Below are 57,671 nucleotides of genomic sequence, written 5' to 3'. Positions count from 1 at the left end.
TTTTTATGGCCATCTTTGAACATTATACGGGGTATTTAAACTATTGGTATGTGGATTTTTTCCCTAAAGAGAGCGATTTTTATGAGACATTATATCGTTCACACTTACCAATGTTGGGGCAACTTGTCCCGATGGACAGTTTTACCGGACAAGTCTCAGCATGGTTGATTCCTTGGGTGAGTCAAGTCTATTTAGCGTTAGCGGCCTTTAATCTTTCGGCGCGATCATCTGAGCATATGCGGGCAACGCTGGTGAAAAAACTGGCTCTGTTTTTGAGCATTATTTTTGTGTTGTACATTGAAGGTTTTATTATTGCGCCTAACTTTGGTGAGGCAATTTCATTTTATCCGGTCATGCTATGGATGACGTTACTGGCTTTTTTCTCTATTGTTTACGCCTTTTTTGGTATTCGCGGCATGTTGGTGTTGACCGTATTGAGTACCATCGTCAGTCAGTTGGGTGTGACATCATTACTAGAGCATGCTGAACTATGGATGCAAACCCATGTTCATCCCGGTTATGAGTTGGATGCGCGGTTAGATCTGTTTATGGCCAGTGGGTGTTTTGGTTTCCTCTACGGGTGGGTGTGGCATCATTACGCTGAAAAACGTGATGCGCTGAATAAACTGGTATTGGGTATTGCGCTGGTGGCTTTATCGCTTTATTTCTTGAATGGTCAAGCCGCGACGATTGATTTGCATGATGTCTATGCCGAAGAGCATGCCTTAGCAGAAGATACCATTGGTCGTCTCGGGATTTGGGGCACGGAATTTTTAGTGATAGGTTTAATTTTAACACTGCATCAAGCGGGAATTCGCTTAAGCTGGAGACCACTCAATTGGATTGGCATGTACTCATTAACCGTGTTTATCTTCCATAAGTCGATTTTTATCTTCTTATGGGGTCCGTTGCTTACTTGGGCTTCAGCGAAGATGGGAACGACTTTACCCAATAATTTCTTGCTGATCTTTACTCTATGTTCATTATCGGTTGGCATCATTTATCTGTTCAAGCGTTCGGGCATTATTTGCCATCTGATGGGCGATCATCAAGATCAGATGTGGAAAGACGTTTACCGTAAGAAGAGGTTATCGGATGCTTAATCCAACGATGATTCTCGCTTACCAAGCTATCATCGTGCTCACGCTGACCCTATGGGTCGGCGTTGTGCGTTGTGATGAGTTTAGCCTTGGGGCCAGTTTTGGTATTGATAGCCCTGCGGTGAGTTCCTCAACCAAATGGGAGTGGTCACCGAGCATTGCTTACGAAAAAGAGACGGAGTTTGGACTGTTTTTTGCTCAGGGAGGTGAAGCGGGGCTGGCTTTACCTATGCCTTATTGGGACAAGGCTTATTTTACCGTTGGCCCAGTCTTATTGAGCGAAGAGCAAGGCTCATCACGAATCGGTTCAAGTTTGCGTATCGGGTATTTATTTACTGAATCACTGTCGGCCTCATTAGCATGGCAGAAAGATTGGTCAAATGCTGTCGGATCACAGTGGTTGATTGATGGCTCCTATCGACTTAATGATGAGTGGAGTATCAATGGCTGGTCTCGCTATGCAGACAAACATAATCAAGCGTTACGTCATGTCTCTGGGACTTGGCGTGATGTCGGCATCAGTGTTGAATGGGAAACGCCGCTTTTATCCGATTGGGTGAGCTCGGTGGAGGTTGGCGTTAATCATCAAGTCGATAGGAATTTCACCGAGCCAGTGCTGACTTGGAGTGTACGTTATCTGTTTTGGTAATCATCCTTTACCACGATTCATCCCGCATACTTTGTCATTGAGGTCAATCGGTGTTAATGCACTTGCTTATGGGTTTGGATTCAGACAAAACCATACATTTCATGACTGAATGATTTTGATGTTTATCCTTATAATAAATATTGTTAATCACTAATAGGATCGCTGTTTACTATGTCGAAAACATTGGCACTTTCTCCGATTATGGGCTTGATGGCTTGCCTTGGGCTTCACTCCCCTCACGTGTTAGCGGAGCCCGTCGCTTGGGATCAAGCGGGGCAGGTTTGGCAAACACAGCAATCTGCACATTTTGTGGTCCATTTTCGTAGTGAACTCGCCAGTAGTGCAGCACGTGCATTAGATATTGCTGAGCAGGTTCATCAAGAGCTCGCGTCTCAGTTTGCACAAATGCCCAGCGAGAAAACGCATCTCACCGTAGTCGATGATTATGATTACTCTAACGGATGGGCTACGCCACTGCCTTACGCACAGATACGTCTGATCATCAATCCACCTAGCGATGTGAATGGCTTAGAAGGTAATGATGAGTGGCTGCATTTACTGATCCGTCATGAATATACTCATATTATCCATATGGAAATGAATGATGGTGCTGTTACCATTGGACGAGGCATTGTCGGCCGTCATCCTCTTTTATTCCCACATGCTTTTACCCCCTCGATGCTATTGGAAGGTTTGGCTGTCTATATGGAAAGCCAAAACGATCATGGTGTGGGTCGATTACACAACAGTCACTTTGCAATGCAGATGCGTATGGAAGTGGCGAGTGGTGAGTTAGCCGATATTGAACAAGTGGTGGTGGCGAATAAGCGTTTGCCCTTTGGCAGTAACTATTTGTATGGTGCTTATTTTGTTCAGTATCTAGCCAAAACCTATGGTGAAGAGTCTGTTCAGGCCTTTTTAACCGATTACAGTGGCTATTTGGTTCCGGGACTTTTCTTAAATCTCAGTGCTAGACACATTTTTGGGAAAGACTTTTTCGCGCTTTGGGAAGAGTTTCGTGCCGATTTGAACACGCAGTTTGCCGATCAACTGACTTCGAATGAGGCGTTTACTTACCATGAGTTCGATGCTCAGCCATTTGAGTATTTGTTAGCCCATGACAATGACACATTACTCGCTTGGCGTCGAAATGGCGACGATCGTGCGAATCTTGCTCAATGGGATGCTAAGCATGGTCAATGGCAAAGTCTGGTCAGTACCAAAAGCTTAACCAGTATCGACTCGCATCCGACGCAAGGGCTAGTGGTTTCTCAGATCAATTCGTATGTTGATGGGCGTGTTTTTAATGATCTGTATCGTTATGTTGATGGTCAGTGGCAGCGTTTAACTGAGCAGCAACGCTTTGTGCAAGCACGCTGGAGTAACGATGGGCAAAGCATTTTTGCGGTCCGTCATCAGCAAGGTCTGGCTGAGTTATGGCAAATCGAATTAAACGGCAAGCAAACTCAGTTGTGGCAGGGTGAAGCCAATTGGGTATTAGGCGATATGGCCGTGTCACCAAACGGTGATATTTATGCCACAGTGAAAGCGCCTTTTCAGTCGTGGAATATTATGCGTTTTGATCAGCCAACGCAAAGCTGGATGGCGGTCACTGAAACCGCCGCTACTGAACATCAATTGAGCTTTACTGCGCAAGGCGATTTACTGTTCAGCGCCGATTATACTGGGCGTTATCAGATTTATCGTCTTGATTTGCAAACCAATATCGTTGAACAATTAACCGCAGAATTCGGCGGTGCATTTTCACCGCAATCGGGGCCTGAAGGGATTGTTTATCAAGCGTATGAGCATGATGGTTACCATCTGCGTCGTGTAGAGAATCCGCAAGGACTTGCCGATATACCGCTATCGACGCTACCGGTGGCCAACACCGTGAATGCGGCTCCGATAGCCACGATTACTGCTACAGAGAAAAGTCAGCCAACAGGATACTCGCCATTATCGACGTTAGCGCCACGTTATTGGGTGCCGGTATGGCAGTCTGATGATAATCAATCGTTATTTGGTGTTGCTACTAGTGGCTCCGATGTATTGGGTCGCCACCAATATGAGATCATGGCGGCATGGGACAGTAAAAATGCGTTTGCTGCTTATCAACTTGGCTATCAATACGATAACCGCTGGCAAGCGACATTAAGTCGTGAACATGAGTTTAAATTTAACGCATTAACGGGTAAAGACGATCGGATTGTTCGTCAGGATGATTTCACACTGCAGCGTAACCATTTATGGCATGCGTTTGATGACCACTTAAACGTTGGCGTCGGAACGTATTGGCAGAAAGAAGCGCTGGTTAAATCTCCTCAAGGTTCTCACTATGCGGACGCGAGTAATGAATGGCTGGCCGGTGGTGCGATTCAATGGGATAATCGTGAAGACTTGTTGAATATCCCCGGTTACGCTTGGGGACATTACGCTGACTTAGTGTGGGAAACCAATATTGACGGTGACTACTCAGGACAGAAGTGGCAAGCACAGTGGCAGGCGAACTGGGATTTACCCGGACGTTTACGCTTAACAACGCATTTGGCCGCCGGTTATGCCGATGCTCAAGCTAAACCTTTTGAACTTGGTGGTTATACGGGTGACGAAGCACAACTTTATGGCCGAAATGAACTTAAACTACGCGGTTATGGTTCTGCGGCGCAAGTGGGCCAGCAATATGCCACACAAAGTATTGAGCTAAGCCGTTTGCTATATCGCGCTGAGCGAAACTGGGGCTTATGGCCGATTGGTTTAGGTGACATTTCTGCGACCGCATTTGTTGATTCTGGTTCCAGTTGGAATTCTCAGCAAAGCTACAGTGCATTAACGGGCATCGGTGCTGAGTTACAAATCGATGCGATCGTTTTGTATGGTAATGCGTTACCGATTCATATTGGATATGCTCATGGCTTAGACAGTAAGCTAGGCAAAGATGAAGTGTACATTAAGCTCGCGGCTGAGTTTTAAACGCGCACCACTATTATTATCGGTTGTAAAAAGGGCAGAATGATTTCTGCCCTTTTTTATTGCTGAATCGATCGATAATCCCTCGATTTACGTATCAAAATAAAATTTAATCATCGGTTACTTTTTATGTCCATACGCTCTCTTTATTGGTTTACCAATGACTTACGGATTTCAGATAACCCATTATTGGCTCAAGCCGCGCAAAATAGTCACCAGTTGACTTGCTGTTATCTGATCCCTTCGTTAACGCCTTTAGATCAACGTTTTCAAGTTGTGGCCAGTAATGGCTTGGCCAAGCAGCGGTTTTTACTAGAGAGCTTGGCGGATTTGGATGCAAAATTGCAAACGCTCGGTCAATCATTACAGATAGCCACCGGAGAGGCGGTATCGCAGCTTTGCCAGTTTATTGAACTGACCGAAGCCAATCATTTGTATGTGTCTGAATCTGTCGACTTTGCCATTCATCAAACGTTACGTGAAGTACGCTTACGCTACCCACAATTAACGGTGGTCTCTCTTAATACTCATCGTTTATTTGAGCAAGCCGAATTACCGTTTTCGTTAGCGGCGTTACCTGACTCTTTTTCTGTTTTTCGTAAACAGGTCGAATCACTCGACGGTCGATATTCATCGCAATCAGCGCGGTGGAATAGCGATATCACGGCTTTGCCACCCAGTGTTCTTCCATCGTCGAGCTCTTGGTTATCGACCGCCATCAGATCCATCAATCTTGAGTTGCGGTCTTCGCCGCTGTGGAGAGGCGGTGAAAGTGCTGCCTTAGAGCATCTTGAAGATTATTTTTCTAGCGATGCGCCATTGATTTATAAACAAACGCGTAATGCGTTAGATGAATGGGAGTCTTCGACGAAGTTTTCGTCTTGGCTTGCCAATGGTTGTCTCTCGATTGGCCGTTTATTAGCAAGGCTTAACGATTATGAAACGCAACGAGGAGCGAATGAGTCGACATACTGGATTTATTTTGAATTGTTGTGGCGAGAATATTTTCAATGGTACGCCCTTAAATATGGGGCGCAATTATTTCAATTCTCAGGTATCAAAGGTCAAGTGCCGTTGACCAGCTACTATCCGCAACGGATGCGCAGTTGGATCAATGGTACAACCCCTTATCCGATTGTGAATGCGGCAATGAAGCAATTAAAAGCCACAGGATACCTGTCTAATCGAAGTCGTCAGCTTGTTGCCAGTTGTTTGGTGCATGAGCTAAGCATCGATTGGCGCTATGGCGCGCAGTATTTTCAATCACAATTAATCGATTATGATGTCGCCAGTAATTGGGGTAATTGGCAATATTTAGCGGGAGTTGGCGCGGACCCGCGCGGTCATCGCCGCTTTTGGCTAAGCAGACTGCGTTATACGATCCTGAGTTGAGTTTTATTCGTCATTGGCAGGGGGAAGCGGATCAGCACAGCATTGATGTTGTTGATATGGTTGATTGGCCTGTCTCTCCAGCGCAATAAGCGTACGATTATTGTTCAAGCGTGGCGCCATTCACTTTTTGTCATCATTCTCATCGATTCGACACACCTTTTGGCTCGGTTATCATGAATAAGTTTGATATACATCAAACTTATTTGTGTTTTTATACCGAGTCGATCGCTATTAACCCTAATTGGCAATGGCAAAACACAATAAAAATAGCAACGAGTAAACCAAATTGGAGTGGGACTCGTAATTAACAAGTAAGTTAATAATCGTTGTGTCATTGCCTAGCGGTTTTTTAGATTGAGGAATACGTGATGTTAGATACCCTCATGTTGTCGCGGATACAGTTTGCGGCCAATATTAGTTTTCATATTTTATTTCCGACCATCACCATTGCGTTAGCGTGGATCATGGTGTTTTTCAAGTGGCGTTTTGTTCGTACTCAAGCCCAATTATGGCTTGATTTGTACTATTTTTGGGTCAAGGTATTTGCGCTTACCTTCGCTCTTGGGGTTGTTTCTGGTATTACCATGAGTTTCCAATTTGGCACCAACTGGCCGGGTTTTATGGAAAAAGTCGGTAATGTTGCTGGACCATTACTCGGTTATGAAGTGATGACCGCTTTCTTTATGGAAGCGACCTTCCTTGGTGTGATGTTGTTTGGACGGGGTCGTGTTCCTGAATGGGTACACACCTTAGCCACCGTACTGGTTGCGATTGGTACCTCACTCTCTGCCTTCTGGATTTTAGTCCTTAATAGTTGGATGCATACGCCAACGGGTTATGAACTGATTGACGGCATAGTACATGTGACCAGTTGGAAAGAAGTGATTTTTAATCCTTCTATGCCTTATCGTCTCGCCCACATGCTGCTTGCTTCGTTACTCACAGCCAGTTTTGTTATTGCTGGGATCTCGGCTTATCAGTACCTGCGTAATTCACAACTTAACGCCGCCAAAGTGGGCATGAAAGTAGCGATTATTCTTGCCGCTGTTGGTATTCCGGTGCAGATTTTGGTCGGTGATTTACACGGTTTAAATACGCTTGAACATCAGCCTGCGAAAATCGCTGCGATGGAAGGGGTGTGGGAAACTGAACAAGGTGCGCCATTACTGCTTTTTGCTTGGCCCGATGAAACCACGCGCAGTAATCATTTTGAAGTCGGGATCCCTAAATTAGCGAGCTTCATTTTAACCCATGACTTAAATGGTGAAATTCAGGGCTTAAATGAGTTTGCGCCAGATCATCCTCCGGTCAAGCCTTTATTCTTTGGTTTTCGGATCATGGTGGGTGTCGGGATGTTGATGCTATTGGTGAGTTGGTACGGTGCTTGGCGATTGCTACGCCAACAATCACTACCGAAACCTTACTTATACACTTTAGTGGCGATGACGTTTTCAGGATGGGTAGCAACCTTAGCGGGTTGGTATGTGACAGAAATTGGTCGTCAGCCTTGGTTAGTTCAAGGGGTATTACGAACCTCAGATGCGGTAACGACGGTGGCGAGTAGCTCTGTAGCCACGTCATTAGTGATGTACTTAATTGTTTATGCGGTCTTGCTAGTGGCTTATATCCATACCCTGTTTTATTTAGCCAGACAGTTTTCATCACCGACTGAAACCGCAACCACTAATGAGCAAAAGGTATAAGCATGATCACACATCTACCTGAAATTTATCTATTACTGCTGGGCTTTAGTGTCTTCATGTATGCTGTGCTTGATGGCTATGATTTAGGCGTTGGTATTTTGTTACCGCGTAATAATGAGCAGCAACGCGATCGAATGATCGCTTCGATTGGCCCTTTTTGGGACGCTAATGAAACGTGGCTAGTATTAGGTATTGGTATCTTATTAATCGCGTTTCCTGCCGCTCATAGCTATATCCTTACCGAACTCTATATGCCTGTCGCCATTATGCTGATCGCCTTGATTATGCGAGGTGTGGCGTTCGATTTTCGCGCCAAAGCGAAAGCCGATCATAAAGATCATTGGGATTTGTGCTTTAAAACGGGTTCACTGCTCGCGGCACTGACTCAAGGCTACATGATTGGTCGCTATGTGATGAGTTTTGAAGAGTCGACTCAAGCGTACGCCTTTGCACTGCTCAGCGCGTTGTGTGTCACTGCGGCTTACGTGTACATTGGTGGCGCTTGGCTAGTCTTAAAAACAGAGGGTGAGTTACAAAAGCGCGCGGCATATTGGTCTCGCCGAGCTGGCTGGTTAGCGGCATTAGGTATTTTAGCGGTCAGTGTGGTTAATCCACTGTTTAATCCGATGGTGGCTGAGCGTTGGTTCAGTTTTCCTGAGATGTTACTGTTGGCTCCGGTGCCATTGGTAGTGCTAGCAACCATTTTTATGGTTGATCGTTATTTAAGACGGGTGCCGGTAGAGAATGATATGGGCGTCCAATGGCCATTCTTTGGGGTAATGTTGATTTTTGCTCTAAGTTTCCTCGGCTTAGCTTACAGCTTCTTTCCTGATGTTGTACCCGGGGTGATGACAGCGCAAGAATCAGCCGCTTCTACTGCTAGCTTGTTAGTGGTCGGGATTGGGGTAGTGATTGTTATGCCAATGATCTTGCTTTATACCTTTGTTGTCTATCGGATTTTTAAAGGTAAGGCGACAGACTTAAGCTACAAGTAATCGCATGTAGTGGTATTGGAAAAATAATGGCCTCGAAAGAGGCCGTTATTTTATGGTATTTACATAACCTTGCAGGCAAAGCCTTTCAGATAAAAACCTTCTGGGTATGCGGTATCAACGGGATGATCCGCCGCTTGTTCGAAGCGTTCGATAAACTTCACATCGCGACCGGCATCCAGTGCTGCGTCGGCAATGATTTTTTGAAACAGGACTTGATCCATCAAACCCGAGCACGAATAGGTGAGTAGGGTGCCACCAGGTTTTAAAATTTGCATCGCTAACATGTTAATGTCTTTATAGCCACGACAAGCGCCGTTCAACTGAGCTTTAGACTCGGCAAACTTAGGTGGGTCCATAATCACTACGTCGAATTGCGTGCCTTGCTCTCGGTACTCGCGCAGCAGTTTGAACACATCCGCATTGAGAAACACCGCGCGTTTTTTGCTGATATCAAATTCATTGAGCTCGGCATTCATTTTCGCATTATCGAGTGCTGGCTGTGACACATCGGCATTAATTACCCGCTTAGCGCCACCTTTTAACGCGTATAACCCAAAGCCACCGGTGTAAGAGAAGCAGTTGAGTACTTCTTTATCTTTAACGTATTTCATCGATTGCTGACGGCTATCGCGTTGATCAAGATAAAAGCCAGTTTTATGGCCACCAACTATATCAACACGGATTTTAATGCCATTTTCTTCAATCACCACCACCTCTGGTGGAACTTCTCCGTGCAATACACCAACGCGCTCTTCTAAGCCTTCTTTCTTACGCACTGCAACGTCTGAACGCTCATAAATATGACAATCGGCAAAACAGTGTTTAAGTGCGGCGATCAAGTGCGGTTTTTGGTATTCAGCACCGGCACTGAGTAGCTGACAGACTAAATAGTTATCATATTTATCAATCGTTATACCGGGCAAGCCATCCGATTCCGCAGCAATCAGGCGATATCCAGTGACGCCGTCACGCTCAATCAATTCGTCGCGCAGTTTTTGAGCTTGCTGAATACGTTTTATAAAAAAATCATTATCAATGCTTTCATTGGTAAAGCTCCATACACGAGCACGAATTTGAGAGTGGGGAGAGTAAGCCGCTTTCGCTAACCATTGTCCATCATGCGTGTAAATATCGACCGTTTCACCGAGTTGTGGATCGCCTTCAACTTTGCTGATGCCACGAGAAAAAACCCAAGGATGTTTACGACGTAAAGATTTATCACGACCTTTGACCAGATAGATTGCAGGAGTCATTGCGCTACTCAAAAAGATTAATAAAAATGGGCAGGCATTGTCGTGCAACTTGGGGTGAAAAGCAAATCAGAGTATCCCTTTGCTTTATCAACGCTACGGCATTAACTACGCTCATCCTCAGTACTCATATCGCTATATTGATCTTCATGAGATAACGATTCTTCATTTCCCGCTATAGCGTTACCAAATGCTTATCTACCTACAACGGCAAGTCGCTGAGAGATATACTCTACTGGAGATGACTTTGACGTGGAGGAAAGTATGAATAACGTAATAAGCGATAAGTTTATCGTGTCGGGAAGAGTACAAGGGGTTGGCTTTCGTTACCATACCGCCTTGCAGGCATCGAAGCTTAGTGTGCTCGGTTATGCGAAAAACCTTCCTAGTGGTGAGGTTGAGGTGCTGGCGGTTGGTCAATCAGAACACGTTGAGCAGCTCTTTATATGGCTACAACAAGGGCCGAAAACGGCACGAGTGGAACAAGTGATGCGCAGTCAAGTCACTATCGATTTAGTACCATCGGATTTCCAAATTTTATAGCGAGTTCAAAGAGGGCTGATTCACTGTCAGCCCTCGGCTGTTTAGTCGGGCTTATAAGCACTTCGCGGGTTTGGGTAAGCCTGCGAGCTTTGTTGCTTGTTTAGCGGGACCTTTAGGAAACAGCTTAAACAGGTATTTACTATTGCCTTTTTCCGGCCCGTGGGCTTTTTCCATTGCCTTGACTAGCATGCGAATAGCGGGAGAGGTTTGGTATTCTTCATAAAATTGACGAACAAAATGGATCACTTCTAAGTGCGCATCACTCAACAGGATCCCCTCTTCATTAGCTAGAATCTCTATCATTCCTTCTTCCCAAAGGGTGTGATCAAGTAAATACCCTTGTGCATCGGTTGCAATGCTTTTACCGTTATAGTCGAACATCAGTTTCTCGCCCCAATTGAAAAGTGCGCATAGGGTAATGGAGGCTTGGTTTTTGCTCAAGAGAAAACAAAGGCCCGAAAGCAAGCTTTCGGGCCTTTGGGTAATGTTATTTCAGTTGTGTTGCGATTAGTCGCGCATGATGCCAAGAATCGTCAACAAGCTGATGAATAGGTTGTAGATTGAAACGTAAAGGCTGACGGTCGCAGAGATGTAGTTAGTCTCACCACCACGAACAATTTGCTGAGTTGTTAACAAGATAACACCGGTTGAAAACAACACGAACATTCCGCTCATTGCTAGGTGCAGCATTGGCATTTGTAGGAAAATATTTGCCACAATACCGATAAGCAGCACAACGAAGCCAGCCATCAGTACGCCACCAAGGAAAGAGAGGTCACGCTTAGTCGTTAACGCGTACGCTGATGCACCCATAAAGGCTAAGGCCGTACCACCTAAAGCGGTGAGGATAACATCGCCCATGCCTGCACCGATGTACATATTGAGGATTGGACCAATCGTATAACCTAAGAAGCCAGTAAATAAGAACGTAAACACTAGGCCAAGGCTGTTGTTACGGTTTTTCTCAGTTAAAAATAACAGACCATAAAAACCGACCAGCATAAGAATTAAGCCAGGGCGTGGTAGGTTCATTGCCATTGAAACGCCAGCGACAACCGCTGACCATAATAAGGTCATTGAGAGTAGCGCATAGGTGTTTCTTAGCACTTTGTTGGTTTGTAGAGCACTGTCATAAGACGAGGTGCGTGAATACATTGGACTGTTCATACTCTTCCTCATAGAAGGTGTAGTTAACTATGTAGACAGTAATGGGGTGAAAAGTTCACTATTTCAATCCCATATCTGTATTTTTGTTTACGAGAATAATAATCAAAAAGCGCGAATTAAGTGTGAACAAGTTGTAACATGATATTACTTGCGTTCGCTATTCATACTAGAACGTGACGATCGCGCTTGTGAATAGGTAACGCTTATTCTACGTTAAAATAGACGTAGTAATAAGAAACTTTTAGCGTATTGGTGGTGCGTACATAATTCCTCCGGCGTTCCAAAGGGCATTCAGTCCACGTGGAATGGCTAGAGGAGAGTCTTCGCCGACATTACGTTGAAAGCTTTCATTATAGTTGCCTACTTGTTTGATGATTTGATAAGCCCAATCGTTATTAATGCCCAGAGGACGTCCAATTTCTCCTTCAATACCAAGGAGTCGTCTTATTTCAGGGTTGGTTGATTTGCGCTTTTGGTCGACGTTGGCTGAGGTAATGCCGAGTTCTTCGGCGTTAATCATCGCGGCGAGCGTCCAGCGAGTGATATTTAACCAGCGATCATCGCCTTCGCGAATCACGGGGCCAAGCGGCTCTTTGGAAATGATTTCTGGCAGAATAATGGCTGAGTCTGGTTTCGCTAAGTTCAGTCGCAAGGCATACAGCCCAGATTGATCCCCGGTGATGGCAATGCAACGTCCTGCATTGAAGGCGCGAGCAATTTGTATTGCAGTATCAAACACAACGGGTTGGTAACTCATGCCGTGATGACGAAAATAATCATCCAAATTCAATTTGGTGGTGGTTTCTGATTGGACGCAAATAGGGCGATTATTAAGCTGGCTCACTTGGGTTATGGCGGATTTTTTAGTAACCATAAATCCTTGCCCATCATAAAAATTAACGCCAACAAAGTTGAGCCCCATTGTAGTATCTCGCTCGAATGTCCACGTGGTATTGCGAGAAAGCACATCGACTTGTCCAGATTGTAGGGCTCTAAAGCGTTCGCGAGCGGTTAACGGCACGTACTCTACTTTATTCTTATCTCCTAATACTGCGGCGGCGAGGGCGCGACAGTAGTCCACATCCAAACCTTGCCATTGACCTTTGGCATCGGCATCAGAAAAACCCGCTAAACCAGTGCTGATACCACAGGTTATCTTTCCTTGGGTTAACACGCGGTCTAAGGTTGTTGGCGATGCAAAAGCGAGATGAGTGGTTAACGATAATGAAACCGCGCAAACAAGAGTAGCCAATCGATTCGCCATGGGAATATCCTTCTTTGAGCAGAAGCGCTCGGTCAATTTGTCAGTTATTATAAGCGTAGATAAGATAAGTCACTTCTACCAAGTCAAATTAATGTTAGATTGCTTCAACAACCTATCTACTGTTAGTGTTGATTTTTTGTTAGCATGAATCGATTGAATTAAAAGGTAAAAGACTAACATGCGCTATTTTCCAGTATTTCTTGATTTGTCCAATAAAGCCGTTTTAGTGGTGGGTGGTGGCGAGGTAGCGTGTCGAAAAATTGAGGCGCTGATGCGTGCTGGTGCCCATATTACGGTAGTGTCCCCCCATATTACCCCTCAATTGCAGGCGTGGGTTGAGCAAGACCGCTGCCAATGGATTCAAAATTTCTATTCCTCAAAATTTATTAGCGCCGATTATGTGCAAGTTTGGGCGACCACAGATAATCCCGATCTGAATCATCAAGTGTTTCGTGATGCCAAGTCAGTCGGAGTCTTGGTTAATGTGGTCGATGATCAGCCTTATTGCGATTTTATTACTCCGTCGATGATTGAACGCGGCCGAATTCAATTGGCGATCTCTAGTGGTGGAGCTTCCCCAGTCTTGATCCGCAATATTCGTGAAACCCTCGAAAGTGTTTTACCGCAAAACCTCGCGTTATTGGCTGATTTTGGAGCTTCGAAACGTAATTCGATTAAAGATCATCTCACGACCGTCGATCAACGCCGTAAGTTTTGGGAACTATTTTTTGCGCAAACTGCGGTTAAAAATGCCACTAGCCGTGAAGCATTAGAAAAGCAGTATTGTGCGGCACTAGAGCAGCCGATGGATGAGCGAGGAGAAGTAACGTGGATTGAGTGTGGTAGGGATGTTGAGCTGCTTTCACTAAAAGCGTTACGTTATATGCAACAAGCGGAGTTGGTGTTGTTTTGTGACTCTTGTGACCATGAGTTTGTTAACTTGTGTCGTCGTGATGCTGAGCGCGAACCGTTTAGTCATCCTGGTCAATTAAGCGAACGTTTAGCCAGTGCAAAACAGGCTCAGCAGCGTGTAGTGATATTAATCCCTTCGGCACGTCAAGAATATGTGCTTTTGCAAGGGCAAGAGAAAGTGCTTAAACAAGGTAGCGAAGGGTAGTGTTCCCTTGATACCTAAAACACCACTCTAGTTTGAGAGTATAAACCCCCCCCGAATCATTTAATAAGGGGGGTTTTTAAATGGTGTTTCTTAACGTAAAGCAAACTGCTCAATCGCAACAGCAACACCGTCTTGATCATTGCTCAAGGTAATATGGTCAGCGATGCGTTTGGTCTCTTCCATGGCATTGTCCATCGCAATACCGAGTCCTGCATATTGCAACATATGGTGATCGTTTTCAGCATCCCCCATGCACATCACTTCAGAGGCCTGAATGCCTAAGTGTTCAGCAATCGCTTGTACGCCAATGCCTTTATTGCTTTTAGGATTAAGGAATTCAACAAAAAATGCCGCACTTTGTACAATCGTGAAATCTCGATAGAACTCAGCCGGAATTTTCGCGATGGTTGCGGTTAACACTGCTGGCTCTGCGACAATCATTGCTTTGATGATCGGATGATCATCTTCCAACTGGTCAAAGTCCATCTCAGTGATGGAAATTCCATTTATAGTCGCTTCGACTTCAGTATATTGGCTGACTTTAGGGGTGATCAAACCATGAATTTGACTAAATGCATGGGTATTAACGCCCAGCTCTTTGGCTAATTGTGCTACCCGTTTAGCCGAGCGACCATCAATAATTTGTTGATAGATAACTTCCCCCGTACCAACGTTTTGCACCATCGAACCGTTGTAGTGCAATACATAGTCTTGATCTGAGGTGAGGTGTAAAAGTTCGAGTTTATCTTGCATCCCCGCGAGTGGACGACCAGAAGCAAGCACGACTTTAATTCCTTGCTCGCGAGCTTTGGCTATCGCTTGTTGAGTGCGTAGAGAAATCTGCTTTTGGCTATTGAGTAAGGTGCCATCCATATCGAGCGCGATCAATTTATACATGTGTTACCTAAAATGACTAAAAAGAGAGTTACCGCTGGATTTATCGTTTTTAGCCCATTTGCCGTGGTGCAACGGATAAATCGCTTGGCTTGAAAGTATGACAAGATACGTGTTTTTTATGAAAATCTAAAGTCAGTTTATAAAAAGCGTGGGATTGAGGTAGATGAATCAACCTCGTCAATAACGCTAACGGTTCAAGTAAGAAGGGAGCGGAGCCCTTAACGAGAAATTATTGATGATCGGCGGGTTTAAATTGACCTCAAGTTGAGCATCTATTAAGGTCTGCGGCCTAACGTTTTATCAGCGCAAATATAGGCCAATGACTTTGTACAAAGTGAATGAAATATTTGAAACCATCCAAGGGGAAGGCGTCTTCACTGGTGTCCCAGCGGTATTCGTACGTCTTCAACAATGTCCGGTTGGTTGTGCTTGGTGTGATACTAAGCAAACTTGGGATGCTGAGCCACAAGATCAGCGTAGCTTCGAGCAAATTATTGTCAAACAAGGCGATAGTCCAACATGGTGTCAAGGCTCTGCGGAGCAGATCGTCGCTCAGTATCAGCAGCAAGGCTACACCGCCAAACATATTGTGATCACGGGTGGCGAGCCTTGTCTTTATGATCTTGTCCCTTTGACGGAAGCGTTTGAAGCGATTGGCTGTCAATGTCAAATTGAAACCAGTGGTACGTTTGAGATTAAAGCCAGTGCGAAGACTTGGGTGACCGTGTCACCGAAAATCGCGATGAAAGGTAAGTTACCGATTGTGCCGTCAGCACTACAACGGGCCAATGAAATCAAGCATCCAGTGGGTACAGAAAAAGACATCGCACAGTTAGAGGCCTTATTAGCACAAGTAGCGATAAGCCCTGATACCATTATTGCTTTGCAGCCGATCAGTCAAAAACCACGGGCAACCCAGTTATGTATAGAGACTTGTATTACCCGTAACTGGCGTTTATCGATTCAAACCCATAAATACTTAAATATTGCTTAAAGGAATCCAACATGAATAAAGCGGTCGTGGTATTCAGTGGTGGGCAAGATTCAACTACCTGTTTAGTGCAAGCCTTGCAAGAGTTTGATGAAGTTCATGCGATTACGTTTGATTATGGGCAGCGACATAAACTTGAAATTGAAGTTGCTCAGCAATTAGCACTCAAATTAGGTGTCAAAGCACACAAAGTGATGGATGTCAGCTTGCTTAATGAATTGGCGATCAGCTCACTGACTCGTGATGATATTCCGGTCTCTCATGAATTGCAGGCAAACGGTTTACCGAATTCCTTTGTCCCGGGACGAAATATTTTGTTTCTGACTTTAGCGGGTATTTACGCTTACCAAATTGGTGCTGATACGATCATTACTGGGGTGTGTGAGACCGATTTTTCAGGGTATCCGGATTGTCGAAATGATTTTGTCAAAGCGATGAACCACGCTTTGGTGCAAGGTATGGATCGCCAATTAACCATTCGTACTCCGTTAATGTGGTTGAATAAAGCAGAAACATGGGCGTTAGCGGATCAGTATCAAGCTTTGGATTTAGTGCGTAACGAAACGCTGACCTGTTACAACGGCATGATTGGGGATGGCTGTGGGACTTGTCCGGCTTGTGAGCTTCGTAAAGCCGGTTTGAATCAATATTTACAGCACCCTCAATCGGTTAGCCAATTTTTGTTCAGTAAGCACACCATCGATAAAGGGTGATCAAGATAGTGTTTTAAGCGTAAAAGAGCGTAAATACTGTGTATAATGACAGTGTTTACGCTTGACAAGCCTAGAGGCTGAGCTATGCTGGTTATATAACCAGTGGTAAGGAGGTCTCTATGTTGTGGGAAACATTAGAACGCGTTAACCGCCTACGCCAACAGGCGATATCAAACCCTGAGTTCATTCAATCAGCCAAAGAGCACGAGCAAACGTTAAAACACGTTGAGCAAGAGTTCGAACCTAAACGGCGTCGAAAAGCCAGAGCCAACAAAGTCAAAGCGCTGGCGGATATTTATCAACAAACCGAATTTAGTCATAACCCTTCCGGTGTACAACACTAACCATTTATTCCACTCAGCCAGTTAGGGCTGGGTGGTTTACTGACTCTTTATTGATCATGCTACCTTTTTGTCGCCTAACGGCTTAGTTCCTAACGGCTTAGTTACAGAGAGGCTTTAACAAAATAGGGATTGGTCTGTTTGTTTTCAGAGCCGAATTCTGAACGCACTATGCGGTTCCATAATACCGAGTTAAATTGTCCTTTGGGGATCGATGGATAGAGCGTTTCCAGCTCTTCTTGCGCAAACCGCATAAACTGCTTTTTTTGTTGCTGATTGTATTTGCTCAATACCATGTTGTATTGCTTAATCCATTCGGCTTTAAACGCACGTAAAGCTGGCTCAGCCTGTTCAAGAGGTAAACGAGACAGATAAATTCGCTTATAAGTCACCTTTCGGTCGATCATGGTGAGCATTGTCGTTTGGATGTATTTGCCGTGATGGGTGATAGAAATATCCTCGGTAGAGAATGGGGTTAAGCACCAACCACGAGGCAAAAAATTAGCTTGATGATACTGTTGGTTACGTAGCGTTAGCGCTTGGTGTAAAACAATATCGGAGGTTCCACGAAAGGTCGATTGCCATTGACCTATACGAACTTGTATTGAGCCTGGTAGGCGAAACACATTCATAAATTTATCGGCGTTCATAGACATATCATACAACTGCTTTACTTAAGGTGATCTATCCTGCTAATGGGGCTTAGAGCTGAACGGTGAGTCATCATGACAGCCGCGCATCATACCGTAGTCATGGATGAGATAGCGAGTATTTTATCATTAATGAGAGGGATCCTCGTAGGCATGAGATACGAAGGGATTTTTTATCATTACTTGAGAGAGGTGCGATATACCGCTTCGTTCTGTTTACGAAGCGGTATAGGATTAGCAAACGGGTTCGAGCGGTGTTTGGTGCTCAATATCACGCAGGTGTTCACCCACTTGCTGCATTTTATACATTTGCGCGTAACGTCCTTTTTGAGCCAGTAATTCTTGATGTGAGCCTTGTTCGACCAATTCACCATGATGCAAAACAACAATTTTATCGGCTTCCATAATGGTTGATAGGCGGTGGGCAATCACCACTAAGGTCATATCATGGCGTAACGCATGGAAGCTACGCTGTATTAATGCTTCTGTGCCTGAATCGATATTGGCTGTCGCTTCATCTAAGATCAGTATTTTAGGTTTAGCGACTAAGACACGAGCCATCGCGAGCAGTTGTTTTTGTCCGGCGGAGAGATTGGTTTGACCTTGCCCTAATTGAGTGTCTAATTGCTCGGGATAGTGCTGAATCTGTTCAGCCAGTCCGACTTGATGTAACGCTCGCCAAATTGACTCATCACTGATTTTGCGTCCAAGAGCAATGTTATCACGCACTGATGACGGTAGAACATGTGGGTCTTGTTGCACCATGGCAATGTCTTTTCTTAATACGGTTTTATCGAGATCATGAATCGCTCTGCCATCAATCAATAATGTCTCTTGTTCCACCGGATAAAAGCCCATCAATAACGAAGCGATGGTACTTTTACCACTACCGGTATGGCCAACTAAAGCCACAAAGTGCTGATGAGGAATAGTCAAATTAATCTGCTTGAGTACGGTTTGTGTTCCGTCATAGCTGAATGAGAGATTATTTAAACAGATGGCACCACTGGCCAGTGGTCGAGTATCTTCACCATAGGTTTGTTGTGGCGCATCGATCATCTCAAAAATTCGTTCACTGGCAACTAAGGCTTGCTGTAATAGAGCCAGTTGTTGAGTCATTTCTATTAGCGGCTCGGTAATTCGTCCGAGATAGCTAATAAACGCGTAAAGCACGCCAACACCGATTAACTCAGTGCCACTAAAACCAAAAATAGCCACTAAGGTTAATAACGCAATGCCAGCCAATAGATCCATTAATGGACGAAGCAGAATACCATTTAAGGTGATCACTTTTTTACCGGCATTGAAATGTTCGGCGGTCAGTTGTTTGAATTGTTGGTTAAAACGTTGTTCTTGGCGCATTAACTGAATCACACTCATGCCTTGAATCGATTCACTCATGTTGCCATTGATGTCAGTAAGTAAATCACGCATTACTCGATAAGCTGAAGTGCTGAGTTTTTGGAAAAGTAACATGAACCCTATAACCACGGGTAAAAGAACCAGCACGACCAGCGTGAGTTGCCAGCTAAGTAGCCACATTACGACCAGCATGACGGAGATCATCACGATATTTCTAACCACCGAAGCGATCAGTAATTCATAAAACTGTTGCAGCGATTCAGTATCGTTGGTTAACCGTGAGACCAACTTACCGGTTGGCGTGTAATCGAAGGCTGACAGCGGCTGTCGAAGGACACGATTAAAAGCCTGTTTACGAATGGTTTTGATCACCCCTGTGGCGACAATATTAAATTGAATACTTTGCAGATATTGAAACAGCGCTGAGCACAGGGTAAGACCAAGATAACCCGCTGCTAATAGAGTTAACGCTTGCTGCGAATAATCCCCTTTAGCAATGTGTTCATCGATAAAGTGTTGGATAAGCCAAGGCCCCCCTGCATTCGCTACGGCAGCGATAAACAGAAACAACAGGCCAATCATCATCGGCTTGGGTTGTGATAGAGGGTAGGTAAACAGGCGTTTTATGGTTTGCTTTCTCATGTTTATTCTCCCTCAATCGCTTGAGCCAGTTGTTGATATTGGTACATCTCGGCATACCAAGCGTGATTGGTCAGCAAGCGTTGATGTCGACCGCGTTCGGCGATTCTCCCGTGATTAAGGACAATGATTTCATCGGCTTTCTCTAAAGCGGTTAAGCGATGAGCAATGATAATCAAAGATTGCTGCTGGTTACTCGTTGCAAGGTTACGCAAGATGGTATGTTCAGTGCGTCCATCCACCGCTGATAACGCATCGTCGAGAATCAATATTTCGGCATTCAATAACATCGCACGCGCGATCGCTATGCGCTGTTTTTGTCCACCGGATAACGTGATGCCTTTTTCTCCGACCTCGGTATCGTAACCTGCTGGAAATTTCAAAATATCGTCATGAATACAAGCCAGTTTCGCTGCTTGGTAAACCTCTTCTTGAGTGGCGGTAGGGCAACCTAGGGCAATATTGTCAAATATCGAACGTGAGAAAAGAAAAGGCGATTGGCTCACCACCGCAAATTTACTGCGCCATTGATCCAATTTGGCCTCTTTTATCAACACATCACCATAACGAATCTCTCCATGTTGTAACTCTTGTTGCCGCAGTAGTAAGGCGACTAAGGTCGATTTACCACTACCCACGGGGCCAGCAATACCCAACATCGCACCGGGTTTAAGATGAATATGGCACTGTTCCAAAGCCGCGGGAAGTTGTGCATCCCAGTGAAATTGTTCGATATGGATTGTTAGTGGCTGAGCTTCGTTTGGTAATGCATGATCACCACTGATGATGCTCGGCGCAAGGTCGAGTACCTCTTGCAAGCGATCCCAAGCGGCAGAGCCGCGTTCTAAAATGTTAAATAAAAACGCAAATGCTAACATCGGCCAGATCATCAGGCCGAGATACATAGTGAACGCGGTGAGATCACCTAGACTAATTTCTTGTTGATCAACCAGATAGGCACCGACGCTGATACTGATAAAAAATGATAAACCAATCGCCAACTGGATCGCGGGATCAAAACGGGCATCGACACGAGCGACGGCAATATTTTTATCGCCAGTTTCGTTAACCATTCTTTCAAAGCGCTGTTGTTCTTGGCTTTCTAGGCCAAATGCTCGCAACATACGCACGCCATTTAATGACTCTTGAGTCATGTCAGACATATCAGAGAAAGCTTCTTGAGCGACTTTAAAGCGCTGATGGAGAATGCGAACAATGAAAAAAATCGCTAATCCAAGAAAGGGCATAGGCAATAGTGCCATTAGGGTTAGTTTCCAACTGATTTGAGTACTCATAATGATCAGTACAGCAATACCGGTGATCAGTGAGTCCGTTGCGGTAAGCACACCTTCGCCTGCCGTCATAACAATATTTTTCACATCATTGGTGCCACGCGCCATGAGATCGCCGGTTTTATAGCGTTCAAAAAAACGTGGCGGCTGGTGTGATAGGTGTTGATAAAGACGGTTACGCAGAATACTGCCCAGTTCAAAACTGGCACCAAATAACCAAATACGCCAGAGAATTCGACAACCATAGATGATAAGAATAACCACCAAGAGTCCACCCAGCCATTGCAATACTTCATTACGCGTCATAGTGTTGTCGACGACACCATCCACAATATGGCCAACGGCTTTGGGGGTAATAAGTTGCATGGTTGAAATGAGCACGAACAGTAAGATAGAACCACAATAATGTTGCCAGCGTAGTCTAAAAAACCAGCGCAAATGCCAAAATATTTTCACAACTTTCTCCTAAATTCTCGATGGCGTTTGAGGTATCGTAGATATTCTCTTCCCTGATGACTTGATAACGCCGAGATTCAAAAACTTTCCTTTCCTGTAAAACGCTATGGCTCAAGGAGAGGGAATGGCGATCAATCGCGAGTGGGTAGAGTATTGGGAATCAGTAAGTTACGATAGAATGATTGTTACACGTCTTATTTATTCTTTTTCTCTTTCAATGTTCTGCGTCATTAAATGCTTTCACCACGGTAGTCACATTACTTATGTCTATCTACGCTTATCGTGGTCGATGAACGGATGATCCGTTTGCCACCTAAAGCCGCTCGGGGTGATTGAACTGACTATTATTAACCGATGCTCAATTAATACAAGTTCAATTGTTACTAATGTTAAAAAACGGCATAAAACAGTGAATAAAAAGTGGTTTTATGCCGAAATATCCTCGTCTATGCTGAATGCATCCAGTTTTATAGAGTGTTAGTCGGTTGTAGAGTGTTCTTTCTAATACTGTGAATCACGGCAGTGACGCTTAATGATGAGTTTAGGTACTCGTTATCCCTTTCCTACTTGAATCTGTAGCGGTGTTGGCTACGTTCGTTCACCCCAATCACATCGTTTGTCTACGCTCATGGGGATGATGAGAGCCATCCGTGGCTCTCACCAAAGGCCAGCCTACGGCTGTTCAAATTTGTTCCAGACAAATTTGTCAGTCACTTGCCGCCTACCTGCAACTCCAAGTCGTTTGGGTATAGATGACAAGAATGTAATCTTCAGGTCATGTTACTGACAGGCAGCGTAGACTATGATTAGTTTGTTCCAGCGACCAAAGCAGATTGTACTTTGGGTTGTGATCAATGTTGAGTTGTCAGGCAATGGCAACATTTTCATTACGTTTATATCGAGGTATTTATGTTACGTAAAGTAGGGTTATTGACCAGTGTCTTGGTGATGTTTAGTGCCGTGACTTTTGCGGCCACCGATGGACATGCCAAACACCATACAAAGATGGCTGCCCCATCGGCACAATCAGCGTCGATTGCGGCTTATCAGGCCATTAATGATCAAATGCACCAAGCCATGAATATCAATTTTACCGGTGATGCCGATGTGGATTTTGTGCGCGGAATGATCCCTCACCATGAAGGTGCGGTTGAGATGGCGAAAGTGGTATTAGAGCACGGTAGCGATCCTAAAATTCGTGCTTTGGCGCAAGCGGTCATTGCAGCACAAGAAGAGGAAATTAGCATGATGCAACAATGGTTAGCGGAACGAGGCCTTAACTAATTCGTTAAAGCTTATGCTTAGGGTCTGTTTGTGTGGTCAACAGACCCTAGTGATACGATCCTTTTCGACAATGTTCTCGTTAAGTATTGTTATCGTTTGGTGTTTACGAGAACATAACGCCACCTGTCCTGAACTGTAGTAGCGAATGATGAAAATTTTGATCGTAGAAGATGAAAAGAAAACCGGCGATTATTTACAGCAAGGGTTAAGTGAAGCCGGTTTTGTGGTTGATCTGGTACGTGATGGCATTGATGGATTACATCTGGCATTAACAGGAGAGTATGACCTCTTAATATTGGATGTTATGTTGCCGGGACTGGATGGGTGGGGTGTGTTAAAGACGATTCGTCGTGCTGAATATCATATGCCGGTGCTGTTTTTGACCGCGCGGGATGCCGTTGAAGATCGTGTGCATGGGCTTGAATTGGGTGCTGATGATTACCTCATCAAGCCTTTTGCTTTTTCCGAATTGCTTGCTCGAGTTCGGACCTTATCGAGAAGAGGGAAAACGCAAAAGATCGATCACTTACAGGCAGCAGACTTAGCGCTTGATCTGGTGAAACGTCGAGTGATACGAAATGGACAACGAATTGATTTAACAGCGAAAGAATTTATTTTATTAGAGTTATTATTGCGCCGACGAGGTGAAGTTTTATCGCGCTCGTTTATTGCTTCTCAGGTATGGGATATGAATTTTGATAGCGATACGAATGTGATTGAAGTGGCTGTGCGTCGTTTACGAGCGAAAGTTGATGACCCCTTTGAGCCAAAGTTAATTCGTACTGTTCGAGGAATGGGGTACGTGCTTGAGGTTGACGAGACGTGAAATTGGCGCAATCTCTAACCGTTAGACTGGCGGTGTTGTTTGCTCTGATGGCGGGTGGACTATTGATCATCATGGGCGTGTTAATTGAGCGCTCAGTGTCCCTCCATTTCGATGAATTAGATAGCCATGAGCTAGCAACCAAGCTGGCTACTGTAGAAAGACTCCTATCGACGGCGAATTCTCATCACTCACTTGACACCTTATCGCCCCGAATCAATGAGATCCTTGTAGGGCATGATAATGTTGCCATTTTGATCGCTATTGCCGATCAGCAATGGCAATATGCTCTGCGTGCTGAACACCTTGAGCCGATTAAGACTCATTTAGTCACCTCTAAGCAACCTTTTCTCAAATGGAGCGATGCCTCTGGGGCGGATTTTATTGGTATCGCCACTCAGTTTTCTGTGTCATTACCAGAGCTTAGCGACGTTAATGTCTTGGTCGGGTTAGATATCTCTCATCACGTGCATTTTCTTAATACCCTACGCTTACAATTAGGCATCGGGATTGGTATTGCAACGTTATTTGCGGCGATGCTCGGCTGGATGGCCGCCCATAAAGGCTTAGCGCCAATGCGAACGATTGCTGGTACAGCAAGGCGATTATCGGCACATAGCCTTGGGGAACGGTTATCAACAGAAGAGGCACCCAGCGAGATACAAGAACTGGTGCAAGCTTTTAATGGCATGTTAGAGCGTCTCGAACAGTCGTTTCGTCGTTTGAATGAATTTTCTGCCGATATCGCTCATGAGTTACGCTCACCAGTCTCCAACTTGATGACCGAGACACAAGTGGCGTTATCACGCTCTCGCTCGGCAGAGGAGTACCAAGAAGCCTTACATTCTAACCTAGAAGAATTTGAACGCTTAGCCCGGATGATTGCTGATATGCTGTTTTTGGCTAAGGCTGATAATGGCATGCTGCCGAAACCTGAGCAAAATGTTGCACTTGAATCAGAAGTGCATGCTCTGTTTGAATTTTACGAAGCTTTGGCAGAAGAAAAGGGCTTAACGATGAAGTTGGTCGGTAAGGGCTCCGTGATCGGTGATCGCTTAATGTTACGAAGAGCACTGTCTAATCTTTTATCTAACGCGATTCGACATGCTCCCGCTGAACACGTGATTACGGTGACGATAAAAAGGGTTAATCATCAGGTTCACCTTCTAGTGAGTAATCCGGGAGAGCCAATCCCTCGCGATCATATCCCCTTGGTGTTTGAGCGCTTTCATCGAGGCGATCCTTCTCGTCTACGTCAAGGCGATGGCTCTGGTCTCGGTCTTTCTATTACCCGTTCAATCGTTGAGGCTCATCAAGGTGAGATTATACTGGAGTCTGATCCCCAGCAAACGACATTCACGATACGGCTCCCCGCTCATCCATAACTAGCGGTGAAAATACCAATATAATAAAGAACAGCTACCGTGACTGTCCTTTATCGATCTTAAAGTCTATCAACACCTTCGTTACAACTGACGATTAATGTTCAATCAGCTGTAGGCCATACGGTAAAGCATCACCAAAGACACGTTTTGACTCACTGGCAGAAAGCTCACTGACGCTATCGACCAGAGCTACCCATGCATCCGGAACCTTACTGTGTTTCAGTTTGCTTAACACATCGCGACGCATGGAATCACTAATATCAAACAAGCGATCACCCGTTTTACGGCACATCATCACGGTGGCAAAAGCAATCATCGGTTCTTGTTGCCAGTTTTGCTCAAGCAGAGTGGGTAACCATTGTTCTGCTTGTTCTCGCGCAATAACGGTGTGTTGGCTGCCATAAAATAGACTGCGTGAGGCAAGTCGGCCAAATGCCCACCAGTGAGCCTGAGCGAAGTTGGTTTGGTTGAGGGCTTTATTCAAAAACCAAGACGCGAGCAGAACTTTATCTTCAACATCCAGGTGTTCTAACGATGCAGCAAGGCGCACCATCGCTTCGTAGCCCATCTCTTGCGCTGCTTTCGCCGTTTGTGGGTTTTTCATCGCGCCGGGATGCAAGTATTTGGCAATGTCGGCTAGAATTTGCTCTTGTTGGCTTTGGTTTAATCCCCCTGCAATTCGCCTCCAAAATACCCACCAATCGCTCCAACCTTGTTGATTTTGAAACTGAATACCTTGCTGATAGAGACCCCATACCTGATCGATGCGCCATGGGTCGGTGCTATCACCAAAACCTGGACGTAATGTAAACCCAGCCAAGCGTAGCCAATGTTTTTCGTGTGCTTCTGAGCGACGGCGACGTTTACGTCCTTGGGCTAATACATCAAATAAATGGCGCAGGGTGGTGAAATCCCATTCATCGCGTTTGCCCAGTTGTTTCTCAAGGGTTTTGGTTAAGGTTTTTATCTCGTTATTCGCTGCACTTTTGGTATTACCGCTGTACAAACGGGCGATTAAAGCTTTGCATTCCGATAAGCGAGGATGAAGAGAGGCTGGTTGCTGCATCGCTTCGGTTTGCTGACGAACTTCGAATTCTAATGCCCAGCGTTTACTTTCATCGTCGACGTGAACACACTCTATTTTCAATGTACCAACTTCGGTTAGCTGACAGGCCAGTTGTACTTCAATGCGCTCTTTTTGGTTGGCATGTAAAACGGCCCCTTCACCTTCGAGGCTGGTAATGTAGGGCGGTAAAGGCGTAAATCGTTCCGGTTCAATGTTGATCAGCATCCCATTTTGTATTGGCGCTTTTTCATCAATCGTATCGTAACTGGAGGTAAGAAGGTTAAAACGGACAGGCTCGCCTAACGTTAACGAGAAGCGCCGACCAGTTAAGCGGATCTCTTGCCCTTCTTCACTGCCTTTAGCGAGTAAACACAATGCTTTGCCTAAATGATTCTTTTCGGGAAGATGTAAAAAATACGAGCGAGCAGATCCGCCGCCAATTTTCAGCTGTGCACCACGTCGAGCCTTGGCAAACGCGACAGCACCAAGCGCTACGGCTAAATCAGGGTGAGGGTTATCTAATACGGTTATTGGCGCCCCTCGCCAATCGGTCAGCAATTGGGTAAGACGTTCGGTAATTAATGGACTATTAAAAACCCCACCGTTGAGCAGCAACCCAACGGGTATTGCTGGCTGTGTGGTATCGAGCTGATTGAGTGCTGATAGCGCAACAGATTGATGCTGGTGAAGAAATTCGGCGACATGTTTACTCACTGCAGGGTCAGCGACGTAGGGCAAGCCAAATTCGACCACCGCACGACGCCGCTTATCAGGCAGCCGTGAAAATTCAGACCGTGGAAAGAATCCTTCTAAAGCAATCTGATGCACTTCTTGGCGAGTGAGCGAGACGCTTTTACTGCCACCGAGCAATTTAGATCCACTGCCTAATAGGGTGATTTTTACATTGTCTGGGGGATTGGTAGACAGCAGTTGCTCTTTTGCTTGCCGTGTTTGTTGAATCAATTTACTCAGGCTTGCAGCGCTCAGCTTTTGGTTCGTATTGAAATGTTGTTCCGCAAGATGGGCGAGGGCGAGGTCTACGTTATCACCACCGAGCATGAGGTGCTCACCGACACCAACACGATTGAGGATTAAACTTTGCTGGTGTTTGGCTTCAATTAAGCTCAAATCGGTGGTGCCGCCGCCGACATCACAAACTAAAATCAAAGGGACTTCGCTCAGTTGCTCACTGGCGGTAGCGGAATGACGAGTATACCAATCGTAGCAAACGGCTTGTGGCTCTTCTAATAAAATGATGGTAGATAAACCTGCCAATTGCGCAGCATCGAGGGTGAGTTGACGGGCTGTTTCATCAAATGAGGCTGGCACGGTGACTACCACTTCTTGATTTTCTAACCGATCTCCCGGATGGCGGTGATTCCACGCTTGACGGATGTGGTTGAGATAACTCGCACTGGCAATCACTGGTGAGACTTTATCGACATCACTCGCTCCAGCCCAAGGTAAAATGGCGGAGTGTCGGTCGACACTCGGATGAGACAGCCAGCTTTTGGCACTCACCACTTGGCGACCTTCGACTTTGGCACCGAGCGCTCGGGCCCATTCACCAATGATTACCTGAGGAAGATCGCCACTGACCGGTTGATGTTCCCAAGGTAGGGTAAGATCGGCGGCGTTGACTTGCGCTGCTGCTGGGTGATAGCGAAAAGAAGGCAATAACGGTCTACGCACCACTTCACCGGGCCCAATTAATTGATCGATCTCGAACAAAGCCACGGGTGAATGTAATAAATCCGTGGTTAGCTCGCAATAAGCAACGACAGTATTGGTGGTGCCTAAGTCAATGCCCACCAGAAAACGAGGAGATGTCATGACAACCCTTTTCATGAATAAAAACGACACTCTGAAAGTGCCGTTTTTGTAATGGATGACTAAGCGGTCGGTTGCGCTTCTTCACGGACATTGAATTCAACATGCCACGTTTGGCCATTATCAGCGGCGATGGCCTCAAGGCGTAACGTTCCTAACTCAGTGACTCGTGCAGCTAAGGTGACAGGGACAATTTCACCTTCGCGACGGCCTTCTGATACCGGTAAAGTGACTTGGATCTCCGGTAGTTCTTCTAATTCGTCATCTTGCCAATGATCCAGATGGGTGCCTGCGGCATCGTCACGGCGAGTTGTTGAGCCAAAAAACTGGAAGTTAACCGGTTGACCAATCACTAAACCAAAAGTTTGGCTGGGGACGTCGACGCTAGAACCTTCTTCCATACCAAACGGTGCAACACAGAGTGCTTCCATTGGCGGAGCCATACCGGGAATTGCTGGCATCGCACTTTCAATACCCACGTAGTAACTCGAAGCTATACCACCACGAATACGCACCCCTTGACCGCGGCGAACCACACCATAATAAGCGGCACCTCTGGCAACGGCTAAGTCTAAGTCAACGCCCGTCAGGCGTTTAGCGATTGGAGCGTTGGCTTCGACTAGCCATTGATTAATGGTGTTCTGCAAACGTTCAGCTAAGAGAGAGGATTTTAACACTCCGCCATTAAACAATATCGCGGTTGGCTTAATAAAAGCGTTTGACGGTGATGATTGGCCGGGCATGCCACCAAGAAACGGATTGAATTCTTGGTCTGTTGCCTCTGTGGTTGCGTTAGCTTGTTTGGCAAGAAACGCGGCAATATGGCGAGTAATACCTGCATCTTGCGCATAAGGTAAGCCCATTTGGGTTAATGCGCCACGGCTACGTTGCTGCGGATGATCATTAATCGTCACTTTCGGGAAGAAGCCGTCAATCAGCATTTGCTGAACGTCATCTTGTGTTAACTCGGTTTTCAATGTGCTACCGAGCAGTTTGGATCCGCGACTTGGCACAACAATCGGCATCGCTTGTCGTTGACTATCATTCAATAACGCTTCTTTGGCATCGCGGCAAGCGTGAGTCATCGCTTGCACTTGCCAAGGTTGTAGATCTTTACCTTCTTTGGCCAGCTTCATTTTTAAGTGGTAGGCAAGAGCGAGATCCATATTATCGCCACCGAGCAAAATATGCTCACCGACGGCGATGCGTTGTAAACTTAGTGTTCCTTCATCTTCGGTCACTTCAACCAGTGATAGGTCGGTAGTTCCGCCACCAATATCCACCACCAGTACGATATCGCCGACATTGACCTGATCACGCCATTGATCATGACTATTATCGATCCAGCTATACAGTGCGGCTTGAGGCTCTTCGAGTAGGGTCAAATGGGTTAAGCCAATATTCCGCGCCGCTTCAGCCGTGAGCTCTCGCGCTGCCGGATCGAACGAGGCGGGTACGGTGATGGTTACTTCTTGATCACAGAGCGGATGTTCGGGATGAGTGTGATCCCACGCTTGTTTTAAGTGCTCAAGGTAAAGCTCGGTGGCGCGTAGAGGGGAGAGTTTTTCCACTTCTTCGGGACTGCCTGCAGGTAAAAATGTTTCACGACGATTCACACCGCCATGGCATAACCAAGATTTCGCACTGGCCACCAAGCGAATCGGCGTTTTAGCGCCAAGGTTGCGGGCAATCGCTCCTACTAAGGCATTGGGTTTATCTGTCCATGGCAATACACGAGACGCTGGATTCATTTCGTGTTCATGGGGTTGATAGACGAAAGAACCAAGCTGATTGAGCGATTCGACGCTACCCGGTGCGCTGAGCTGAGGAATCGGCATCACTTGCACACTCGCGTGTTCGTTGCGTGTATCACTATAGGCAAGCACACAGTGAGTCGTACCTAAATCAATACCGACACTAAAAGTTGCTGATGGTTGCGTGGAGAGATCGTGTTGATGTTCCATTATAGCTCCACCTCTGCTGGGGCAATGATTGAGGGATCATAATGCTCGGCCAGTTTCGGCAAGTGTAGTGCGCTGGCTTTCCACCCTTTGTGGATCAACGTACCAGTAAACGGTGCTTGTCCGGTCACGTTGCCGATCAAACGAATCGCTTGCGAGTTGAACCCTTGTTCAACGGTGATGCGGGTCTCTTCTTCTTCAGTACGAATTGGCTCTAACGTTAAGTATTCTTTGAGAACTTTTTGACCGCCCGAATGGATAACGCGAGCCGCTGCACCGACTTCTTCGTCAGAGAATGCGCTGAGTTCTTCTTGTAAAAAGTCAATGAAGCGGGCTTCTTTTTGCAAAATGGCCAGCAATTGCAGTGCCGAGTCAGTGGATGTGGTGGCAAGCTTGGATTCTACTTCGACCACTTTTTCGACGATTTTTTCTACTTCAACAATCTTTTCGACTTCAATAATTTTCTCCACCGGTTTTTCCACTTCGACGATCTTCTCAATCGGCTTTTCAACGATGGTTTCTATCACACGCGGTTTACGAAGAATCAGTAATAACAGGGCAAATAAGCTGAAAATAGCAAGGACAGCGTGGAGCATGTCGACGGTGGTTGGTATAGCGCTTAAATCGAAGTTCATGATGAATTCTCAATATTAGGTCTAACAAATACAGCGTGGTGCAGTATTTTGATGATCAGAATAGCTTGATAAATAAGGGCAGATATTAGCATATTCAACCGATGAGGCATGGTTAAATCGGTGTTTTCAGGGTGAGAGTGCGACTATTCGTTCGCTTTTTAAGCGCTCAACGTGGTGATTTGCCGAGTTTGTCGACAATCGTTTTAAAATTGCGGCAACCAATCGTGGTGCTACGGTTTAATCGTCGAGTTTTGGCAGAGAGTTGGGTAGTATTTGTGGTTTATTGACAATCAGTCACGGAATAAACGAATGAATTACAACCGAGTGGTGTGTTTTGACCTCGAAATGTGTTGCTGGAATGAGAACGGCGTAGGCACTACCGGAGAGATCATCGAAGTGGGGTTGGCTGAAATCGATCTTACGGCGGGTAAAATCGTCAAGCGAGCTCAATATTATGTACAACCAGAGCAGGATAAAATTTCTGAGTTTTGCGTTGAACTAACGGGGATTACTCCGCGTAAAGTGGCTAAACAAGGCCGCCCCCTTGCCGATGTGTTGCGGTCGATGGTGAAAAACTTTGGTGGCAGTAAGAAAATTTATGCGTGTTGGGGAAGAGACGATTTGATCTTAGCCAAAGAGTGCGCGCAAAAAGGTCTGCCTATGCCGATCCACGAATGCATCAATTTAGCGACCTTATATCGTCTTCAACATCGTTTAAAAGATAAACGAATCGGGCATCGAGCGGCGCAAGAAGCACAGGGTATTGATTGGGAAGGACGTCAGCATTCCGGTTATGTCGATGCTTACAATCTGGCAAAACTGGCATTAACGATGTTTTAAACATTCATCGACCTATTTATATGGCAAATCTCTCAATAAAAACGCGATGACAATGCTCAAAGGAAAAATCTGACTTAAACTGGTAGTAATCAATGGATAAGTAAGGTTATCAGGATGAAATTTACCAGTATTCGCCAACAGGTTTTAACCTTTAGTGTGTTAGCCCTTTTATCAATCACCCTTGCGGTGATTGGTTTTAGTTATCATAGCAGTCAAATTTTATCGGCTTCCGTTAATCAACAGGTCGATCAAGAGCTGCGCCGTCAAGCGTTACAAAACATGCAGCTTATTGCAACGCAAGAAGCGTTAGGAGTGAAAAGTCGTTTTGACCAAGCGATGCTCATTTCACAGTCATTATCGAGTAGCTTAGAAGGTGAGCGTCCTTCTCGTGAAGTGGTCACTGAGATGTTACGCAGTGTTTTTCTTCAACATCCCGACTTGCTAGGTATTTATACCGGTTGGGAAGCGCATCAATTCGATGGTGATGATATTTTTTCGCTCGGCTTACCGCATAGCAAAGATAATGGTCAATTCGCCCCCTACTGGAATCGCTCTGCTTCGGGGCAACTAGGGATGCGTCCATTAGGTAATATGTACGATAAAACCGTTTCTTCGACAGGCGTACGTAATTCTGAATGGTATTTATGCCCCATCGAAACGGGCAGAAATTGCGTGATTGATCCTGCAAGTTACGATATCCAAGGTGTACAAACCTTGTTGAGTTCTTTTGTTTCTCCTGTGATGGTTAATGGTAAAGCGGCGGGGATGGTTGGTGTCGATTATTCGTTAAACTTCCTGCAACGCATCGCTGCCGATACCCAAAAGCATATTGATCGTCAAGCGCGAGTCCTCATCCTTAGCCCGAAAAATATCGTGAGTGCAGACAGCTCTGAAGCCGCTAATGTTGGTAAAGCTCTTCAACAGACAGGTGTCGCTCAGTTGATCAGTAAGCGGGTGGTTGGACAAAGCCGGATTGAAGATAATTCAGTGATCGCATCAGCGCAGTTTCGTGCTCATGGCGTGAATGATAACTGGGAAGTGATTGTGATATTACCGGTTTCTGTGGCATTAGCTCAGGCCGCTGTGATCTCCCAGCAATTAGATCAAGGCTTCTCCGCTAACCTACAAGGTCAGCTTTGGGTCGGTGGTTTACTCATCTTATTAGGTATTATCGCCATGTGGGTCATGGCATTATCAATCAGCCGTCCGATTCAAAAGCTGGTTGGTTTGGTTGAAAAACTCACCCAATCTGGAGGTGATTTAACCCAAACCATTAAAATTGATCGCCGTGATGAAACCGGGCAATTGGCTCATCATTTAAATACCTTTGTCGGTAATGTTCGCTCGATAGTCTCTGATGTCGCTCAGCAAATGGATGGCTTAACGGAAAGCACGCAGCGTTCGGCTTCTTATGCGAAACAGGGCGTCGATCAGATTAGACATCAACGAGCAGAAATAGAGCAAGTGGTAACCGCAACCAATGAAATGTCTTCTACCGCGCACAGTGTTTCCGACAATGCTCAAGAGACGGCCAGCGCCGTGACTCAAGCTCAGCAAGAAATTAACCAAAGCCAGCGCGAAGTAGAACAAAGTGCCGAAGGCTTGAAACGTTTAGCTAATGATCTTCTTAAATCTGCGCAAGAGATAGAAGAGCTGGAAGCGCAAAGTGAGCAAGTGGGGTCAATCTTGGATGTCATTCGAGCCATCTCTGAGCAGACCAACTTATTGGCATTAAACGCAGCGATTGAAGCGGCGCGTGCTGGTGATCAGGGACGCGGCTTTGCCGTGGTGGCTGACGAAGTGCGTAACCTTGCCACGCGCACCGCGCAGTCTACCGATGAAATTCAAACCATGATTGATACCTTACGTCAGCGCAGTAAAAAAGCGGTGGCCACAGTGAATGAAAGTCGTGAACAGAGTAATAACTGCCAAGCGTTATCACAACGTGCTGTTGATGCTTTAAAAGAGGTTCGCGCGCAAAGTGAACGTATTCAAGACATGGCCCACCAAATCGCCACCGCAGCAGAAGAGCAGGCGGCGGTGACTGAAGAGGTGAATCGTAATATTGTGGCGATTAATGATGCGGCGAATGAAATTGATCATGGTGCCAGTGCCGCCAATCAAGAGAGTCGTGATGCGGCGAATCGAGTGAGTGCGGTGAGCTCGCGTTTAAATCAGTTTAAATACTAACGAACGGTCTTGGAGACCTTGATGGGCATATTGCTTAGCTCCCATCAAGGTCATCGTGGAATTCAACATTAAAGAAAGTAAAACAGCAAACAAATAACCCATCAAGCGAAGGTCGCGTTAATTCGAGAACTTCGCTTTATTTTTTCGGATTAACAACCATCAATTTTGCGCGAATAAACTGACTGTGGTCAACGTACAATAACTCAGCCGTTTTACGGATCACCGCATCTTCTAGTGGATCAATCTCACCATCCGCATGGGCAACTTCCCACATCGCTTTTATTAACTCAAATCGTTTGCCTTGGGTTAATTCTCGTAGCTGAGAGGTAAATTCATACAATGATGCCGATTGACGTATTTGTTGCTCAGCACGGCTAATCAAAGCTTGTGCTTCACTGTCGTCTATTGCAAGTAAACGTTGCAGTAAGGCTAGCTTCGCTTGTCGTTCTGTGGGGGTTATTTTTTGATCTGAACCGGCGACCTCACTCAATAAACAAGCGATTGCAAAATTAGGGCTAGGGGAAGGTTGACTTAGATCGTGCCCGTCGAGGAGCTGTTTAAATAAGGCGGTAATAGTATTGAACATAAAAAATACCTTTCTCTATATGCGGTACCAGTGAACGTTAATGATTGGAGGATAAAACGCTGCCACAGTTCCCTTATTGTTGTAGAAAATGGCGCAGAGAAGGTGCTTATTCAAGCGTTGAGAGAGTTAAACGCTTACAGTTCCCAGTCACTGATCATTTCTACAAACTCCGAACTGCTTTGTTCATGGGCAAGCAGCAGTAGGGCGACTAAAGCTTCAACTTGAACGCTCTGTGGATTGGGTTCATTGAGTAATTGAGTAATACGCTCACGGATCAGATTGATTTCATGCTGAACAAAACCGCGACCCTCTTCCTCGCCTTCACCTTCTTCTGGAGCATTATCAAATTGTAAAAACAGCATATCGTTATCGTGCTGAGTACCGACTAAACGTTCGGGCAGCCAAAGTTCTCCCATGACGACTTCAGGGTCACAATCAGCAGGCAGGTCATCAAGTCTTAGTTTCAGTTCAGAAGCTTTCACAGTATTTTCTACTTAGTTAGGTATCTTTCTATTTTAGCGGCCAAATGACAATAAAACTAAACCTTCTTGCATGCAATGGGCCATAAACGAACAATTAATCATCGAAATACATTTTTTACTGGTTAACGAGCCGAATCAGCAGGATTGGCTTAATACGAATTACCGATCGACCAACAAGTTTGTGATACAATTCGGCTAATTTTATGCAAAGAAAAGAATAGGTAACGCTTTGACTCAGTCACAGCCTCACTCAGAAAAAAATACGATGGCAAAAGCCAATACCGTCAAGTCATTGCAACAAGCGTTGCAACAGTGTTTGATAAAAGACCGTTTTCGTCTCAATAAGCGGATCATCGGTGCCAGTAAAATTGTTAAAGAACAAGCAAGAACAGCCGTCTTTGATGAAATAGCGCTGGATATTGCCCGTTCAATGATGGTGGTTTCGCAGCGAGAAGCGCAAAAAATCACGATTGATTACCCAGAACAGTTACCGGTTAGTCAAAAGCGGGATGATATTGCGCAGGCGATTGAGCAGCATCAAGTGGTGATTGTCGCTGGGGAAACCGGTTCAGGTAAAACTACTCAGTTACCGAAAATTTGTGCTGAACTTGGACGTGGTAAATATGGGCTGATTGGTCACACGCAACCACGTCGACTCGCCGCTCGTTCGGTGGCTAATCGCATTGCCGAAGAAATGCAGTGTGAGCTTGGTGGCGTTGTCGGTTATAAAGTGCGTTTTAACGATCAAATCTCTGAGCAAACCCAAATCAAATTAATGACTGACGGTATTTTACTGGCAGAAATTCAACATGATCGTTATCTCAATCAGTACGACACGATCATTATTGATGAAGCTCACGAGCGCAGTTTAAACATTGATTTTATTCTCGGTTATTTACGCCAATTATTACCCCGTCGTCCTGATCTCAAAGTGATCATTACCTCGGCAACCATTGACCCTGAGCGATTTTCGAAACACTTTGCTAATGCGCCGATCATTGAAGTGTCAGGCAGAACCTTTCCGGTAGAAACGCGTTATCGTCCACTAGTGGCAGAAACGGACAGCGATCGCGATCAACTCGAAGGTATTTTTGACGCGGTGGATGAGCTGTGCCTTGAGGGGTTAGGGGATATCCTGATTTTCATGAACGGTGAACGGGAAATTCGTGACACTGCTGATGCGTTGGCAAAACGTAAGTTACGAGATACAGAGATTGTGCCTTTGTATGCCCGTTTATCCTCCGGCGAACAAAATAAGATCTTCCAGCCTCATAGTGGCCGGCGGATTGTTCTCGCCACCAACGTGGCGGAAACCTCGTTAACGGTGCCAGGGATCAAGTATGTTATTGATCCGGGTACCGCGCGGATCAGCCGTTACAGCTATCGCACCAAGGTGCAACGTTTACCGATTGAACCGATTTCTCAAGCCAGTGCTAACCAACGTAAAGGGCGCTGTGGGCGTGTCGAAGAGGGTATCTGTATCCGTCTGTACTCAGAAGAGGACTTTTTATCTCGCCCTGAGTTTACCGATCCGGAAATTCTGCGCACCAACTTAGCGTCAGTCATTCTACAAATGACCGCGCTAGGCTTAGGCGATATCGAGGCGTTCCCATTTGTTGAAGCGCCAGACAAACGCCATATCCAAGATGGCGTTCGCTTGCTGGAAGAGTTGGGGGCAATGAACCCTGAGATCAGCGACCCGAAAAAACGCTTGACCACGATTGGACGTCAGTTGGCTCGTTTACCGATTGACCCACGTTTAGCGCGAATGGTGTTGGAAGCGCCGCGGCTCGGCTGCTTAAAAGAGGTGATGATCATTGCCTCAGCGTTATCGATTCAAGACCCAAGAGAAAGGCCGAGTGATAAGCAGCAAGCCTCAGATGAAAAACATCGCCGTTTTGTCGATGAAGACTCGGATTTTGTTACCTTAATCAATCTGTGGCATTACTTACAAGAGCAGCAAAAGACCTTGAATAGCAATGCTTTTCGTCGTCAATGTAAACAGGATTATTTAAATTATTTGCGCGTTCGTGAGTGGCAAGACGTTTATTTCCAAATTCATCAATCGATGCGTGAAATGGATTATAAGCTCAACGATCAGCCGGCAAATTATGACAGTCTGCACAGCGCCATTTTGGTGGGTTTGCTGTCACACATCGGCAGTAAAGACGCTGAAAAAAATGAGTATCAAGGGGCTCGTAACGCAAGATTCAATATCTTCCCAGCTTCTGGTTTATTTAAAAAACAGCCAAAGTGGGTGATGTCGGCAGAACTGGTCGAAACCTCGAAACTGTGGGCGCGGATTGTCGCCAAAATTCAACCGGAATGGATTGAGCCTCTTGCTAAGCACTTGATCAAGCGCAGTTATAGCGAACCACATTGGTCGAAGAAAAGTGCCGCGGTGATGGCGTATGAAAAAGTGACCCTTTATGGCGTACCTATCGTTGCCAAACGAGCGGTCAATTATGGGGCGATTGATGTGCCATTGAGCCGCGAGATTTTCATTCGCAGTGCTTTGGTGGAAGGTGATTGGCAAACCAAACACGCTTTCTTTAAGCAAAATCGCGCTTTGTTACTTGAGGTCGAGGAGTTAGAGCATAAATCGCGTCGCCGAGATATCTTGGTGGATGATGAAGAGCTGTTCCAATTTTATGATCAACGAGTTGGCGCGGAGGTGGTCTCAGGGCGTCATTTTGATGCTTGGTGGAAAAAAGCCAGCCATGATAACCCAGACTTACTCAATTTTGAAAAAGAGATGCTGGTTAAAGGCGATGCCAGCCATATCACCGAACTCGATTATCCTAATTTCTGGCACCAAAACGGAATTAAATTAAAGCTCAGTTATCAATTTGAACCGGGTATTGATAGTGACGGTGTCACGGTGCATATTCCTTTGCCGATCCTTAACCAAATTGAGCCGCAAGGCTTTGATTGGCAAATTCCGGGTTTACGTCATCAATTAGTGGTCAGTTTGATTAAATCGCTACCGAAAACGCTGCGTAAGAACTTTGTGCCAGCGCCAAACTATGCTGATGCCTTTTTAGCGCGCGTCACGCCGTTAGCAATGCCATTACTGGATGCGCTGGAAAAAGAGCTTAAGCGGATGACAGGCGTGGCTATCGAGCGTGAAGATTGGAATTGGCAGCAAGTACCTGATCACTTAAAAGTGACCTATCGGGTAGTGGATCATCGTCATCGGAAACTCAATGAAGATAAAGACTTATACGCATTGAAAGAAAGCTTGAAAGCCAAGGTTCAAGAAACCTTATCGCAAGTGGCGGATGATGATATTGAGCAGAAAGATCTCCACACTTGGTCGTTTGGTGAGCTGCCGAAAGTTTACCAGCAAAAACGTGGCGGTTTTGAGGTTAAAGCCTATCCGGCGTTGGTGGATAATAAAGACAGCATTGAAATTAAGCTATTTGAAACGGAAAGTGAGCAGCAAACTGCGATGCAAGCCGGACAAAGACGATTAATTTTGCTTAATGTGCCATCACCGATCAAATACTTACACAGTAACTTGCCTAATAAATCTAAGCTTGGCTTGTATTTTAACCCTTACGGTAAAGTGCTGGATTTAATTGATGATTGTATTGCTTGTGGCGTTGATAAGCTTATCGAGCAGCATGGGGGCATGGTTTGGCAGCCAGATGCTTTTGAAGCGCTGAAAGAATATGTTCGCGCTGAACTGGGGGATACGGTGGTTGAGATTGCCCAGCAAGTAGAAACCATTTTGACCACCGCCTACAACATTAATAAGCGTTTGAAAGGTAAAGTTGATTTCACGATGGCTTTTGCTTTATCGGATATCAAAGCACAAATGGAAGGGCTGATTTTTAAAGGCTTTGCCACCGAATGTGGTTGGAAAAAGCTGGCGGATATTTTGCGCTACATGAAAGCGATTGAAAGGCGGATGGAAAAGCTGCCGGTTGATCCCAATAAAGATCGCTTGCATATGTTGAAAATTGAATCGGTGGTTAACGAATACAAGACCTTATTGAATAAAATTCCGAAAGGAGTAGCTGTGCCTGAATCGGTCAAAGAGATCCGCTGGATGATCGAAGAGCTAAGAGTGAGTTATTTTGCTCAGCAGCTTGGTACGCCTTATCCGATTTCAGATAAACGAGTCAAACAAGCGATTGATGCCTGTTAGGCAAGCTGCAAGTCACCGCCCATCGGGCGGTGACTTCAAATGATAAGCGGATATATTATTGATCTTTATTCACTATCTGTCCTTTCGTTCCTTGAGGTGCGGTGAAGATGATTCTATAATTTCCGGTAATGCATAACATTGGCTTAGCAGCAGCGGCCAGACAACTATCAAAAGGTTAATTATGAAAAAAACGTTACTTGCCCTCGCGCTATTGGGAGCCTCTTCTGCAGCAATGGCAGATGCTTTGGTTTACGCTGGTGCATCGGTTGGCCAATCTGATTACCGTGGTGATAGCAGTACGGCTTATAATTTGCATGTTGGAACCGGAATTCTGCCATTTTTTGCGGTTGAAGGTGGTTACACAAAATTAGGCGATTTTAAAATTAACGGTATTGAAACCTCTGCTTCAACCATGTATGCCGCACTAAAGCCAAGCATTGATTTTGGTCCTTTACATATTTATGCGCGTGGTGGTATCCATTCATGGAAAACAGAAATCAACAACAGTAAAGATGATGATGGTTTCGATATTATGTATGGCGTAGGCGCTGAATATTTTATTATGGGTCCTTTTTCGGTAGGCGCGGGTTACCATCGTTATACTCTCGACAAGAAAGACGTCAGTGTACTTTCCTTTAACGCGACTTTCCATTTTCTATAATCGCTTTAGCGGTTAGTCGTCAAATCGGTTTATCGCTCAGTTGATAAATCATCGATAACGCCCTTGGAGGTTTTGTTTTTCTCCAAGGGCGTTTTATTCTCGTCAATTATGTATTTAACCAATGACTGAACGCCACTCTTGGCCAATGTGCATTGATGTAGTCAATAAAAGCTTGGGTCCTTTCTGGTAAGAATCGCCGTTGAGGGTGCAGTAAATAAACATCAGCCCCTTCTATATCCCATTCTGACAATAAAGGAACTAATTGCTGCTGCGTCAGTTCTTGGCTAATCAATCCTTTCGGTAAGCGAGCGACTCCCATATCTAGGAGTGTCGCTTGTAAAATCGTATCTAACTCTTCTGAACTTAAGCGAGCTCGCGGGGTAAATTGAAATTGTTCTCCTGTGAGCCGATGTTTAAACACCCAAGCCTGTTTGGTATTCAGTGTCAGTAGCGGTAATGTTTGCAACTGTTCAGGGTGATTTAAGGTTAAGGTAGCGGCGTAACTGGGAGTCGAGCAGAGCTGCGATGGATTATTGGCTAGCTTACGAGCGACCCAATCGGAATGTGGCTGAGGACCAAAACGCAAAGCGATATCAATATCGTGACGCGTAAAGTAATCCATGCCCGCACCGACTTGAAAATGGATATTAACGTTGGGATGTTGTTGACAAAATTCTAATGCAAGTGGGCTCAGTTGATGACGTAAGGGGATAATCGGTGCATTAATGACAATCGTGCCACGATATTCTTGTTTGGCACGTAAGGCGATTTCTTGTTTCGATTCGATTTCAGCGAAGAGCTCGGCATAGGTTTCAAATAATTGTTCCCCTTCTTTGGTTAAAACAATTTCTTTACTACTACGGATCAGCAAGATGCTACCCATATCATGCTCTAATTGTTGGATTCGGCGACTCAGAGTGCTGCTGGAGAGGGCTTTTTGCTTAGCGGCTAAGGCGAAGCTACCGCAGCGTACCACCGTAATAAAAAGCGCCAGATCGTCTAATTTCATCATGATCCCATATTTGCAATTGACGATCCCATTCTATCCTATTTTAGATAGAATGATATTCAGTTATCTTATAGTGATGCGCGATAGGCTGCGCTTTCTTCAATCTTGAGTTACCGAAGCGGCGCACCCTCTGCGCTCATTCGCTGATCACTTACCCATAACGTTATGTTGTATTGGTATCGTTTAATACCAGAGGATTTATGTCAACCGATTCGACTTATTCATCCAACCCGAAAATTATTTTTGCCAGCGTCGCACTGGTGATTGCCTTAGGCTCTTTAGAAAAAAGTATTGTCACCACACCTTTGGCTTTGATTGGTCAGGAGTTATCCGCTGGAAAATCCCTTACTTGGGTGATTACCGCTTATTTATTGGCTGCGACAGCAGTACTGCCGGTTTATGGTAAGTTAAGCGATCTGTTTGGTCGGGTGCGCATGCTCAATATCAGCATTGTCATTTTCATGATTGGCTCAGCACTCTGTACGTTTGCGATTGATTTGCCGAGTTTAATTGGTGCGCGCGTGATTCAAGGCATTGGCGGTGGTGGCTTAATTGCGCTGGCCTTTACCGTGATTGCCGATTCGATTCCAGCGCGTGAAGTGGGTAAATATCAAGGCTATATTTCCGCGGTATATGCGGTATCGAGTATTGCGGGGCCACTGTTAGGCGGTTATTTTGCCGATCATTTAACGTGGCGTTGGGTCTTTGGAATCAACTTGCCGCTTGGCTTGGTGGCATTGTGGATGGTCAATCGTTACCTCAGCCACTTGAATAAACGTCGTAATAGCCGCTTTGACTGGCTTGGTGCTGGATTATTGATGATCGCCACTACCATGTTGCTGATGTTGCTTTCATCGCACTCGTTTATGCCTAATGGCTGGGGGGCGTTTATTTTATTAGCTAGCCTTGTCATGCTTGTATTGGTAGAAAAACGCGTTAGCGATCCTATTTTACCCGCTCGTTTAGCGCGTTTGCCCAACTACTTAACTGCCATTATGTTAGTGATGGGATCGCAAATGTTGATGTTTGCGCTGTTAGTTTATCTACCTTTGCAACTGCAATGGCAGAAAGGACTTTCTCCATCACAAAGTGGCGTCGTGATGGTAATTTTTATGTTTTGTATCACGGCGGGCGCATATGTCGGCGGTAAGCTGGTCGCTAAGTTTGCTCGCTATAAATTGTTAGTGGCATTAGGTTTTGCTTTGGCGATGATCGCGCTATGGCAAATTCACTATGATATTTGGGTTAATTTCGCGCTCGGTTTTGCAGGAATTGGCCTTGGGTTAACTTTGCCTGCACTCAGTGTTGTCGTGCAAAGTGTTTTGCCTGCTCGCGATCGTGGGATTGGCATGTCGTTATTTAATTTTGGCCGTGAGTTAGGCGGAGCGTTAGGGGTTGCATTTTGCTCGGCGTTATTCTATCTACGAGTTCCCCAAGACGTGACAGTCAGTGAACATGGTGCTGAACAAGCGCAAGTCGCGACTCATGTACTCGCTCAAGGCTTTAGCTTGGTTTATATCGGGATGAGTGTTTTAGCGCTTTGTGCCATGTTGCTGACCATTCTCAAGCTGCGTCGTGATGCATTAACCGTTAAGGCACCAGCCACAGAGTAGGGCTATTCACTTTTGTGATGCTAACTAATGCGCTTAACACTAATCGGTGTTGAGCGTATTTTTTTTTACCTTTATTGGATAGAATTCAGAGAGTTTTTATTTCTGTGATGGCAACATTATGTCAGCGATTATCCTATCAGCGGCTCAAGTCGATGATTTAGAAGTGCTCAATCAGTTGATGTTTGAGTTACATGACGAGCATCACCGTGCTTGTCCAGCTTATTTCAAAACCGCTCATGAGATTGAGCAAGAGAAGAGTATTGCCCGTTATTTAGATGATCCGGAATGTTTGGTTTACGTTGCTAAACAGGGTTCTCAGATCGTTGGTTTTATTACTGGGCATTTTTGTGAGTTAATTTCGAGTGTCAGTCAGCCCATTCCGATGGGTAGTATTGATGAGCTATATGTTGTTCCCTGTTATCGTCAACAAAGAGTCGCAGCCTCACTTCTTGCTCATTTAGAGCAGACATTCGTTGAGTATGGCGTCAAAGAAATGTTTGTTGAGGTGTGGGAGTTTAATCAAACGGCGCAACATTTTTATCAGCAAGGGGGATTTGTTCCACATATACATTGGTTGCGAAAACCCCTATCACAATAGAAGGTGTAACCTTGGTGTTGTTCTGGCTGGTCTTCATTAGGATGTCGATGATTTCCCCTTTGTTATTGCCGAAAGATCGAGAGGTTTAGAGTAGAAATACCCTTGTTGATATTGAACCCCTTTGTTGGCAAGGTATTTGGCTTGAGCGGCATGTTCCACTCCTTCCGCGACGATATTGACCTTAAGCTGATGAGCCAGCTCAATAATGGTATTTAAGATCGGCGCACTAACCGATTGCACGCCAATTGAATCAATAAAGCATTTATCGATTTTTAAATAATCGAAAGCAATATGTTGCAGGACCGATAATGAGGTTTGTCCTGTGCCAAAATCATCAATAGAGATCATCACACCAGCTTGCCGTAATTCTTGTAAAATAGTTTGTCCTTTTTTATCCAGCAGTTGGCGTTCAGTAATTTCAACCACCAACTGAATTCCTTGAGCAGCAAGATGACTGGCACAAAGGATTAAACGATGAATATGCTTTTGGTGTGAAAGATAGCAAGGTGGAACGTTGATACCAAGGTGTAATTGCTGATGGTTAGGTAAATGCTGAGCATCTTTTTGAGCTTGGTTAATCACATAATCGGTCACTTTATTGATTAAGCCATACTCTTCTGCAATTTGAATAAACGTATCGGGTTTAACAAAACCTAATTTAGGGTTAATCCAACGCAGTAACGCTTCATAGCCGACCACATTTTGTTTCTGACTGTCGATGACAGGTTGATAGACTAAAAACAGCTCGTGTCGTTCTAATCCTTTCTTTAAATCATCTAATAAGCTCGTCCGGCCGGTGAAAAATAAAAACAGAACATAAATGAATAGTGAAAGTGCAATCGAGGCCGGAAGGGCACTCAGTAGATAAAAGGTTATCTGTTCAGTAACAAAAGAGTCACTAGCGACAATTTGTAACGTAAAAAGTTGGTTGGCCGATGTGACCTTTACGTTATGTTGTTTAGTGATGAATTTACTATTAGCTGGGTAGTATTGATTACCGACTTTGACGATTAATTGAGCTATGCGAGTGTCGGTGTGATAACCGAGACGAGCTTGAATATAACCTTGATCGACAACAGAAATGGCTCCACGATAGGGATTGTTTTTATCGGCATCAATCACTAATAAAGTGCGCATGGCTGGATCGTTTTGCAAGTCAAAGAAGCGTTCTTTACTGGTGACAATGCCATCGGGATAATAGTCGCTGATATCTGACTGCATCTCTCCCCGTTTGGACGAACAAACAATTTGTTGATCTTCAACGATCAACATTTCACGCAGTAAACTTTCAAATAACAGGTCTTCTTGAATCTGTGCGCAGCTTTTATTGCTGTATAACGCTTTGGCATTTTCATCATGGAGATCAGCAATCAGGCTATCGATACGTTTGGCATACGAATCGGCAATGGTGTTCAACTGGCTATTAATGCTCGTGACGCTGGTATAGTAAGCGTAAAAAAAAACGATCGGAATAGGGATAAGACAAGCAGATAATATTTTTTTGAGCAGGACTCTTTTTTTATTTTGCAATGCTTTTTACCTGTATTTCTAATTTCGTCTTAAATTTGAAACGGATTGTGCATAGATTGCGCATTATAGAGCAAGCGTGCTGAGGTACAAGGCATAACTCATCGAAGATATCGTTTTTTTATGCGGACATATAACCTCATTAATTAAAAGTAGTATTCAGTCATTGGTTTCGCCAATCGGTTATTCGTTGGTGGCATTAAGACGACATTAAAAAAATAACTCTTCATTAGGTTTAATCGACCGTTAACTACTTCATTTTTTACACCTGTATAAATATTTATACTCACTAAACTCTGCTCTTTCGAAGCATGTTTACCCGCAAAATGACCACTACATTGATGAGACACTGAGGACGCAAACGAATTATGGTTATTTAATGTAATAAAATTGTTACATTTTTGGTGTTTTTTAGAGAGGGAGATAGGTATCTGCTGATCGTTGCGACTTTATTGAATCGTGCCATGGTTAATAGAGATTTCGACCCTATAAAGGAAACCTAGACATGACATCAATAAGTAACCCTCTTGGTACCGATGGTTTTGAGTTTGTTGAATACACGGCAGCGGATGCACAGGGGATTGACGCACTAAAACAGCTGTTCACTTCTTTAGGTTTTGCTGAAATCGCGAAGCACCGCTCTAAACAAGCTTGGCTATATCGTCAAGGGGATATCAATTTCATCATCAATGCTCAACCTCATAGTCAAGCGGCTGATTTTGCAAAGCTGCATGGCCCATCGGTGTGTGGAATGGCATTTCGGGTTAAAGATGCAGCAGGGGCATTACAACATGCCTTAAGTTGTGGAGCCGCAGCTTATCAAGGTGAAATAGGACCGATGGAATTAAGCATTCCAGCGATTTATGGCATCGGTGACAGTTTGTTGTACTTTGTTGACCGCTATGGTGATAAAAGTATCTATGATGTTGACTTCTTGTTTTACGATGATGCAGAGCAGCGTTTGCAACATAAGCAGGTTGGTTTATGTGAAATCGATCATCTTACTCATAACGTAAAACAAGGCAATATGGATAAGTGGGCTGGTTTTTATGAACAGTTGGCGAACTTTAAAGAGATTCGATATTTTGATATTGAAGGGAAATTGACTGGCTTGGTTAGCCGTGCGATGACCTCACCATGTGGAAAAATTCGTATTCCAATCAATGAATCGCGTGATGATAAGTCACAAATTGAAGAGTTTTTACGTGAATACAATGGCGAAGGGATTCAGCATATTGCCTTGAGTACCACCGATATTTATCACACTGTGCGTACGTTGCGAGCGCAAGGTATGGAGTTTATGCCCACCCCAGATACCTACTATGAGAAAATCAATTCGCGCGTTCCAGGTCATCATGAATCCGTTGATGAGTTACGCGAATTGCGGGTATTGATTGATGGTGCGCCACTCAAAGATGGTATTTTGCTGCAAATATTTACCCAAACCGTTATTGGGCCAGTCTTTTTTGAAATTATTCAGCGCAAAGGCAATCAAGGTTTTGGCGAAGGTAACTTCAAAGCCTTGTTTGAATCGATAGAAGAAGATCAAATTCGTCGTGGAGTGCTAGATGATGCATAAACCGTTCACGTTTCCTCATCGCGAAGGGGTGTTTTCGAAACAGGCTCATGCGGATTTTCCTGAGCAAGCGATCTATGAGCGAGAAGCCGGGCGCAGTGGCTTTTTTGGCGCTGCGAGTCACTTTCATCATCAGCATCCCCCCACCGCATGGACCGAATGGCAGGGCGATTTACGGCCAAGAGCATTTAATTTAAATCACTTGAGCCACTCTGAACAATTATCCCCTTGGTCTGTTCCTCATTTGCTGCATAACCAAGAGGTGAAAATCCGGGTCTGGCAGCTTAGCCAACCAATGACCCAATTAGTGCGTAATGCGGATGGTGATGAATTATTATTTGTTCATAAAGGCAGTGCCGAGCTGTTTTGTGATTATGGCCATATGACGATTCATGAAGGGGATTATGTGTTAATTCCTCGTTCAACGACTTGGCGTTTAGACCCTAATGAACCGCTGTTTTTGTTGATGATCGAGAATACGGATGCCGCTTATGCGTTACCAGAAAAAGGCATTGTTGGTCAGCACGCTCTGTTTGATCCAGCGGTGCTTGAAGTGCCGAGTATTAATACACGTTTTCAGGCGCAGTACTCAGAACGCACCACGCACGTTGAAGTTAAACGGCACGATCAAGTGAGTGTGATTACCTATCCTTTTAATCCCCTAGATGCGGTAGGCTGGCATGGCGATCTGGCGGTGCTGAGGCTCAATTGGCGAGATATTCGACCACTAATGTCCCATCGTTATCATCTACCGCCCTCTGCACATACCACCTTTGTTGGGCAAGGATTTGTGGTCTGTACGTTTGTGCCAAGACCGATTGAAAGTGACCCTGGTGCGCTAAAAGTACCGTTTTATCATAACAATGACGATTATGATGAAGTACTGTTTTATCACGCGGGTGACTTTTTCAGTCGCGATAATATTGAAGCTGGGATGGTGACTTTTCACCCTGCGGGCTTTACTCATGGCCCTCATCCGAAAGCGTTTCAAGCCGGATTAAAAAACAGCAAAACGTTTACCGATGAAGTGGCGGTAATGATTGATACCCGCCACGCCCTGCAATTTAGTGACGCGGTTAAAGAAGTAGAAAATCCTCAGTACGTTTATAGCTGGAAAGAGCACAAGGATACGCCATGAAGTTAGCGACGTTAAAAAATGACACACGGGATGGTCAATTAGTGGTTGTCAGTCGAGATTTACAGCGCTGTGTGATTGTTGACCACCTCGCTTCAACACTCCAACAAGCACTCGATAATTGGCAAAAAGTGGAAGGGCCGTTACAAGAGATCTCCCAAGCTTTAAATGCCGGCCAGCTTACTCATACTTTACCGTTTGTTGAGGATAACTGTGCCTCGCCGTTACCAAGAGCATTTCAATGGGCAGATGGCTCAGCTTATGTCAACCATGTTCAGTTAGTTCGACGTGCTCGTGGAGCCGAATTGCCAGAGAGTTTTTGGACTGATCCGCTGATGTATCAAGGGGGATCGGACAGTTTTCTGGGGCCACACGAACCTATCCCACTTGTAGATCCCCAATGGGGATTAGATTTTGAAGCTGAGGTGGCTGTCATCACCGATGATGCCCCTATGGGGATCACAGCGGAGCAGGCAGGGCAACATATTCGCTTAGTCATGCTGGTGAATGATGTCTCTCTACGAGGGTTAATTCCCAATGAATTAGCCAAAGGTTTTGGCTTTTTCCAATCGAAACCGAGCTCAGCCTTTTCTCCGGTGGCAGTGACTCCTGATGAATTAAACGATGCGTGGGACGGCGCTAAGTTATCTTTACCATTATTGTCGACTTTTAACGGTCAGTTGTTTGGCTGTCCGAATGCAGGGGTCGATATGACCTTTGATTTTCCTCAGTTGATTGCCCATGCAGCGAAATCTCGCCCTTTATGCAGTGGCACGATTATTGGTTCTGGTACCGTCTCAAATAAGCAAGGCACGGAGTACGGAAGTTCAATCGGTGAAGGGGGTGTCGGTTATTCGTGTATTGCCGAGTTACGAATGATTGAAACCATTCGTGATGGGCAACCCAGCACCGCTTTTATGCAGGTCGGTGATACGATAAAACTTGAGATGCTCGATCATCAAGGTAATAGCGTATTTGGTCGTATTGAACAAACGGTGATTGAATCAGGGAGATAGATGATGAGTGAGCTGAAATTATACGGCTACTGGCGCTCATCGGCAACGTATCGGGTGCGTCTTGCCTTAGCAATTAAGCAACTGAGTTATCAGCAGTTTCCGGTTGATCTCATCGCTCAAGGTGGTGAGCAACACAGCGAGGTATTTCATCAGCTTAATGCGAGTGAATTAGTGCCAGTGTTAGTTGATGGCGATTTCGTTCTTAATCAATCACTGGCGATTATTGAATATCTTGATGATCATTACCCGCAGCCGCGTCTTATTCCTGTCTCAGGTGAGGCAAAATACCGTGTGTTGTCGCTAGCTCATGATATTGCAATGGATATTCATCCATTAAATAACCTAAGGGTTTTACAATATTTATCACAAAACCTTGCTGTTGATGAGCCCAAAAAAACGCAGTGGTATCAACATTGGATAGCAGTAGGTTTTCGCGCCATTGAAGAAAAGCTGACTATAAGTGCAGGGCAATATTGTATCGGCGATGCACTTTCTCTGGCGGATATCTGCCTGATACCTCAAGTGTATAATGCGGAGCGCTTTGCCGTTGACATGAGCCTTTATCCAAACATCATGCGTATTACCAATACGCTGCGTGAGCGAGCTGATTTTCACTCAGCCGCACCGGAAAGCTGCCGCTGAGTGAAGTGTTTAACTTAGGATGATTAAGCGATAGCTCGCTGAGCTAATGAGGTAGGGCATAAGCGCTTCCCTTGTTCATCAAACAGATGCAGGTTATCTATGTTGATCGATAGGTTAAGTGTTTGATCAATATCTACATTCATTTCAGGTGTTACCGCAATAAAATCGCTGAGTTGAGTTAACCCAGCGATTTTTCCATGCACCAATTGATTGGGACCAAGTGGTTCAACGACACTGATTTGTAAGCGTAAATTCAGAGCGTTTTCACTGCTCGAAAGTCCAGCATGCTCAGGACGAATACCTAGGGTTAATGATGGAGCGCTGAGTTGTTGATAGTGCGGTAGATAAATTTTTTGATGACCAACCTGTAAATAGCCGTTATCGAGCGTTGCGGGGATAAAGTTCATTGCAGGGCTACCGATAAAGCTGGCTACAAAGGTGCTGGCGGGTTGGTGGTAAACTTCTTTTGGGCGACCGACTTGTTCAATTTTTCCTTGGTTTAAGACCACAATGCGATCGGCTAATGTCATCGCTTCTACTTGATCGTGGGTGACATAGACACTGGTCACGCCGAGTTTGCGTTGCAGTTTTTTTATCTCTAAGCGCATATGCGCGCGTAACGCCGCATCGAGGTTGGATAGTGGCTCATCAAATAAAAACAGCTGCGGATCGCGGACAATCGCGCGTCCCATTGCGACACGTTGACGTTGACCACCAGACAGTTTGGCGGGTTTGCGATCTAAATACTCTTCAATTTTGAGGGTTTGAGCGACGTGATTAATTTTTTCAGCGATGGATTTTTTATCCACCCCACGATTTTTTAAGCCATACGCCAAGTTATCGTAAACGCTCATATGAGGATAAAGAGCGTAGTTTTGAAATACCATCGCAATATCACGTAGCGCAGGTTTTTCGTTATCCACTCGGCGACCGGCTAGATGGATTTCTCCACTGTTGATGGGCTCAAGCCCAGCAATCGAACGTAGAATTGACGATTTACCACAACCTGATGGTCCAACTAAAACGATGAATTCGCCCTCATTAATTGACAAATCAACGCCTTTAACTGCTTGATGACCATTTTCATAGGTTTTGACTAACTGTCTGATATCCAACATAACATTGTCCAGTTTTTGTGGTGAGGTTGGGGTGACTAAATGCATAGAGTTATTTTTCACTTTCGACTAATCCTTTAACAAACCAGCGTTGGAAAATGACCACGACGAATACCGGCGGCAGCATGGCTAAAATCACCATGGCGAACGCGTAGTCATAACGTGGTAAACGAGTTTCATTAATATTATTGAGAATTTGTTTAATGCCCATCACGATGGTGTTGTATTGCTCATCGGTGGTCATCATGATGGGCCATAAATACTGGTTCCATCCTACGACGAACATAATGATGAAAATGGCGGCGATCATGGTTTTCGATAGCGGCAGTAATACGTCGATGAAGAAACGAATCGGTCCAGCATTATCGAGCTGTGCTGCTTCCATCAATTCATCTGGAATCGTTTTAAAAAACTGACGAAAGAAAAAGGTTGCAGTAGCCGAGGCAATCAAAGGCAAGATAAGCCCTGTATAACTATTGAGCATTCCTAGGCTTGAAACGACTTCATAAGAGGGGATGATTCGCACTTCTAACGGTAATAAAAGTGTGACAAAAATAAGCCAAAACCAGAAGCTGGCATAAGGCAGCCGGAAATAGACCAAAGCGTAAGCCGCGATCATCGAAACCAAAATTTTCCCGATCGCAAAACCCAGCCCCATGATCATCGAATTGGTGATCATCGATTGCGCGGTAATATTGCCCGAAAATCCGTGGCTTTTGTGCCACGCTTCTTTATAAATAGCCAAAAATTGATCGCCCATTCCCCACTGCAAACCTTCACTGATGATGGTGTTGGGATGATGAGTCGAGCTGGCAAAAATGAGCCAGATTGGCACTAGCATAAATAAGGCTCCGGTGATCAAAATTAAGTGATCGAATAGGTTATTACTTTTCATTTTGCTTCCTTGGATATAAAACCTTAATAATGAACACGTTTTTCAACCACACGGAACTGGATAAACGTCAGCCCGAGAACGAGCAGTAATAAGATCACAGATTGTGCTGAACTGCCGCCTAAATCCGCCCCAACAAATCCATCACGGTATACCTTATAAACCAAAGACGTTGTTGAACCTCCTGGCCCGCCGTTGGTCATGGTATCGATCACGCCGAACGTATCGAAAAAGGCATAGGTGAGGTTAATCACTAAGAGAAAAAATCCGGTTGGGGCAAGCAAAGGAAAAGTAATGGTCCAAAAGCGTTTGGCATCACTGACGCAATCGAGTGTTGAGGCTTCTTTAACGGCATAAGAAATGGACTGTAATCCGGCGAGAAAGTAGATGAAATTGACGGAGACCTGTTTCCATACGGAAACCAAAATCAATGCGAAGGTTGCATCAAACGGATTGGTTTGCAGGCTAAATTGCCATCCAAACATCGCAAAAAGATCCGTTAATAGGCCAATGTGGGGGTTAAACAAAAAACCACCGATAATTCCGGCTATCGCAGGAGCGACGGCATAAACCCAAGTTAAGCTAACCTTGTACGCTCCTTGACCATGAATGATGTTATCTGCTTTGACCGCCAGTAGCAGAGCGATGGCGAGTGATAAAAAGGAGACCACGATAGAAAATAGTAAAGTGAAGCTCAGCGATTTCAAATATTCATGGGATTGAAACAGCATCTGATAGTTTTCAAAGCCAATAAAAGTAGAGGACATTCCCCACGGGTCTTCCAGCATAAAGGAAAGATAAATCGCTTTTGCGGCCGGATAGAGAAAGAAAATCGCGATAATCACCATTTGCGGAGCTAACAGCAAATAGGGTAAAGGAGTGTGAGAAAATTGTTGTCGACGTTCCACGGTTATTTCCAGTCATAAAAAATCGTGCTGAAGAGTGCGGCTATCTTCGCCGTACTCTTCAATGAGCGAGACTCAAGCGACGAAACGTCGGTTTGAAGTCTGTTGTAATCAACGAGCGTTATTGCACAGTGCGAGCAAAACGTTGCAGGAGATTTTTACTTTCGTCTTCGACTCGTTTAAGGCTATTTTCTACCGAAGAGCGTCCAGCAAAAATATTGTCGAATTCACGGTGCATGACTTCACGTATTTGCGGATAGAAACCTAAGCGATAACCTTGTGTCCATTCACCGGAAGGTAGACTTAGCTGTTTTACGCCCACTTCTGCATCGGGATAGGTTTGATAATAGCCTGAGGCTTTGGTTAGGCTATAAGCGGCATTGGTGACGGGTACATAACCGGTCGATGTGTGCCAATTCATCTGTACTTCAGGCTGAGTAAGATAAGTAAAAAAAGCCGCGACGGCATTTTCTTCTTCTTTAGTATGACCACTTAAAGCAAACAGAGCGGCGCCGCCAATAAAGGTATGAGTGCCTTCAGCGTTTAATTTTTCCCAATGTGGTAAGTAGGTTGTGCCTAACTCAAACGGGACTCTATCGCGCAGCCCACCGAAGGAACCTGATGAGCCCATCCACATCGCCACTTCTTGGCGTTCAAAAGGCGTTTGGTTGGCATCCCAGTTACTTCCGTAATATTTGAAGTAGCCCTTATCTGACCATTCTTTAAGTTTATTAAAATGCATCAGCATATCTTGTGAATTAAACATCAGCTGTGATGAAAGAGAGGCATAGCCATTGTGCTGATCAGAGAGCGGCAAGTTATGACGAGATTTGAAGTTTTCAAACATAATCCATGGTGTATGCGATTGTGAAAAAGTAACGTAACCTTTTGCTTTTAGTTTTTCGGCTAAGACTTCAAGTTGTTCATAAGTTTGTGGCGCCGTAGCTCCAACTTTATTTAAAATATCTTTGTTGTAATACAGAACGGGAGTGGAACTATTGAAGGGCATACCAACCATTTTGCCTTTATTGTCCGCATAGAAATTACGCACGCCAGATAGATAATCTTGAGCATTAAATGAGTAACCGGCATTAACCAGAATATCTTGTACAGGTTTTGCAACGCCTGGGACATTCATAATGGTTGCGGCTCCCGCATCAAACACTTGGAGAATATGCGGTGATTGACCTGCACGAAATGCAGCAATGCCTGCGGTTAAGGTTTCGGTATAGTCTCCTTTGTAGATAGGAGTGATGGTATAGTCCTTCTGCGCGGCATTAAAATCTGCTGCAAGTTGGTTGACTGATTCTCCCAGTTGCCCTCCCATTGCGTGCCACCAAGTGATTTCGGTCGCAGCAAGAGTGTGTCCAGAAAAAGTGGTTGCCATCAGACCCGCTAGCCATAGCTTGTGCATTGTATTTCCCTTAATTATATAAAGTTGGAGTTAACATAGTGGTTCGCTGAATAGGGTGGCGGTCAAATATTTCAATTTAATGTAATGTTTGTTTCACTTTGATTTTGTTCTGGTTTGTTTTTTGTAATGCGCCACAGATAACATTTTTGTTGATTTTTTGTTTATTTATTGTTTCTTTGAGTGGTATGGTTAGTCTTCTTGCCTTCAGGACCGACCAGTTAGAGTATTTGTGAAAATTCATACCCTTCGCGGCCATATCCAAAATTTATATTTGGTTGAATATCCAGATAGGCTGATGCTATTGGATGGAGGATGTCGCGCCGATGTGTCTCTGATACTGGATTACATTACTGACCAATTAGGGCGCTCAGTTAGCGAACTTAAGGTGGTGGTGGTCACTCATATGCATCCTGATCATGCTGGTGGTGCGCACTTATTGCGGCGTAAAACCGGCTGTAAGATAGTCTCTGGTGCGCAAGCGGGTCATTGGTATCAAGGTGGGCTAGGGATCGTGATGTTTTGGGCTGATTTAGCTTTAGCGCATTGGATGGCAAAGCGTTTAGGTAAGCCAAGGCGTCGTTTATGGTTTCCTCGTAAATTACGTGCGGATCATCAATTAATGGACGGTGAAGCGATTCCTGGGTTTTCTGAATGGCAAGTTTTAGAAACGACAGGACACACCGATAGAGATATCTCTCTCTTTCATCCACAGCAAAGTATTTTGTATGTCGCCGATTTGATCGTCGAAGTAAAAAAACAGCTGATCTCTCCTTTTCCTATTTTTTTTCCCAAACAGTATCGTCGTTCGGTTGCGCGGGTATATCAGCTCAATCCGCAGCGTTTATTGCTGGCTCATGGTGGCGAAGCCATCCTTGATGATCATGCCTATCAACATTTGATGGATACCACACCAATCACGCCCGCCACCCACTGGCGAGTAGTAAAAATCAAACTTAAGCGTTTTCTGTTTACCCCGTTAGCTCATTTGTTTCCTCGTTGATATCCCCTTCCAACTTAAAGCAGCGGTGTTGGCTACCTTCGTTCACCCCAATCACGTCGTTTGCCTATGCTCATGGGGATTTACTCACTTGCCGCCTACCTGCAACTTTCAGCCGTTTGGGCATAGTGGGTTGAGCTTTAGTTTGATCTTCATATCACCCACACCATCGACAACAATCCTGAATTCACCCATCTGGCACACTTTTCTCAGTGGTAATAGATAACTTTATCTACTTATCCGAGTTGGTAATGTTAAATCAATTCCATTATTTGCGTAGTTGATATCTGACTGCTACTTTTTAATTGAGCCTTATTTTGTTATGCGCCTAAGTGCTTTTTGGTGTTGATGGGTTGGTTGTAACAGATAAGCTCTCTAATAATAATCATAATTTTACGTTAGTTCGGCATAGGATAACTGCACATATGTTAGCGCTCAGGCTTGTTCCTCTATTCATGCCTGCCCTAGTGTTATCGGGCATGGTTGTGATCTATTCGAGTTTACCTTTATACATCAGCGCGTTGCTGGTATTGGCTTCCATTGCCAGCCTTAGCTACGTCGCTTGGAATTATGAATCGTACATTCAAACCGTCAAACAGCAAAAAAAACAAATTGAACACCTCTCGGCGTTACAGGAGTCTCAATTAGAGTCCTATCACTCGTTAGAGCCCCTGTTTATCGAATCATTACCCGTCTGGGCACGACATATTGATTCCGCTAATCAACATCTAACCGATTCAGTTTCAGAGTTGAGCCAGCAGTTTTCTCAACTGGTCGAGCGGCTCAGTCATACCTTGTCTCTCACCGGAGTGAACAGTCACGGTAAAGAGCAATCGGTAACGGAAGAAATTCATCAATGTCGTAGCATGCTTAACAATGCGGTAGATGCGCTACGGGCTGGGCAAACACTAAGACAGCAAGTATTGAGTGAGATGCGTGAATTAATGAAATACACCACATCACTGAAAAAAATGGCTGGAGAAGTGGTTGGTATCGCAGATAAAACCAATTTATTAGCCCTCAATGCCGCGATTGAGTCCGCGCGAGCTGGAGAAGCGGGAAGAGGCTTTGCCGTGGTTGCCGATGAAGTGCGTGGTTTATCTCAACAATCAAGAGAAACCGCGAGCAAGATGACAGAGCAAGTGAATAGCGTTAATGCTGCTATCGAGAAAGCCTGTGAAATGGTTGAACAGGTTAATAAAGATGAAACTGAGCAAATGAATAACACCGAGCAATGCATTGATGAGGTTATCAACCATTTTCAGCACATAGTGCAAACGTTAGATGAACAAGCTCAAGGGCTCACTGAAGATGCCCAACAAGTCAAAGAGACGGTGACACACGTGATCATTCGCCTTCAGTTCCAAGATAGGGTGAGTCAAATTTTAGAGCAAATTACCCGTAATTTAACCGAGTTAGGCGATGCCATTACGTTAGTTCAACAAGATAGAAATCATCCGATTGTCGGACAATTATCGCCGCAAAAATGGCTCGATAAAATGAAGAGTAGTTACACCATGATTGAGCAGCATCAAGTTCATACGGGTAAACAATCTACTCATAGTAGTAAACCAGAAGTGCAATCTGACATTACCTTTTTTTAACGAACAGCAAACCATAAGCAGGGAGGTTTGAGGATGAGTAAAACAATTTTGGTTGTCGATGATTCTGCAGCCATTCGCCAAGTTGTCAGTCTTGCGCTGAAAGGCGCGGGTTACCAAACGATTGAAGCCATTGATGGTGCTGATGCGCTAAGAAAAATTCAAGGCGTTAAAGTCCACTTGGTGATCAGTGACGTCAATATGCCCAATATGGATGGATTGACCTTACTAAAAGAACTGAAAAAACAACCAGCGACCAAATTCACGCCCGTGATCATGTTGACCACGGAATCGGAAGCTTCGAAAAAAGATCAAGGCCGTTTAGCGGGCGCGAAGGCTTGGGTAGTGAAACCGTTTGTGCCAGATCAAATGTTGGCGGCGGTGAATAAACTGATGCCAGCTTAGGAGTTAAGGTATGCAGATCCTCGAAGAAAATGATCAACACGTCAACATTGAGTTATCCGGCGAGTTAACGATTTATCAAGCGCAGGAAATGTATGAGTTTTTGACGCCATGGGTTATGAAGCCGATTGATTTATTGATTGATATTACGCGCATTACTGATCTTGACACCAGCGCGATTCAATTATTAGTAATGGTCAATAAAGCGAAACGAGAGCAACAGCAGCAATGTTTGTTACTGGTAGAGAATCCTTTGTTTATCCAAGTGATGGCTAAATTAGGCGTTAATGCCCTTAACCATAATTTGGCATTGCAGCCCAATACGTAATGCGCGAATAGGAGTATAAACATGGATCCGATGCTGTTGGCTGCACTTGAAACCTATTACACCGAAAGCCGTGAATTATTAGAAGGTATGGAGCTGGATTTACTTGAGCTTGAAGCGGGTAATCATCAAGACTTAAACGAAAGACTCAATGCTATCTTCCGTGCTGCACATACGGTTAAAGGCTCAGCGGGTATTTTTAATCTCGATGCGATTGTCCACTTTACACATAAAGTCGAAAACCTACTTGACCAGTTACGCTCAGAGCAATTGTTATTGACCGATGAAGTGATCAGTCTGTTGTTTCGCTGTCGTGATCATATGCTAACTCTACTCGATGAAGCGCAATTTGAGCAGCAGCATCACGCGGATAGCCAGCAAATCAGTGAAACACTGATCGAACAATTAAACGCGTTTCTTGGCGAGCAACCAGACGTGAAAACCAGTGAGGCACCAATCAAAGACAACGTTCCACCTACGATAGATGCTCAGCGTTTTCTATGGGTAAAGTTTCCGCAAAGTGCTTTACAAGATGGGATGGATCCGCTGTCCTTTTTTGCTTATTTAGCCAAATTAGGCCAAATCGAACAGATTATTTTCGATGACAGTGGCTTACCCCAAGAGTGGGCAGATTTTGACTCAGAAAATTGTTATTTGAGTTGGCAGATAGCGCTCAGTAGTGATGCTCAAGATGAGGAAATTTTGGCGGTTTTCGAATTTATTCGGGACGAAGGTGAGGTGTGTTTATTTTCTGCCAATCAGTGTACTCCGGCCTTACTTGATGAATTACAACAGAAAGGTATGCACAATCTTGAGCATTTTCAAGCCTGTGGCTTACAACTGGATCTTTTGTCTGAGCCGTTGATTGACGCTGAGTCACCGATTGAAGTGCAAGAAGACTCCGATCAATCCATCACTCAAGCTAAGCCAGTTAAATCGGACGCTGCCGTGGCAAAATCAGCGGCGAATGAAACGGTAAATCGCGAACAAAAAAGCTTGCGTGTTGATGCAGAAAAGCTCGACACGTTAATTAACTTGATTGGAGAGTTGGTCACCGCTGGAGCGGGCTGCGCTTTACAAGCCAGCAGTCATGCCGATAGCGCAATGCAAGAATCGGTCTCTCGGCTCAATGGCCTATTAGAAGAAGTCAGAGATGCGGCATTAAAGTTAAGAATGGTACCGATTGGCAATACGTTTATCCGTTTTCAACGGGTCGTACGCGATGTTGCTAAAGAGTTAGGTAAAGAGATCCAACTTGATATTCATGGCGGAGATACTGAGCTTGATAAATCGGTGGTCGAGAAAATCGGTGACCCGCTGATGCACCTGATTCGTAATGCCATGGATCATGGCATTGAAATGCCTGAGAAAAGGCGAGAGCAAGGCAAAAATCACTCAGGACAAATCACCTTAAATGCCTACCATGATTCAGGCAACATCGTATTGGAAATTATCGATGATGGTAAAGGACTTGATGCTGAAAAACTGCGTTTAAAAGCCATTGAAAAAGGGTTGAT

The 57,671-nt window shown here is 44.9% G+C and carries 47 protein-coding genes and 1 pseudogene (2 of these 48 only partly in view); 29 read left to right on the top strand and 19 right to left on the bottom strand.

What is annotated here, in order from left to right:
• The 6 genes and pseudogenes from FKQ60_RS01240 to FKQ60_RS01215 form a co-directional block, all read left to right on the top strand.
• Positions 1–1,103: the 3' portion of a hypothetical protein gene (locus tag FKQ60_RS01240; protein ID WP_158143838.1), read on the top strand. Its footprint begins 70 nt before the window's first position; only the last 1,103 of its 1,173 coding nucleotides appear in the window; its start codon lies beyond the left edge, outside the window; it ends in the stop codon at positions 1,101–1,103.
• Entirely contained in the window at positions 1,096–1,749 is a 654-nt protein-coding gene (locus tag FKQ60_RS01235; RefSeq protein WP_170905880.1) for a hypothetical protein, read from the top strand. The genes FKQ60_RS01240 and FKQ60_RS01235 overlap by 8 nt, the downstream gene beginning before the upstream one ends.
• Before the next feature lie 171 nt (positions 1,750–1,920).
• Positions 1,921–4,722, top strand: a complete 2,802-nt coding sequence (locus FKQ60_RS01230) for a TolB (protein WP_170905879.1) — start codon at positions 1,921–1,923, stop codon at positions 4,720–4,722.
• Between the two features lie 126 nt (positions 4,723–4,848).
• Positions 4,849–6,200 (top strand): annotated as a pseudogene (locus FKQ60_RS01225) (DASH family cryptochrome).
• 279 nt (positions 6,201–6,479) lie between these two features.
• Positions 6,480–7,814 carry a cytochrome ubiquinol oxidase subunit I gene (locus FKQ60_RS01220; protein WP_004395186.1) on the top strand — a complete coding sequence of 445 codons (1,335 nt, stop codon included), beginning with the start codon at positions 6,480–6,482 and terminating at the stop codon, positions 7,812–7,814.
• 2 nt (positions 7,815–7,816) lie between these two features.
• Positions 7,817–8,809: a cytochrome d ubiquinol oxidase subunit II gene (locus FKQ60_RS01215; RefSeq protein WP_158143842.1), complete on the top strand. Its 993-nt coding sequence runs from the start codon at positions 7,817–7,819 to the stop codon at positions 8,807–8,809.
• Positions 8,810–8,868: 59 nt separating this feature from the next.
• On the opposite strand, the gene FKQ60_RS01210 is transcribed toward FKQ60_RS01215, so the two are convergent.
• Positions 8,869–10,062 carry a class I SAM-dependent methyltransferase gene (locus tag FKQ60_RS01210; protein WP_004395188.1) on the bottom strand — a complete coding sequence of 398 codons (1,194 nt, stop codon included), beginning with the start codon at positions 10,060–10,062 and terminating at the stop codon, positions 8,869–8,871.
• Positions 10,063–10,323: 261 nt separating this feature from the next.
• Between FKQ60_RS01210 and yccX the strand changes: the two genes are divergently transcribed.
• On the top strand, positions 10,324–10,602 hold the full coding sequence (gene yccX, locus FKQ60_RS01205) for an acylphosphatase (RefSeq protein WP_158143843.1): 279 nt from the start codon (positions 10,324–10,326) through the stop codon (positions 10,600–10,602).
• A 51-nt stretch (positions 10,603–10,653) separates the two neighbouring features.
• Here yccX and FKQ60_RS01200 read toward each other — a convergent pair whose 3' ends face one another.
• The 3 genes from FKQ60_RS01200 to FKQ60_RS01190 all read right to left on the bottom strand — a co-directional run bounded on the left by FKQ60_RS01200 (position 10,654) and on the right by FKQ60_RS01190 (position 13,033).
• The gene (locus FKQ60_RS01200) at positions 10,654–10,983 is read right to left on the bottom strand and encodes a TusE/DsrC/DsvC family sulfur relay protein (protein WP_004395190.1); all 330 of its coding nucleotides are present in this window, start codon (positions 10,981–10,983) and stop codon (positions 10,654–10,656) included.
• A gap of 126 nt (positions 10,984–11,109) precedes the next feature.
• On the bottom strand, positions 11,110–11,769 hold the full coding sequence (locus tag FKQ60_RS01195) for a Bax inhibitor-1/YccA family protein (RefSeq protein ID WP_040904274.1): 660 nt from the start codon (positions 11,767–11,769) through the stop codon (positions 11,110–11,112).
• Between the two features lie 241 nt (positions 11,770–12,010).
• Positions 12,011–13,033, bottom strand: a complete 1,023-nt coding sequence (locus FKQ60_RS01190) for an amino acid ABC transporter substrate-binding protein (protein ID WP_170905878.1) — start codon at positions 13,031–13,033, stop codon at positions 12,011–12,013.
• Positions 13,034–13,211: 178 nt separating this feature from the next.
• Here FKQ60_RS01190 and FKQ60_RS01185 point away from each other — a divergent pair, with 178 nt between their 5' ends.
• Positions 13,212–14,150, top strand: a complete 939-nt coding sequence (locus tag FKQ60_RS01185) for a bifunctional precorrin-2 dehydrogenase/sirohydrochlorin ferrochelatase (protein ID WP_004395193.1) — start codon at positions 13,212–13,214, stop codon at positions 14,148–14,150.
• Between the two features lie 90 nt (positions 14,151–14,240).
• Here FKQ60_RS01185 and yidA read toward each other — a convergent pair whose 3' ends face one another.
• A complete protein-coding gene (gene yidA, locus FKQ60_RS01180) occupies positions 14,241–15,047 on the bottom strand; it encodes a sugar-phosphatase (protein ID WP_004395194.1) in 807 nt (268 codons plus the stop codon).
• Positions 15,048–15,366: 319 nt separating this feature from the next.
• Between yidA and queE the strand changes: the two genes are divergently transcribed.
• The 3 genes from queE (at position 15,367) to FKQ60_RS01165 (ending at position 17,095) form a co-directional block, all read left to right on the top strand.
• A complete protein-coding gene (queE, locus tag FKQ60_RS01175; RefSeq protein ID WP_004395195.1) occupies positions 15,367–16,041 on the top strand; it encodes a 7-carboxy-7-deazaguanine synthase QueE in 675 nt (224 codons plus the stop codon).
• 11 nt (positions 16,042–16,052) lie between these two features.
• Complete coding sequence (gene queC / locus FKQ60_RS01170) at positions 16,053–16,751, top strand: 7-cyano-7-deazaguanine synthase QueC (protein ID WP_004395196.1); 699 nt, start codon at positions 16,053–16,055, stop codon at positions 16,749–16,751.
• Between the two features lie 119 nt (positions 16,752–16,870).
• On the top strand, positions 16,871–17,095 hold the full coding sequence (locus FKQ60_RS01165; RefSeq protein ID WP_004395197.1) for a hypothetical protein: 225 nt from the start codon (positions 16,871–16,873) through the stop codon (positions 17,093–17,095).
• A 101-nt stretch (positions 17,096–17,196) separates the two neighbouring features.
• On the opposite strand, the gene FKQ60_RS01160 is transcribed toward FKQ60_RS01165, so the two are convergent.
• From FKQ60_RS01160 to FKQ60_RS01150, 3 genes are all read right to left on the bottom strand, one after another.
• Positions 17,197–17,742 (bottom strand): hypothetical protein, encoded by a 546-nt coding sequence (locus tag FKQ60_RS01160; RefSeq protein ID WP_040904276.1) that lies wholly within the window; start codon positions 17,740–17,742, stop codon positions 17,197–17,199.
• A 234-nt stretch (positions 17,743–17,976) separates the two neighbouring features.
• Positions 17,977–19,746: an ABC transporter transmembrane domain-containing protein gene (locus FKQ60_RS01155; protein WP_170905877.1), complete on the bottom strand. Its 1,770-nt coding sequence runs from the start codon at positions 19,744–19,746 to the stop codon at positions 17,977–17,979.
• Between the two features lie 2 nt (positions 19,747–19,748).
• Positions 19,749–21,491, bottom strand: coding sequence for an ABC transporter transmembrane domain-containing protein (locus FKQ60_RS01150; RefSeq protein ID WP_004395200.1), 1,743 nt, complete (start codon positions 21,489–21,491; stop codon positions 19,749–19,751).
• 909 nt (positions 21,492–22,400) lie between these two features.
• Here FKQ60_RS01150 and FKQ60_RS01145 point away from each other — a divergent pair.
• The 3 genes from FKQ60_RS01145 (at position 22,401) to FKQ60_RS01135 (ending at position 24,983) form a co-directional block, all read left to right on the top strand.
• Entirely contained in the window at positions 22,401–22,775 is a 375-nt protein-coding gene (locus FKQ60_RS01145) for a DUF305 domain-containing protein (protein ID WP_004395201.1), read from the top strand.
• Positions 22,776–22,923: 148 nt separating this feature from the next.
• The gene (locus FKQ60_RS01140) at positions 22,924–23,601 is read left to right on the top strand and encodes a heavy metal response regulator transcription factor (protein ID WP_004395202.1); all 678 of its coding nucleotides are present in this window, start codon (positions 22,924–22,926) and stop codon (positions 23,599–23,601) included.
• Positions 23,598–24,983, top strand: coding sequence for a heavy metal sensor histidine kinase (locus FKQ60_RS01135; RefSeq protein ID WP_170905876.1), 1,386 nt, complete (start codon positions 23,598–23,600; stop codon positions 24,981–24,983). The genes FKQ60_RS01140 and FKQ60_RS01135 overlap by 4 nt, the downstream gene beginning before the upstream one ends.
• 94 nt (positions 24,984–25,077) lie before the next feature.
• Here FKQ60_RS01135 and FKQ60_RS01130 read toward each other — a convergent pair whose 3' ends face one another.
• Genes FKQ60_RS01130 through FKQ60_RS01120 form a run of 3 tightly spaced genes read right to left on the bottom strand, consistent with a single transcriptional unit; the run spans position 25,078 to position 30,475 of the window.
• Positions 25,078–27,882: an Hsp70 family protein gene (locus FKQ60_RS01130; RefSeq protein WP_004395204.1), complete on the bottom strand. Its 2,805-nt coding sequence runs from the start codon at positions 27,880–27,882 to the stop codon at positions 25,078–25,080.
• A 59-nt stretch (positions 27,883–27,941) separates the two neighbouring features.
• Positions 27,942–29,843: an Hsp70 family protein gene (locus tag FKQ60_RS01125; RefSeq protein WP_170905875.1), complete on the bottom strand. Its 1,902-nt coding sequence runs from the start codon at positions 29,841–29,843 to the stop codon at positions 27,942–27,944.
• Positions 29,843–30,475, bottom strand: a complete 633-nt coding sequence (locus FKQ60_RS01120; protein ID WP_154168102.1) for a DUF2760 domain-containing protein — start codon at positions 30,473–30,475, stop codon at positions 29,843–29,845. Before FKQ60_RS01120 ends, FKQ60_RS01125 begins: the two co-directional genes overlap by 1 nt.
• Before the next feature lie 309 nt (positions 30,476–30,784).
• Here FKQ60_RS01120 and FKQ60_RS01115 point away from each other — a divergent pair, with 309 nt between their 5' ends.
• Positions 30,785–31,315, top strand: coding sequence for a 3'-5' exonuclease (locus tag FKQ60_RS01115; protein WP_004395207.1), 531 nt, complete (start codon positions 30,785–30,787; stop codon positions 31,313–31,315).
• Positions 31,316–31,429: 114 nt separating this feature from the next.
• Complete coding sequence (locus tag FKQ60_RS01110; protein ID WP_170905874.1) at positions 31,430–33,505, top strand: methyl-accepting chemotaxis protein; 2,076 nt, start codon at positions 31,430–31,432, stop codon at positions 33,503–33,505.
• Positions 33,506–33,641: 136 nt separating this feature from the next.
• Here FKQ60_RS01110 and FKQ60_RS01105 read toward each other — a convergent pair whose 3' ends face one another.
• Together FKQ60_RS01105 and FKQ60_RS01100 are read right to left on the bottom strand one after the other, a co-directional pair.
• A complete protein-coding gene (locus FKQ60_RS01105; RefSeq protein ID WP_040904279.1) occupies positions 33,642–34,091 on the bottom strand; it encodes a TerB family tellurite resistance protein in 450 nt (149 codons plus the stop codon).
• A gap of 134 nt (positions 34,092–34,225) precedes the next feature.
• Entirely contained in the window at positions 34,226–34,573 is a 348-nt protein-coding gene (locus FKQ60_RS01100; protein ID WP_004395210.1) for a hypothetical protein, read from the bottom strand.
• 229 nt (positions 34,574–34,802) lie between these two features.
• Here FKQ60_RS01100 and hrpA point away from each other — a divergent pair, with 229 nt between their 5' ends.
• Together hrpA and FKQ60_RS01090 are read left to right on the top strand one after the other, a co-directional pair.
• Positions 34,803–38,726 carry an ATP-dependent RNA helicase HrpA gene (gene hrpA, locus FKQ60_RS01095; RefSeq protein ID WP_346009469.1) on the top strand — a complete coding sequence of 1,308 codons (3,924 nt, stop codon included), beginning with the start codon at positions 34,803–34,805 and terminating at the stop codon, positions 38,724–38,726.
• 181 nt (positions 38,727–38,907) lie between these two features.
• Positions 38,908–39,387, top strand: coding sequence for an outer membrane beta-barrel protein (locus tag FKQ60_RS01090; protein ID WP_072669170.1), 480 nt, complete (start codon positions 38,908–38,910; stop codon positions 39,385–39,387).
• Between the two features lie 106 nt (positions 39,388–39,493).
• On the opposite strand, the gene FKQ60_RS01085 is transcribed toward FKQ60_RS01090, so the two are convergent.
• Complete coding sequence (locus FKQ60_RS01085; protein ID WP_158144939.1) at positions 39,494–40,396, bottom strand: LysR family transcriptional regulator; 903 nt, start codon at positions 40,394–40,396, stop codon at positions 39,494–39,496.
• Between the two features lie 200 nt (positions 40,397–40,596).
• Here FKQ60_RS01085 and FKQ60_RS01080 point away from each other — a divergent pair, with 200 nt between their 5' ends.
• Entirely contained in the window at positions 40,597–42,009 is a 1,413-nt protein-coding gene (locus FKQ60_RS01080) for an MDR family MFS transporter (protein ID WP_154168110.1), read from the top strand.
• A 118-nt stretch (positions 42,010–42,127) separates the two neighbouring features.
• Positions 42,128–42,607, top strand: coding sequence for a GNAT family N-acetyltransferase (locus tag FKQ60_RS01075; RefSeq protein WP_170905873.1), 480 nt, complete (start codon positions 42,128–42,130; stop codon positions 42,605–42,607).
• 36 nt (positions 42,608–42,643) lie between these two features.
• On the opposite strand, the gene FKQ60_RS01070 is transcribed toward FKQ60_RS01075, so the two are convergent.
• Positions 42,644–44,137 carry an EAL domain-containing protein gene (locus FKQ60_RS01070; RefSeq protein WP_170905872.1) on the bottom strand — a complete coding sequence of 498 codons (1,494 nt, stop codon included), beginning with the start codon at positions 44,135–44,137 and terminating at the stop codon, positions 42,644–42,646.
• Between the two features lie 502 nt (positions 44,138–44,639).
• Here FKQ60_RS01070 and hppD point away from each other — a divergent pair.
• Genes hppD through maiA form a run of 4 tightly spaced genes read left to right on the top strand, consistent with a single transcriptional unit; the run spans position 44,640 to position 48,503 of the window.
• Positions 44,640–45,713 (top strand): 4-hydroxyphenylpyruvate dioxygenase, encoded by a 1,074-nt coding sequence (gene hppD, locus FKQ60_RS01065; protein WP_158138487.1) that lies wholly within the window; start codon positions 44,640–44,642, stop codon positions 45,711–45,713.
• Complete coding sequence (locus tag FKQ60_RS01060) at positions 45,706–46,848, top strand: homogentisate 1,2-dioxygenase (RefSeq protein WP_154170643.1); 1,143 nt, start codon at positions 45,706–45,708, stop codon at positions 46,846–46,848. The genes hppD and FKQ60_RS01060 overlap by 8 nt, the downstream gene beginning before the upstream one ends.
• Positions 46,845–47,861 carry a fumarylacetoacetate hydrolase family protein gene (locus tag FKQ60_RS01055; RefSeq protein ID WP_170905871.1) on the top strand — a complete coding sequence of 339 codons (1,017 nt, stop codon included), beginning with the start codon at positions 46,845–46,847 and terminating at the stop codon, positions 47,859–47,861. Before FKQ60_RS01060 ends, FKQ60_RS01055 begins: the two co-directional genes overlap by 4 nt.
• A gap of 3 nt (positions 47,862–47,864) precedes the next feature.
• The gene (gene maiA, locus FKQ60_RS01050; protein ID WP_154168118.1) at positions 47,865–48,503 is read left to right on the top strand and encodes a maleylacetoacetate isomerase; all 639 of its coding nucleotides are present in this window, start codon (positions 47,865–47,867) and stop codon (positions 48,501–48,503) included.
• Between the two features lie 23 nt (positions 48,504–48,526).
• On the opposite strand, the gene ugpC is transcribed toward maiA, so the two are convergent.
• The 4 genes from ugpC to FKQ60_RS01030 all read right to left on the bottom strand — a co-directional run bounded on the left by ugpC (position 48,527) and on the right by FKQ60_RS01030 (position 52,829).
• On the bottom strand, positions 48,527–49,621 hold the full coding sequence (gene ugpC / locus FKQ60_RS01045; protein ID WP_170905967.1) for a sn-glycerol-3-phosphate ABC transporter ATP-binding protein UgpC: 1,095 nt from the start codon (positions 49,619–49,621) through the stop codon (positions 48,527–48,529).
• A gap of 49 nt (positions 49,622–49,670) precedes the next feature.
• Positions 49,671–50,513, bottom strand: coding sequence for a sn-glycerol-3-phosphate ABC transporter permease UgpE (ugpE, locus tag FKQ60_RS01040; RefSeq protein WP_158138483.1), 843 nt, complete (start codon positions 50,511–50,513; stop codon positions 49,671–49,673).
• A gap of 23 nt (positions 50,514–50,536) precedes the next feature.
• Positions 50,537–51,418 (bottom strand): ABC transporter permease subunit, encoded by an 882-nt coding sequence (locus FKQ60_RS01035; protein ID WP_004395223.1) that lies wholly within the window; start codon positions 51,416–51,418, stop codon positions 50,537–50,539.
• Positions 51,419–51,536: 118 nt separating this feature from the next.
• Positions 51,537–52,829 carry an extracellular solute-binding protein gene (locus FKQ60_RS01030; RefSeq protein ID WP_158143857.1) on the bottom strand — a complete coding sequence of 431 codons (1,293 nt, stop codon included), beginning with the start codon at positions 52,827–52,829 and terminating at the stop codon, positions 51,537–51,539.
• Positions 52,830–53,058: 229 nt separating this feature from the next.
• Here FKQ60_RS01030 and FKQ60_RS01025 point away from each other — a divergent pair, with 229 nt between their 5' ends.
• The 5 genes from FKQ60_RS01025 to FKQ60_RS01005 form a co-directional block, all read left to right on the top strand.
• The gene (locus FKQ60_RS01025) at positions 53,059–53,829 is read left to right on the top strand and encodes an MBL fold metallo-hydrolase (protein ID WP_170905870.1); all 771 of its coding nucleotides are present in this window, start codon (positions 53,059–53,061) and stop codon (positions 53,827–53,829) included.
• Between the two features lie 422 nt (positions 53,830–54,251).
• A complete protein-coding gene (locus tag FKQ60_RS01020) occupies positions 54,252–55,430 on the top strand; it encodes a methyl-accepting chemotaxis protein (protein WP_161438439.1) in 1,179 nt (392 codons plus the stop codon).
• A gap of 33 nt (positions 55,431–55,463) precedes the next feature.
• Positions 55,464–55,832 carry a response regulator gene (locus tag FKQ60_RS01015; RefSeq protein ID WP_004395227.1) on the top strand — a complete coding sequence of 123 codons (369 nt, stop codon included), beginning with the start codon at positions 55,464–55,466 and terminating at the stop codon, positions 55,830–55,832.
• A 10-nt stretch (positions 55,833–55,842) separates the two neighbouring features.
• Complete coding sequence (locus FKQ60_RS01010; RefSeq protein ID WP_170905869.1) at positions 55,843–56,157, top strand: STAS domain-containing protein; 315 nt, start codon at positions 55,843–55,845, stop codon at positions 56,155–56,157.
• A gap of 21 nt (positions 56,158–56,178) precedes the next feature.
• Positions 56,179–57,671 carry the 5' portion of a chemotaxis protein CheA gene (locus FKQ60_RS01005; protein ID WP_170905868.1) on the top strand. The gene runs 646 nt beyond the window's last position, so 1,493 of the gene's 2,139 nt are visible here — the first part of the coding sequence; its start codon is at positions 56,179–56,181; its stop codon lies off the right edge, out of view.

The sequence above is a fragment of the Vibrio sp. A11 genome (genome assembly GCF_013048705.1).
GTDB lineage: Bacteria > Pseudomonadota > Gammaproteobacteria > Enterobacterales > Vibrionaceae > Vibrio > Vibrio metschnikovii.
This window is presented reverse-complemented; position numbering and strand designations above follow the sequence as displayed.

Bases quoted from the DNA above. Each gene is read 5' to 3' on its own strand.
- FKQ60_RS01105 (WP_040904279.1), bottom strand. From the start codon at position 34,091: ATGTTCAATACTATTACCGCCTTATTTAAACAGCTCCTCGACGGGCAC.
- FKQ60_RS01160 (WP_040904276.1), bottom strand. From the start codon at position 17,742: ATGAACGCCGATAAATTTATGAATGTGTTTCGCCTACCAGGCTCAATA.
- ugpC (WP_170905967.1), bottom strand. From the start codon at position 49,621: ATGTTGGATATCAGACAGTTAGTCAAAACCTATGAAAATGGTCATCAA.
- FKQ60_RS01190 (WP_170905878.1), bottom strand. From the start codon at position 13,033: ATGGCGAATCGATTGGCTACTCTTGTTTGCGCGGTTTCATTATCGTTA.
- FKQ60_RS01215 (WP_158143842.1), top strand. From the start codon at position 7,817: ATGATCACACATCTACCTGAAATTTATCTATTACTGCTGGGCTTTAGT.
- FKQ60_RS01235 (WP_170905880.1), top strand. From the start codon at position 1,096: ATGCTTAATCCAACGATGATTCTCGCTTACCAAGCTATCATCGTGCTC.
- FKQ60_RS01125 (WP_170905875.1), bottom strand. From the start codon at position 29,843: ATGGAACATCAACACGATCTCTCCACGCAACCATCAGCAACTTTTAGT.
- FKQ60_RS01195 (WP_040904274.1), bottom strand. From the start codon at position 11,769: ATGAACAGTCCAATGTATTCACGCACCTCGTCTTATGACAGTGCTCTA.
- ugpE (WP_158138483.1), bottom strand. From the start codon at position 50,513: ATGAAAAGTAATAACCTATTCGATCACTTAATTTTGATCACCGGAGCC.
- yccX (WP_158143843.1), top strand. From the start codon at position 10,324: ATGAATAACGTAATAAGCGATAAGTTTATCGTGTCGGGAAGAGTACAA.
- FKQ60_RS01155 (WP_170905877.1), bottom strand. From the start codon at position 19,746: ATGAGAAAGCAAACCATAAAACGCCTGTTTACCTACCCTCTATCACAA.
- FKQ60_RS01090 (WP_072669170.1), top strand. From the start codon at position 38,908: ATGAAAAAAACGTTACTTGCCCTCGCGCTATTGGGAGCCTCTTCTGCA.
- FKQ60_RS01145 (WP_004395201.1), top strand. From the start codon at position 22,401: ATGTTACGTAAAGTAGGGTTATTGACCAGTGTCTTGGTGATGTTTAGT.
- FKQ60_RS01115 (WP_004395207.1), top strand. From the start codon at position 30,785: ATGAATTACAACCGAGTGGTGTGTTTTGACCTCGAAATGTGTTGCTGG.
- FKQ60_RS01210 (WP_004395188.1), bottom strand. From the start codon at position 10,062: ATGACTCCTGCAATCTATCTGGTCAAAGGTCGTGATAAATCTTTACGT.
- FKQ60_RS01030 (WP_158143857.1), bottom strand. From the start codon at position 52,829: ATGCACAAGCTATGGCTAGCGGGTCTGATGGCAACCACTTTTTCTGGA.
- hppD (WP_158138487.1), top strand. From the start codon at position 44,640: ATGACATCAATAAGTAACCCTCTTGGTACCGATGGTTTTGAGTTTGTT.
- FKQ60_RS01120 (WP_154168102.1), bottom strand. From the start codon at position 30,475: ATGAACTTCGATTTAAGCGCTATACCAACCACCGTCGACATGCTCCAC.
- FKQ60_RS01165 (WP_004395197.1), top strand. From the start codon at position 16,871: ATGTTGTGGGAAACATTAGAACGCGTTAACCGCCTACGCCAACAGGCG.
- FKQ60_RS01075 (WP_170905873.1), top strand. From the start codon at position 42,128: ATGTCAGCGATTATCCTATCAGCGGCTCAAGTCGATGATTTAGAAGTG.
- FKQ60_RS01085 (WP_158144939.1), bottom strand. From the start codon at position 40,396: ATGAAATTAGACGATCTGGCGCTTTTTATTACGGTGGTACGCTGCGGT.
- FKQ60_RS01130 (WP_004395204.1), bottom strand. From the start codon at position 27,882: ATGACATCTCCTCGTTTTCTGGTGGGCATTGACTTAGGCACCACCAAT.
- FKQ60_RS01080 (WP_154168110.1), top strand. From the start codon at position 40,597: ATGTCAACCGATTCGACTTATTCATCCAACCCGAAAATTATTTTTGCC.
- FKQ60_RS01230 (WP_170905879.1), top strand. From the start codon at position 1,921: ATGTCGAAAACATTGGCACTTTCTCCGATTATGGGCTTGATGGCTTGC.
- queE (WP_004395195.1), top strand. From the start codon at position 15,367: ATGACTTTGTACAAAGTGAATGAAATATTTGAAACCATCCAAGGGGAA.
- FKQ60_RS01010 (WP_170905869.1), top strand. From the start codon at position 55,843: ATGCAGATCCTCGAAGAAAATGATCAACACGTCAACATTGAGTTATCC.
- queC (WP_004395196.1), top strand. From the start codon at position 16,053: ATGAATAAAGCGGTCGTGGTATTCAGTGGTGGGCAAGATTCAACTACC.
- FKQ60_RS01020 (WP_161438439.1), top strand. From the start codon at position 54,252: ATGTTAGCGCTCAGGCTTGTTCCTCTATTCATGCCTGCCCTAGTGTTA.
- FKQ60_RS01200 (WP_004395190.1), bottom strand. From the start codon at position 10,983: ATGTTCGACTATAACGGTAAAAGCATTGCAACCGATGCACAAGGGTAT.
- FKQ60_RS01060 (WP_154170643.1), top strand. From the start codon at position 45,706: ATGCATAAACCGTTCACGTTTCCTCATCGCGAAGGGGTGTTTTCGAAA.
- FKQ60_RS01220 (WP_004395186.1), top strand. From the start codon at position 6,480: ATGTTAGATACCCTCATGTTGTCGCGGATACAGTTTGCGGCCAATATT.
- FKQ60_RS01140 (WP_004395202.1), top strand. From the start codon at position 22,924: ATGAAAATTTTGATCGTAGAAGATGAAAAGAAAACCGGCGATTATTTA.
- maiA (WP_154168118.1), top strand. From the start codon at position 47,865: ATGAGTGAGCTGAAATTATACGGCTACTGGCGCTCATCGGCAACGTAT.
- FKQ60_RS01110 (WP_170905874.1), top strand. From the start codon at position 31,430: ATGAAATTTACCAGTATTCGCCAACAGGTTTTAACCTTTAGTGTGTTA.
- FKQ60_RS01015 (WP_004395227.1), top strand. From the start codon at position 55,464: ATGAGTAAAACAATTTTGGTTGTCGATGATTCTGCAGCCATTCGCCAA.
- FKQ60_RS01055 (WP_170905871.1), top strand. From the start codon at position 46,845: ATGAAGTTAGCGACGTTAAAAAATGACACACGGGATGGTCAATTAGTG.
- FKQ60_RS01185 (WP_004395193.1), top strand. From the start codon at position 13,212: ATGCGCTATTTTCCAGTATTTCTTGATTTGTCCAATAAAGCCGTTTTA.
- yidA (WP_004395194.1), bottom strand. From the start codon at position 15,047: ATGTATAAATTGATCGCGCTCGATATGGATGGCACCTTACTCAATAGC.